This window comes from Amnibacterium endophyticum (genome assembly GCF_042680685.1).
In the GTDB taxonomy this organism is placed as follows: Bacteria; Actinomycetota; Actinomycetes; order Actinomycetales; family Microbacteriaceae; genus Amnibacterium; species Amnibacterium endophyticum.
This window is the reverse complement of the sequence record NZ_JBHUEA010000004.1, coordinates 55,517-110,626: the sequence shown is the minus strand read 5'-3', so window position 1 is coordinate 110,626 and position 55,110 is coordinate 55,517. Positions and strand designations below refer to the sequence as shown.

Sequence of the window (55,110 nt, the reverse complement as noted above, 5' to 3'; positions counted from 1 at the left end):
GCCACCTGCTGGCGGGTCTCGCCTTCTCCGTCGGCCTGATCGCCCTGCTCCTCGCGCACAGCGAGCTGTTCACGGAGAACTTCCTGCTGCCCATCGCGGCGCTCATCGCGAAGGAGGGGTCCCTCGCGCAGCTGGCGAAGCTGTGGCTCGGCACCCTCGTGGCGAACCTGGTCGGCGGGCTCGTGATCATGCTGCTCTTCGTCGTCGCGTTCCCGCAGTGGCACGGGGTGCTGACGGAGTCGGCGCGGCACTACCTCGACGTCGGCGTCGGCTGGGAGGGCGCGTGCCTCGCGATCCTCGGCGGCATGGTGATCACGCTGCTGACGCGCATGCAGCAGGGCACGGACTCCGACGCCGTCAAGGTCGTCGCCGCGGTCGTCGCGTCGTTCCTGCTCACCGGCCTGCAGCTCGCGCACTCGATCCTGGACTCGCTGATGATCTTCGGCGCGATCATGCTCGGTGAGGCGACGGTCGGCGAGTGGGTCCTCTGGTTCGTGCCGGTGCTGCTGCTGAACGTCGTCGGCGGCGTCGCGCTCGTCACGGTCGAGCGGCTCGTGCGCACCAAGGAGCTGTTCGAGGACCGCCGGCAGCAGCGCGACGGCCGTCGAGGCTGACCGGGGTCAGATCACCCAGTTGTGGACGCTCGCGTCCTGCGGGGACCGGGGGCGCGAAGTCGCCGGCACCCCGACGATCAGCGAGTGCCCGGGGGCGTCGTGGACCACGACGGCGTTCGCCCCGACCACGCTGTCCGAGCCGATGCGGATCGAGCCCAGCAGCTTCGCTCCCGCCCCGATGAGGACCCGGTCCCCGATCGTCGGGTGGCGCTTCACCTCGCGCCACACCGTGCCGCCGAGGGTGACGCCGTGGTAGATCGTGACGTCGTCGCCGACCTCCGCCGTCTCGCCGATCACGACGCCGGCGCCGTGGTCGATGAACAGCCGGCGCCCGATGGTCGCGCCGGGGTGGATCTCGATCCCGGTGAGGAACCGGGCGACCTGCGACAGGGCCCGCGCGGCGAGACGGTGCCCCCGCAGCCACACCCGGTGGTGCAGGCGGTAGGCCCACACGGCGTGCAGCCCGGGATAGGTCAGCGCGACCTCGGCCACCGACTTGGCGGCCGGGTCGCGCTGCCTCGCCGCCCGGACGTCCTCGACGACCCGAGCGACCGCGGTCACCCCTCGATGCCCTCGAAGAGCACCGTCGACTGGTAGCGCTCGCCATTGCTCGCGACGATCACGACGATCGTCTTGCCGGCGTTCTCCGGGCGCTTCGCGAGCTCGAGCGCCGCGACGATCGTGGTCCCGGAGGAGATGCCCGCGAGGATGCCCTCCTCGCGGGAGACGCGGCGGGCCATCTCGACGGACTGGTCGATGTCGACGTCGATCACCTCGTCGATCACGTCGCGGTCGAGGATCGCGGGCACGAAGTTCGGGCCGATGCCCTGGATCTTGTGCGGGCCGGGCTTGCCGCCGTTCAGGATCGGCGACTCCTTCGGCTCCACCGCGACGACCTTCAGGTCGGGCTTCTGCTCCTTCAGGTAGCGGCCCGTGCCGGTGATCGTGCCGCCCGTGCCGACGCCCGCGACGAAGAGGTCGACCTCGCCGTCCGTGTCGTCCCAGATCTCCGGGCCGGTCGTCGCGTAGTGGATCGCCGGGTTCGCCTCGTTCTCGAACTGCTTCGCGAGCACCGCACCGGGGCGCTCCGCCGCGATCTCCTCCGCCTTCGACACGGCACCGCGCATGCCCTCGCCGGGAGGGGTGAGGACGAGCTCGGCGCCGTAGGCGCGGAGCAGCTTGCGGCGCTCGATCGACATCGACTCCGGCATCGCGAGCACGACCTTGTAGCCGCGCGCGGCTCCGACCATGGCGAGACCGATGCCGGTGTTGCCGCTCGTGCCCTCGACGATGGTGCCGCCGGGCTGCAGGGCGCCGCTCTTCTCCGCGGCGTCGACGATCGCGATCGCGAGACGGTCCTTGACGGAGGAGGAGGGGTTGTAGAACTCGAGCTTCGCGAGCACGGTGGCACCGACGCCCTCCGTGACGCGGTTCAGCCTGACCAGCGGGGTGCGGCCGAACGCCTCGGTGATGGATGAGTAGGTGCGTGCCATGTCTGCCTTCTTGGAAGTCGGGGACCGCGAAGGAGCCTAGGACCGCCGCCCTGATCGATCGGGTATGTGACGCAACAGTGGGCTCGCCGGGACCAGACGACTCAGAAGGGGCAGTCGTCCGGATCGATGAGCTCCGGCGGGACCAGGGTCGGGGTCAGCGGCTCGACGGGCCGGGTGACGATCGTGGTGCCGGTCGGCGTGCGCCAGAGCGCGGTCCGGTCGGGCAGGAGGCCGTACGCGAGCGCCTCGTCGGTCTTGTCGCGGTGTTCACGGTGCGTGAGGAGCACCAGGTTCCCGATCTCGGTGGGGCCGCCGGCGCCGTCCTGGCGGTAGGGGACCACGTGGTCGACCTCGGCCTCGCCGGGAGCCCGCGGGCGCGTCGGCCCCCGGGTCCCGCCATCGAGCATCCGGAGCAGGACCCGCATGTCCTTCGACGGGCGGTACCGGGTGCGACCGAGCGCGAGCACGCCGCCCGTGACGGGGTCGGTCAGGACTCGCACCCACGCCTTCGCCTCGCCCGCGAGCCGCAGCGCGGTGCGAAGGCCGATCGTGCCGTACCCCTCGAGCGTCGCGGGCTCGCGCGAGTGCCCGAGCGCGGTCAGAGCGGGGATCGTCACGCACACCTGCGGCTCGACGCCGCGGCGCCCGGGCACGAGGGTCCCTCTCCCCGCCCGCCGCGGCTTGCGGAGCGCCTGGCGGAGCCCGTCGACGAGCACGTCCGCGCGCAGCTGCCCGACCCCGCGGGTCTCGCCCTGCCGTCCGCGGGCGTGCACCGCGGCCTTCGTCAGCTGATGGTCGAGCGCGAGGGCGTCGACCGCGGGCAGGTAGGCGTGCAGCCACGCCATCCCGTCGGCCGCCGGCTCCACGGCGACGTGCCGCCGGGCGGACGCCCGCTCGTGCCGGTCGTCCGCCGTGGACGCCTGGAGGCGCTCGCGCAGACGCCGCAGCGCGTCCGGCAGCCCCGTCGGCGACACCTCCACGATCTTCCGCAGCGCCGCGGCGTCGAACTCGGGGTGCAGAGCGGGGTCGAGTCCGTCCAGGTGCGTGTGGACCGTCTGCATCACCCGCCAGGTGGTCAGCCCGTCCCGGAAGTAGCGCCACACCGCCGGCAGCGCCTCCTCGAGGTCCATCGCGGTGTGCACGAGGCTCCTCGCGGTCTGCTGCGCGACCTTCAGCCGGTGGGCCAGGTCGGCGAGGACCCCGCGCTGGTAGGGCGTGTTCGACGCCCGCGGCTCGGCCTCCTCCGCCAGCGCCGCACGCCAGGCGGCGACCGCGGCGAGGACCCGCTGCGCCTCGGCGCGCTGCAGCAGCAGCTGGTGGCCAGACACCTCGTCGAGTGCCGCGAGCACCGGATCGGGCTCCGCGATCGAGTCGTCGGCGACCTCGAGGGCCTCCCACACGTCCTCCGGCACCTCGGTCTCGAGCAGGTGCACGAGTCGGACGGTCGTCGCGGCCGGATCCAGCCGTCGCCGATGCAGCTCGGTGAGGACCCAGACGCGCATGGGCTCGTTCTCGACCCGGGAGAGCGCCTCGTGCACGTCCGGATCGCCGGGACGGCGGTCGCGCACCATCGCGGCCTCGAGGAACCACGACGGCATCCCCGCGGCCCATGGGATGAAGAGGCGCCGGCGACGGGCGAGGAGCCGCTCGTCCTCATGCGGCTCCCAGATCGGCGCGGTCGAGACCGTCGCGCCGCCCGAGCCCTCCGCCATGCCCGAACGATACCGACGGGCTCGGACACTTCTTCGTATCAGGCCGAGCGTCTCGGCCGTCGCAGTCGTCCTCGCGTTCGACCGGCGGCGGTGCTGCTGGCGGCAGTGGTCTCGAGGCTCCTTCGTCGCACCTCGACCAGCGAGAAGGCTCCTCCGTCGCACCTCGACCAGCGAGGCGGGGTCCGCGGGGCTGAGAGGACGGTACGAAGGGACGCCGGGGCGCCGGTGCCGTGCGGGACGGACGTAGCCTTCCAGCATGTCCTCCCGCCTCCTGAAGTGGTTGCCGGCAGCCGTCGCCCCGGTCGTCGTCGCCGGCGCCGTCACCGTGCCCCTCGTCGCGGCCGCCGCTCCCCCGGCGCTGCCGGACAAGACGCCGCAGCAGGTGCTCGAGATGATCGCGAAGGCGAAGACGATCGACGGCTTCAGCGGCCGCATCGAGCAGACCTCGGACCTCGGCCTGCCGTCGCTGCCGACGACGGGCGCGGGCTCCGACTCCGACACCGCGTCCACGCTGAACCTGCTGACCGGCACGCACGAAGCGGACGTGTGGGCGGCCGGCAGCACGAGGACGCGGGTCGCCGTGCTGGACGACATGGCGGAGCGCGACGTGTACCGCGACGGCAGCACCGTCTGGCTGTGGGACTCGAAGAAGAACCGGGCCGTGAAGCTCGAGGGCAGCGGCGCCGCGGAGCAGCCCGAGGGCACGACCATGACCCCCGCGCAGATCGCGGAGGACCTGCTGCAGCGCGTCGGGCCGACCACCGCGACCACCGTCGACACGACGCAGCGGGTCGCCGGCCGCGACGCCTACACGCTGGTCCTGACGCCGAAGACGGACGCGACCACCGTCGGCTCCGTCCGCCTCGCGGTCGACGGGACGACCGGGCTGCCGCTGCAGGTCGCCGTCCTCGCCAGGGGCGCCTCCTCCCCCGCCTTCGAGAGCGGCTTCACGAGCATCGACTACGCGGTGCCCGCCGAGTCGAACTTCACCTTCACGCCGCCGAAGGACGCGACCGTGACGACGAAGCGGGTGGGCGGTTCGCACTCCGGATCCCACCGCTCGCCGACCGGCGAACGCCCCGAGGTCGTGGGCAGCGGCTGGAGCGCGGTCGTCGAGCTGCCCGCCGGGTCCGCGCCCGCCTCGATCGAGTCGAACCCGACGTACCAGCGGCTGACGACCGAGGTCGCCGGTGGCCGCGTGCTCAGCACCTCGCTCGTCAACGTGCTGCGCACCGACGACGGCCGGGTGCTCGCGGGGGCGGTGCCGGTCGAGCGCCTGCAGGCCGTCGCCGCTCGCTGAGCGTGCCGGCTCCGCTCGCGGTCGAGACCGCGGGCCTCGGCAAGCGGTTCGGCGGCCGCGACGCGGTGACCGACCTCGCGCTCGCGGTGCCCGCGGGCAGCGTCTTCGGCTTCCTCGGCCCGAACGGCTCGGGCAAGACGACCACGATCCGGATGCTGCTCGGGCTCGTCGCGCCGAGTGCCGGAGAGGCGCGCGTGCTCGGCGCCGCCATGCCCGACGCGGGCCGCGACGTGCTGCCCCGCGTCGGCGCGCTGGTCGAGGGCCCGGGGTTCTCCGGCTGGCTGTCCGGCCCCGCGAACCTGGCCCGCTTCGACACGGCGGACCCGCTCGCCGACGGCCGCACGCGGCGCGAGCGGATCGGGGCCGCGCTGGAGCGGGTGGGGCTCACGGCGGCGGGCGGCAAGAAGGTGAAGGCCTACTCCCTCGGGATGAAGCAGCGGCTCGGCATCGCGAACGCGCTGCTGCGGCCGCGCGACCTGCTGGTGCTCGACGAGCCGACGAACGGGCTCGACCCCCAGGGCACCCGCGAGGTGCGCACCCTCGTGCGCGACCTGGCCGCGGACGGCACGACCGTCTTCGTCTCGAGCCACCTGCTCGCCGAGATCGCGCAGATGTGCACGCACGCCGCGGTCATGTCCGCGGGACGGCTCGTCGCCCAGGGCACGCTGGACGAGCTGCGCGGGCACGGCGAGAGGCGCCTCCGGCTGCGCACCCCCGACGGGCCGGCAGCGGTGCGCGTGCTCGAGGGCGCCGGGCTGCGGGACGTGGAGCGGGAGGGCGGCGACGTCGTCGCGCCGCTCGGGTCCCGCCGTCCGGAGACGCTGGTGCCGCTGCTCGTCGCCGAGGACGTGCGGGTCCAGGGCCTCGCCGTCGAGGAACCGACCCTGGAGGACCGCTTCGTGCAGCTGACCGGCGAGGGATTCGATGTCGCGGGCTGAGCCTCGCCGCCGCGCGGGCCTCGCCCTGCTCGGCTCGGAGCTGACCGGGCTGTTCCGGCGGCGCCGCACGTGGGCGATGCTGCTCGCCCTCGCGGCCGTGCCGGTGCTCGTCGCCGTCGCGATCCGCATCTCCGCGGCGGACGGCGGCGGCCCGAGCCGCGGACCGTCCTTCGTGACCGGCATCGCGGGCAACGGCCTGTTCGTCGGGGTCGCCGCGCTGGTGCTCGCGATCCCGCTGTTCCTCCCGCTCACCATCGGGGTCGTCGCCGGCGACACCATCGCCGGGGAGGCGGCGACGGGCACGCTCCGCTACCTGCTGGTCGCTCCGGCCGGCCGGCCGCGGCTGCTGCTCGTGAAGTACCTCGGCGCCGCCGTGTTCTGCTTCGCCGCCCCGCTGACGATCGTCGTCGCCGGCACGCTGATCGGCGCCGCGCTGTTCCCGATCGGGCCGATCACCCTGCTCTCCGGCGACCAGGTGCCGATCGGCGAGGGGCTCGGCCGCCTCGCGCTCATCGGCCTGTACACCGGGCTGTCGATGCTCGGGCTCGCCGCGGTCGGCCTGTTCATCTCCACCCTCACCGACGTGCCCGTCGGCGCGATGGCGGCGACCGTGGTGGTCGCGATCACGAGCCAGGTGCTCGACCAGCTGCCGCAGCTGGACGCGATCCACCCCTTCCTGCTGACGGACCCCTGGCTCGGCTTCGTCGACCTGCTCCGGCAGCCGCCGGACTGGAGCGTGTTCGGCACGTCCGCGGCGGTGCAGGCGGGCTGGGTGGTCGTGTTCGGCGCGCTCGCCTTCGGCCGCTTCACGACGCGGGACGTGCTCGCCTGACGCTCCCGCGCAACGGGTTAGGGTCGGTCGGGGCCCGCGGGGAGGGCCGTGGGAGGCCCGACCGATGAAGATCGTCAGCTACAACCTGCGCGAGCACACGGCTCGCGGTGAGCTCGAGGCGCTCGCCGAGGCGAGCGACATGGACGTGCTCTGCCTGCAGGAGTGCGACCACACCGACATGCCGGACCGCCTCGGCCACCTCGAGCTGATCGAGCAGACGCGGACGAACCGCCTCGGCCTCGCGATGTACAGCCGGGCGGACCGCTTCGAGGTGAAGGCGCGGAAGCTCTTCGCCCTGCGCAAGTCGATGCACGACCGGGTGCTGAAGCCCGCGGCCGAGCGGCTGCTCGCGGCCCACCTGCTCGACCACGAGACGGGACGCGAGGTGCTGGTCGGCGACTTCCACGCGGCGCCGCTGTCCGCGACGAACGCGCTGCGGCGCAAGCAGATCGCCGCCGCGCACGAGGGCATGCGCGCGATGGCGGCCGACGTGCCGTCGGTGATGGTCGGCGACTTCAACTACCCCTGGTTCCAGCGCAACCTCGAGCGCCGGCTGTCCGCCACCGGCTACCAGCTGACCCGGACGAGCTCGCCCACCTACTCCGGCACCGTGATGCGCCTGCGGTTCCAGGGCTACTTCGACTTCATCACGTCGACGGGCTTCGCCATCGAGGACGTCGAGGTGCTGCCGCAGGGCCTCTCGGACCACCTGCCGATCAGCCTGACGGCCCGCATCGCGGCCTGAGCCTCTGGGAGGGACCTGGGGATCGGGTATCGATCCTCCCAGCGAGGCGGGCGTACGGTCCGCTGCATGTCATCGACGACGCAGGAGGCGCGGTCCGTCCGCAGCCTCATCCCGGCACGCATGGACCGCCTGCCGTGGACCCGCTTCCACTGGACCGTCGTGGTCGGCCTCGGCACCGCCTGGATCCTCGACGGCCTCGAGGTCCAGATCGTGGCCGCGAACGCCTTCGCGAAGCAGCTGGACATGTCGGCGTTCGAGGTCACCCTCACCGCGACCTTCTACCTCTTCGGCCAGGTCGTCGGCGCGCTCGTCTTCGGCCGCCTGTCGGACCGGCTCGGCCGCAAGCGCTTCTTCATCCTGACGCTGGCGATCTACCTGGTCGGGTCCGGCATCTCCGGATTCGCCTTCGCGCCCTGGTTCCTCTACCTGTTCCGCTTCGTCGCCGGCATGGGGATCGGCGGGGAGTACACCGCGATCAACTCCGCGATCGACGAGATCATCCCCTCCCGGTACCGCGGGCGGATCGACATCGCGATCAACGGCACCTACTGGGGCGGGGCGCTGATCGGCAACGCCGCCTACCTCTTCCTGCTGAACCAGCCCGCGCTCGACGAGTCGGGCTGGGGCTGGCGCATCGGCTTCTTCGTGGGCCCGCTGCTCGGCCTGATCATCATCTTCCTGCGCCGGCACGTGCCGGAGAGCCCGCGCTGGCAGATCACCCACGGGCACGAGCGCGACGCGGAGGCGAACGTCGACCGCATCGAGCGGGAGGTCGCCGACGAGGCCGGCACGGCGCTCGAGCCGGTGCCGGACTCGAAGGCGATCGAGATCCCCGTGCACGACCGGGTGCCGTTCGGGGTGATCGCGCACACGCTCTTCAAGCGCTACCCGAAGCGGACCCTGGTCGCCTTCTCGATGATGGTGACGCAGTCGTTCCTCTACAACGCGATCTTCTTCACCTACGCGACCGTGCTCACGACCTTCTACCGGATACCGACGGAGCAGATCCCGCTGTTCTTCTTCCCGTTCGCGCTCGGCAACCTCGCCGGCCCGCTGATCCTCGGTCCGCTGTTCGACACGATCGGGCGCAAGCAGATGATCTTCGCCACCTACGGGATCGCAGCGCTCGTGCTCGGCGTGTCCGGCGCGCTCTTCTCCGCCGGCGCGCTCGGGGCGGTCTCGCAGACCGTGCTCTGGTGCGTCTGCTTCTTCTTCGCCTCCGCGGGAGCGTCGTCGGCGTACCTCACGGTCAGCGAGACCTTCCCGCTGCAGCTGCGGGGGCAGGCGATCTCGTACTTCTTCGCGATCGCGCAGATCGCGGGCGCGATCGCGCCGGCGGTGTTCGGCCTGCTGATCGGGGACGGGAAGAGCCGCGGCCCGCTCGCGGGCGGCTACTACTTCGGCGCCGGGATGATGCTCGTCGGCGGCGTCATCGCGCTCGTCTTCGGCGTCCGCGCCGAACGGCAGTCGCTCGAGGACATCAGCGACGTGGACTTCATCGACAAGGCACGGCGGGAGGCTCCCGCGCGCACCTGACGGGTGCGAGCGGCCCCGGAGCCCCCGGTCAGGCCTGGAGGAGGCCGTGGAGGCGGTGCACCGCGGAGGCGGCGCCGATCGTCCCGTGCAGGCGACCGCCGGTCGTGCCGTCGAGGAAGACCGCGGCGAGCAGGCGTTCGACCTCGTCGTCCGTGCCGGGCCGCTCCCGCTGCCAGGTCTCCCAGACGCTCTCCGCCCAGGCGGAGACGGCTTTGGCGTGCCCGCGCTCCGAGCGCTGCCGCACGCCCGCCTCGGCGACGTCGACGACGGTGAGCCACCGCTGCGGCGGCCGCGGCGGTTCGAACACCGGCCAGGCCGCGGTGGGCCGCCCCATGCGGCGGTGGATGCTGCGCACGTCCTCGCCCGAGAACCCGTGCTCGATCGAGAGCCACAGGCCGGCGAGCGCGTAGCCCACGCGCAGCAGCGGGGTCGCACCGCCCGCGTGCTGGGCGGTGTAGGCGTCCGCCGTCATCTGGTGGTACCGGAGCATCACGGGGTGCTGCACCTGGAAGCCGAGGATCTCGCCGTGGACCAGCGTGCAGGCCGCCGAGGCGTCGACCTCGGGGACCACGGATTCGGCCGCGGGAAGGTCGATCCCGCAGCCGGAGCATGCCGTGGTGCCGCCGTGCACCCCGTCAGCCTCCCATGCCGCACCTTTGAAGGACCGGCTCAGCCGTCCTCGAGTGCGGCCTCCAGGCGGTCGACCTTGCCGCTCAGCTCACCGGTGCGGCCGGGCCTGATGTCGGCCTTGAGCACGAGCGAGACGCGGGACCCGTGCTCCCCGACGGCCTCGGTGGCGCGGCGGACGACGTCGAAGACCTCGTCCCACTCCCCCTCGATCGTCGTGAACATCGAGTCCGTGCGGTTCGGCAGACCGGACTCCCGCACGATCCGCACCGCGGCGGCCACCGCGTCGTGCACCGAGTCGTCGGCCCGTCCGGTCCCGCTCGGGCTCACCGAGAACGCCACCAGCATGCGCACCCCTCTCCCCGGGCCATTCCTACCGCAGGCGTCCGGGCCGCACCCGAGGGCTGGGCGATCACCCCGGAGCGCGCAAGAGCCGCCTGAGCAGCGGGCGGGCCGCCCCACACTGGTTCCCATGCGGCGCAGCAGGACCATCGGCGGAGCGGCGGCGGCCCTGGCGGCGGTCGCGCTGCTGGCGGGATGCTCGAGCGCAGGCGGCTCGAGCCGGGGCACACCGGTGCCACCGACGGCCGAGACCGGCTCGTCCGACCTGGTGCAGCGACCGCTCGGGGTCCCGGACGGCATGGAGCGGGCGCCGTACGACCGCGAGCGGACCGTGACGCTGCCCGAGGGCTGGACCGCCGCGCTCTGGGCGCGGGTCGACGGCGCGCGCCTCGCGGTGTGGAGCCCGGACGACCGCCTGCTCGTGTCGCGGCCCGACGCCGGCGACGTGCAGCTGCTGACGCCGCGGAGCGACGGCGCCGCCTCCCCGCGCGTCACGACGCTGGTCGACGGACTCACGCGGCCGCACGGGCTCGCCTTCCACGACGGGCGGCTGTACGTCGCCTCGAGCGACCGCGTCGACTCCTGGTCCTACGCGGGCGGACGCCTCGCGGACCGGCGCCCGGTGATCACCGGGCTGCCGGACGGCAGCACCCCGGAGCTGCGCGGCGCCTACGCCCACGCCCTTAAGTCGGTCGTGGTCGCCGACGACGGCACCGTGTACGTGTCGGTGGGCAGCACCGGCAACGTCTCGCCCGAGGACCGCGAGGCGGATCCGGAACGCGCGTCGATCCTGCGGGTCGAGGACGGGCGCGCGTCGACGTTCGCGCGCGGGGTGCGCAACGGGACCGGGCTCGCGATCGCGCCGGACGGCTCGGTCTGGACCGCGGTGAACCACCGGGACCGGGTCCCCTACCCCTACGCCGACGGCTGGCTCGAGCAGGGCGCGGTGGACCAGCGCTACGTCAACGACCACCCGATGGAGCAGGTGGCGCGGCTGACCGAGGGCCGCGACCTCGGTTGGCCGTACTGCGACCCGCAGCCCGACGTCGACCCGGGCGAGCAGGGCAGCGCGCTCGACTACTCCGACCGACCGTTCGTGCGCGACGTCGAGACGAACGCGGACGGCTCGGAGCTCGACTGCGGGTCGCTGCCGAGCACGGAGCAGGGCCTGCCGGCGCACTCCGCCCCGCTCGGCATGACGTTCGCCGAGGACGGCTCGCTGCCCGAGACGCTCGGCGCCGGCGCCCTCATCGGCGTGCACGGCTCGTGGAACCGGAACCCGCCGCGCGAACCGCGGGTCGTCTTCATGCCCTGGCGGGACGGAGGGCTCGGTGACGCGCGCACGCTGCTCGGCGGCTTCCAGCTCTCGGACGGCAGCCGCTGGGGGCGGCCGGTAGCCGCGGTGCCCGGGCCGGACGGCGCCGTCTACGTGACCGACGACGAGGCGGGCGCCGTCTACCGGATGGTCCCGCCCGCCTGACCTCCGAGTCTTCCGTCGAGGGCGCGGACCTGGGACGCTGCCGTTCGAGACGAGGAGGTCCTCATGTCCGCGATCCTGAACCCGTACCTCAACTTCCGCGGTGACGCCCGTTCCGCCCTCGAGTTCTACAAGGAGGTGTTCGGCGGCGACCTCACGGTGGGCACCTTCGCGGAGTTCGGGATGCCGGTCGATCCCGCCGAGGCGGACCAGGTCATGCACGGCCAGCTGACGACCGCGAGCGGGTTCACCCTGATGGCCTCCGACGTCCCCGCGGCGATGCCGTGGCGGCAGGGCGACAACGCCTTCAGCGTCTCGCTGTCGGGCGACTCGGCGGACGAGCTCACCGGGTACTGGGAGCGGCTCGCCGAGGGCGCGGAGATCCAGGAGCCGCTCGCGGAAGCGCCGTGGGGCGATCTCTTCGGCATGCTGCGGGACCGGTTCGGCGTGTCCTGGCTCGTGAACGTGGCCGGCGGGGGCGGATCCGCCGCCTGAAGGGCGCGCTCGGGACGGGCGGCGAGGATGGGCGCATGCAGCGCCTCCTCGTCCCCGCTCTCACCTCCGCCGGCCTGCTCGGCGGCTACGGCGTCGCCCGCGCAACGGGCGCGCGCTGGGCCGGGGGCGTCGTGCTCGGGGCGGTCGGTGCGGCCGTGGCGACGGTCGTCGGGCGCGAGGCCGGTGCCTGGCGTGCGGTCGCGGTGACGGGCACCTACCTCGTCGCCTTCGGCGCCTCGCACCCGCTGGCGAAGCGGCTCGGCGCCTGGCAGTCGGTCGGCGCGGTCGCCGCGGCGACCGCGATCCCGGCCGCGCTGCTCGCCGAGCGCTGACTCAGAACTGCGTGAGCGCCGCGGCGTAGGCGATCGAGAGGGCGATGGCGCCCGACAGCAGCGCGAACACCACGCGGGCCCGCCAGCGCCCGGGGAAGCCGCCCACGAGCTGCGTCGCGGACCCGACGACGAGCAGCGTGACGAACACCGCGACGAGCATGCCGCCGAGCAGCGGCACCGCCGAGGCCAGCTCGCCCGGGCTCTCGATCTGCACGTACATGAAGAAGACCGCGAGCACGTGCAGCGGGACGCTCATCGCGGTCAGCGCCGCGAACACGGCCAGCCCGAGCACGCGCCGGGTCGCGACGACTCCGGGCTTCTTCGGCGGCTGTGGCCGCCGCTCCGGGGCTGCTGCCCGACGGGTGGGCTCGACCGTCGGCGCGACGGGGCGCTCCAGCAGATCGGTGAACTGCGGCCGGGCCGCCGGCGCCTGCTGCGGCGGTCGGCGCAGCTGCTGCGCCTGCTCCGGATAGGTCGGGTACTGCGCCGCGAACTGGGTCGACGGACGGGATCGCGCCTCCGCGGCCGCGCGGTCGCGGTCGGTGCGGGTTCGGGTCGGCTCCACGGCACGGCTCCACTCGTCGAGTGCGGCCGGACGCCCCGGCCGGTGTCCACCGTGGCACAGCCCCTCGTTCGGGTCGCGGAGGCGCCGCGGCGGGTCCGCCACGTGTCGTCACCACCCGCGCGCCGCCCCGCCCTAGCCGAGCCGCCGCTCGCCGTCCAGCCTCGTTCCATCGATGCGACGAGCTCGTCACCGCCACGCCAGACTGGGTCGGTGACCTACTCCATCGTCGCCCGCGATCCCGAGACGGGCTCCCTCGGCGTCGCCGTGCAGTCCCACTGGTTCGACGTCGGCGGCCTGGTGATCGCCGCGGAGGCGGGGGTGGGCGCGATCGCGACGCAGGCCGCGCCGAACCTGGCGGTCAAGCCCCGCGGGCTCGCGATGCTGCGCGACGGGCGCACGGCCGACCAGGTCGTCGCGGAGCTCCGGGCCGGCGACGACCTGATCGACCACCGCCAGTTCGCGGTGGTCGGCGCGGACGGCTCGGCCGCGGCGCACACGGGCGCATCGTGCATGGCCGACGCCGGGCACCTGGTCGGCGACGGCTTCAGCGTGCAGGCCAACATCATGCGGTCGCCGGCGGTGTGGCACGCGATGAAGGACACGTTCGAGGCGGTGCGCGGCGGCGGGCTGGGCGCAGCCCTGCTCGCGACCCTCGACGCGGCGGAGGCGGCGGGCGGCGACCTGCGCGGCCGCCAGTCGGCGGCGATCCTCGTCGTGCCGGCGACCGGTGGGCCCGAGGAGCGGCTCGTGGACCTGCGGGTCGACGACGGCCCGGAGCCGCTGGTCGAGCTGCGCCGCCTGCTGCGGCTCAGCGACGCGTACCGCCTCGCGGACGAGGGCGACCAGCTGTCGGCCGCCGGTGACGCGGCGGGTGCGGCCGACCGCTGGTTCCGGGCCTTCGAGACGGCGCCGGAGAAGGTCGAGCTGCGGTTCTGGGCCGGTGTCGGCCTCGTCGGCGCCGGCAGCCCCGAGCGCGGCGCGGCCCTGGTGCGCGAGTGCGTGCAGCAGGACGACTCGTGGGCGGAGCTGCTCCGCCGCCTCATGCCCGATCCTGCCGCTGCGGAGTCGCTCCGCCTGCTCGACGCCGGCTGAGCCCCGCCGGCCCCTGCTCGCGGGCGGGTTCCGGACATCCGGGCGCCGCACAGCGCGCCCGGATGTCCGGAAGGCGACCGTGAGCGAGGGGATCTGAGTCGGTCCGGCTCAACTTCCTTCCGGATCCGGGAACAACTCCCCCTCCTACGCGTTGCATGAGTCACAGGCACTCACGTTCCACGTCTGGAGGACCCCTTGGCTCAGTTCGGCTACTCCGCCGCCGGCGACGACTCGTTCGACGAGTTCCTCGCGCGCATGCTCTCGTCGCAGCGCAGCGCGCAGGGGCGGCCCATCGACATCAGCCGGCTGCTCAGCCGGCGCACCCACGAGACCGTGGGCTCCGCCGTCCGCTCCGCCATGGAGCACGGCCACACCGAGGTCGACGCGCTGCACCTGCTCGCCGCCCTCGTGACCGCCGAGCAGGGCTCCCAGGCCCTGACGGCGGGCGGCATCGACGTCCCCGGCCTCGTCCGCGCGATCGAGGAGCGGCTGCCGCAGGGCGGGCCCGCCCGCTCGGACGGCCAGCCCGGGCTGACCCCGTCGGCGCAGCGCGCGCTGCTCGAGGCGGCGCAGGTCGCGCGCGCGTTCGGCTCGACCTACGTCGACCCCGAGCACGTGTTCTTCGCGATGGTCGCGAACCAGCAGGCCGTCCCCGGCCAGCTGCTCGCCGCCCACGGCGTGACGCCGGAGTCGCTGCAGCAGATCGCGCAGGCCGGCCAGCAGGCGCAGGAGGCCGCCGAGTCCGAGACCGGCACGCCGACCCTCGACCGGTACGCCGTGGACCTGACCGCCAAGGCGGCGGCCGGCGAGCTGGACCCCGTGATCGGGCGCTCCCTCGAGGTCGAGCAGGCCGTCGAGATCCTGCTGCGCCGCACCAAGAACAATCCCGTGCTGATCGGTGAGCCCGGTGTCGGCAAGACCGCGATCGTCGAGGGCCTCGCGCAGCGCGTCGTCGCCGACGACGTGCCCGAGCTGCTCCGCGGCAAGCGGATCGTGTCGCTCGACCTCGCCGGGATGGTGGCGGGCACCCGCTACCGCGGCGACTTCGAGGAGCGCATCACCAAGGTCGTCGACGAGATCGTCGCGCACAAGGACCGGCTGATCGTCTTCCTGGACGAGCTGCACACCGTGATCGGCGCCGGCAGCGGCGGCGAGGGCGGCATGGACGCGGGCAACATCCTGAAGCCGCGGCTGGCACGGGGCGAGCTGCACCTGATCGGCGCGACGACGCTCAGCGAGTACCGCCGCATCGAGAAGGACGCCGCGCTCGAGCGCCGCTTCCAGCCGGTGACCGTCGGCGAGCCCTCCGTGGAGGACGCGGTCCGCATCCTCGACGGGCTGAAGTCCCGCTACGAGGAGCACCACGGGGTCCGCTACACCGACGACGCGGTCCGCGCCGCGGTCGAGCTGTCGCACCGGTACGTGACCGACCGCTTCCTGCCGGACAAGGCGATCGACCTGGTCGATCAGGCCGGGGCCCGGCGGCGCCTGCACCTGGGCGTCCGCGTCGACGTCCCCGCCCTCGAGGCCCGCATCCGCGAGCTCGAGGCCGACAAGGCCCGCGCGGTCGCCGAGGAGCACTACGAGGAGGCGTCCCGGCTGCGCGACGAGGTCGAGGGCCTGCAGTCGCGCATCGCCGGTGCGGCGGACGCGCCGGCCGAGGACGTGGTCGTGGACGAGGCCGAGATCGCGGGCGTCATCTCCCGCCTGACGGGCATCCCGGCCGCGCGCCTGACCGAGGCGGACCGCAGCCGTCTCGCGAAGCTGGAGTCCGAGCTGCACGAGCGGGTCGTCGGGCAGGACGCCGCGGTCGCCGCGATCGCGAAGGCGGTCCGGCGCAGCCGCACCGGCATGGGCGACCCGCGTCGTCCCGTCGGCAGCTTCCTGTTCCTCGGCCCGACCGGCGTCGGCAAGACCGAGCTGGCGAAGGCCCTGGCCGCGAGCCTGTTCGGGGACGAGGGCGCGATGCACCGGTTCGACATGAGCGAGTTCGGCGAGCGGCACACCGTGTCCCGCCTGGTCGGCGCCCCTCCGGGATACGTCGGCTACGACGAGGCCGGCCAGCTGACCGAGCGCGTGCGCCGGAACCCGTACTCGGTGATCCTGCTCGACGAGATCGAGAAGGCGCACCCGGACGTGTTCAACCTGCTGCTGCAGGTGCTGGACGACGGCCGCCTGACCGACGGCCAGGGCCGCACCGTCGACTTCCGCAACACCGTCGTGATCATGACGTCGAACATCGGCAGCGAGTTCCTCGCCAGCCGCTCCGGCGCCCTCGGCTTCACCGCCGGGTCGTCGAGCGACTACAGCGAGACCGACCTGCGGCAGCGCGTCATGGGGCGGCTGCGCGAGGCGATGCGGCCGGAGTTCCTGAACCGCATCGACGAGGTCGTGCTGTTCCGCAAGCTGGAGCAGGAGCAGATCGGCGCCATCGTGCGCCTGCTGCTCACCGGCACCGCGGCGCGGCTGGCCCAGCGCGGCGTCGAGCTCGACGTCGACGACGCGGCGGTCGAGTGGATCGCCCGCACCGGGTACGAGCCGGAGTACGGCGCCCGCCCGCTGCGCCGGCTGATCCAGCGGCAGGTGGAGGACCGGATCGCGGACCTGATGGTCGCGGACGAGCCCGAGGCCGGCGACGTGGTCCGCGTCGCGGTCGAGGGTGACGGTCTCACCGCGGCGCTGCACCGCACCGCGCTGCCCGCGGCGGCCTGACCCGCCCGCCGGCTTCCGCCGGTCGAGGTGCGACGCAGGAGCCTCGAGACCTCCCTCGGGTGGTCTCGAGGCTCCGCTGCGCTCCGCGCCTCGACCGGCGGAGCCGCGCTCAGCGCGGGAAGCGGCGGCGCACCAGGGCCAGGATGACGATGTCGGCGATCGTGAAGACGCCGAGCACGGCGCCGACCACGACCGGCCAGACCACGTGCGAGGCGAGGCCGAAGACGACCAGGCCGACGCTGACGAGCAGCAGGACCGCGACGCCCTCAATGGCGCCGATGCGCTGCATCAGGCCGGGCAGCCCGTTCACGCGGGTCTGCCCCAGCTCGTCGGTCCTCGCGCGATCGTCGTCCGCCACTCCCCCAGTCTGCCGGTGCACCCTCGTGCCGTGGTGGAGCTGCAGGAGGACCTGAGCCTCGAGTTCACCGCGCCGCTCTGGCGCTGGGAGGCGCGACGCGAGCTGTGGACCTTCGTCTCGCTGCCCGCCGAGGTGACCGAGGACGTGCGCGAGCTGGCCGGGGACGTGCCCCGGGGCTTCGGCGCCGTGCGGGTGCTGGTCACCGTCAAAACGAGCACCTGGCGGACGTCCGTCTTCCCGGGCGGCGAGGACGGGCGGTACGTGCTGCCAGTGAAGAAGGCCGTCCGCGATGCGAACGGCCTCGACCTCGGCACCCCGGTCGCGGTCCGGCTGCAGCTGCAGCCCTGACCGCGACCGGAGGTGGCGCGTCAGTCCTTCTTCTCGGGCTTCTTGTCCTCGTCCGGCTTGTCGTCGCTCGGCGAGGAGATCTTCGCCGCGGGCTTCGGCTTCGACTGCGGGCGGGCGTCCGCGTGCTGGATCGCCTTGCCGCCGGAGACGTACTGCGAGGCCGGGGACGGCCAGCTCGATGCGCCGCCGTACTTGTTGTTCATCGTGCGCTGCACCGCCTGGAAGATGCAGTGCCGCATGCTCGCGTAGGCCGTCCCGGAGTTGCACCCGTGCGGGGAGTAGACGAAGCGCAGATTGGCACGGCCGGTGACGTTGCCGACCCAGACCGCGGTCGTCACCTTCGTGGTCGAGCCCATCGCCCAGGTGTCCTTGGCGTTGTCGGTCGTCCCGGTCTTACCGAACAGGTACCTGCCGTCGCCCAGCCGGTCCGCCGACATGGTGCCCCGACCGTTCCCGTTGTAGCCCGTCACGGGGTTCCGCAGGTCGTAGCCGGCTGCGATCATCAGGTCCTCGGGCTGCACCCGGCGGCAGTCCGCCTTCGGAATGTCGATCTTCTTGCCGTCCATGTCGGTGATGCTGTCGATGCCGATCGCGTCGCAGCGGACGCCCTTGTTCGCGATCGTGGCGTAACCCACCGCGTTGTCGAGCGGCGCGATCGACGAGGCGCCGCCGATGGACATCGCCGGCACGATCATGAGCGGGGCGATCTTGGCGGTGCCGTCCTCGTTGCGGACGATCTGCCCCTTCTTCTTCCCGCTCGAGTAGCGCTCGACGGCGGCGTTCGCCACGCCCATCGACTGCGCGATCTCGCGCAGCTTGCAGAGGTCCTGCTCCTCGGCCAGCGAGGCGAAGACGCCGTTGATCGAGCGCGCCGTGCCTTCCTGAATGGTGAAGTTGCCCTTCTCGTCCTCGTCATTGCCGAACTCCCACGGCTGACCGCCGACACCGCCGCAGCTCGAGTAGAAGTCCGACTGCGGGATCGTCCGCGCGTTGCCGTTCACGCTCTGGTTCATCGAGTGGCCGCTCTTCAGCCAGCCGATCATCGTGAAGGCCTTGAACGTCGAGCCGGGCTGGAAGCCAGCACCGGCGCCCAGCTTCTCGTTCACGTTGTAGTTCACCGCGGAGTACTTCGTGCGCGGCTTCGCACCATTCGGGCGGAAGGTCTTGTTCTGGACCATCGTGAGCACGCGACCCGTGCCGACCTGCACGGACGTCGTCGCGGCGCCGACGTCCGCCGCTCCGGGCTTCTGCGGCACGTAGCGGTCCACCGCCTTCTGCGCCTTCTTCTGCAGGTTCAGGTCGATCGTCGTGTTGATCGTCCAGCCCTTGGTGTAGAGGTTCGCGCGCCGCTCGGTGGGGTTCTTCCCGAACTCGGGGCTCGTGAGGATCGTGTTCTGCACATAGGTGCAGAAGAACGCAGCGGTGCCGGCCGTCTCGCAGCCCGTTGACGGCGGCGTGATCTTCGTCTTGATGTCCTCGGAGGAGTACTTCTCGTAGTCGGCGGCCGAGATCATCCCGTGGTCACGCTCGACGGCGAGGATGTGGTTGCGCCGCACCTCAGCGCCCTCGAGGTTCTCCTTGCGATCGAGGCGGAACTTGTCCGGGTTGTTCACGATCGACATCAACGTCGCGGCCTCGCCGATCGACAGGTCCTTCGCGTCCTTGTCGAAGTAGTAGTGCGCGGCGGCCTCGATGCCGTAGGTGCGGCCGCCGAAGCCGGCGATGTTGAGGTAGCCGAGGAGGATCTCGTCCTTCGAGTACTTCTTCTCGACGCCGATCGCGAGCCGCATCTCGCGGATCTTGCGGTTGATGGAGGTCGCCGTGCACGCCTTGTACGCGGCGTCCATCTTGTCGGGGTCGGTGATCGCCTCCGCCTGCTGCACGCAGACGTTCTTCACGTACTGCTGCGTGATGGTCGAGGCGCCCTGGATGTCGCTGCCCCGCAGGTTCTGCACGAGCGCGCGGGCGATGCCGTTCGGGTCGACGGCGCCGTGCTGGTAGAAGCGGACGTCCTCACCGGCGATGGTGGCGTTCTTCACCGTCGCAGGAACATCGTCCCACTTCACGCTCTCGCGGTTCTGGTTGAAGAAGGACGCGAGCAGGACGCGCTTCTTGCCGTCCATCGCGTACATGCGCGTCTTCTGATCGAGCGGTGTGATCTCCAGGTTGCTCGGCAGGTCCTGGAACGCGCCGATCTGCTGCTTCGCGGCGGTGCCGGCGAGGGCGATGCCCGGTGTCAGCACGCAGGCGATCAGCGTGCCCGCGACCGCGGCGACGGCGAAGAAGCCGAGCAGCGCGGACAGGCGGCTGCCGGCGGACAGAAGGGTTCGAGACGTCGGCACCCCGGCATCGTAGGGAATGGCGCGCGGCACGCCGCGCGCGACGCGGGACTCGTCCACGGCCCGTGTCCGGATCGTTGCCGACACGCGGGCGAAGGACCCCGGCTTCCCCGGGAGACCGATCGTTCGCAGGGCGCGGCCAGCCCGCCCGGGCAGGCTGAAGCGCATGACCGACCTGATCCGACCGCGGCGCGGCCGCATCATCGCCGGCGTCTGCGCCGGGCTGGCGCTGCGCTTCTCGACCTCCGCGACGCTGATCCGCGTCGTCTTCCTGCTGTCGATGCTGCTGCCCGGACCGCAGATCCTGATCTACCTCGCGCTCTGGGTGATCATGCCCAAGCAGCGCGCCTGATCATCAGGCGCCCGCGGCCCTGCGCTCGGTCCCGTCGGCGGCGACCGCCTCGCGGAGCCGCGACGCGGCGGTGAGGCCGCCCTCGATGCCGACGAGCGGACGCGGAGCCTCCGCCGCGACGCGGATCGGCACCGGGGTCGCGACGGTGCGCGACGACAGGCTCCAGCGCAGGATCCTGAGCGCGGTGCGGCGGGACGGCACGAACCAGAGGAAGAGGACCGCGCGCACCGCGTAGCCGACGAGCTGCGGCAGCGGGACGCCCCACACCGTGGCCACCGCGTGACCGGGCGCGAAGGCGGCGACCGTGCCGAGGCCCCGGTAGCCGAACCGTCTCGGACGCGCCCGCCGCGCGCTGCGCGCGATGTTGCGGCCGATGCGGGTTCCGGCCCGGATCGCCCAGAGCGCCTCCTTCGGCGCCCGCTGCGCGCCGTGACGCACCGCCGCCGCGTCGCCCGCGCTCCACACGCCGTCGGTCACCCGCAGGCAGTCGTCGACCCGGAGCAGGCCGTCCTGCTCCTGGTGGTCCTCGAGGCCCGGAATGGCCGGGACCGCGTTGCCGAGCGTGGACACGACGGTGGCCGATGCGATGCGGCTGCCGTCGCCGAGCACCACGCCGCCGGCGTCGACCGCCACGACGCGGGCGCCCGTCAGGACCTCCACCCCGGCCTCGTCGAGGTTGCGGCGGAGGCCCTCCTGCAGCGACAGCCGGTCGCGCCACACGGGCACCACGGTGTCGGCGGAGGACACGAGCACGACGCGTCGGGTGCTGCCGTAGCGCCGCCCGAGCGCGGCCGCGACCTCCGTGCCCGCGAAGCCGGCGCCGACCACCACGATCGTCGCCCGGCGGTCCGCGTCCCGGTCGTCCGCCGCGGGCTCCGCCTCCAGCAGCGCGAGGTGGTCCAGCAGAGCGGGCACGTTGCCCGGGAAGCGGAGCGCCCAGCCGTGCTCGGCGAGCCCGGGGACGGGATCGGTGCGGTCGTGCGCACCGGTGGCGATCACGAGCTCGTCGTACGCGACCGTCGTGGTCTCCCCCTGCCACTCGACGCGGACCTCGCGCCGCTCGGCGTCCACCGCGGTCGCCCAGCCCTGCACGCGGCGGGCGTGCGGCACGCACTCCTCCAGCGGGCTCGTCTGCAGCCCCGGGGCCAGCTCGCCGTCGAGGACCTCGCCGGTGAACCCGTGGAACACCTGCTGGGTGAACGGCGCGACGACGACGATGTCGGCGGCCGAGCCCATCCAGCGGCGGAGGGCCCGGTAGCACCAGATCGCGGTGTACCCGCCGCCCAGGATGACGACCCTCATGCCACCGTCTCCTCGGCTCGCGAGGGGGCGGGGAGCACGGCGGGGGCGTTCCATCCCGGTACCGCGACAGGACGGCCGAAGGCGGTCGGCGCGGCGAGGCGGAAGCCGAGGTGCGCGAACCGGGCTGACAGCCCCGTCATGCGGTCGATGTCCTCGAGCGAGGGTCGGCCGATCGTGCCGTGGCCGCGGTGACCGCCGAGGGCGAGCAGCGCCGTCTCCGCGAGGCAGGCGAAGGAGCGGTCGTCCGGCAGACCGATGGGGTGACCGCGGCGGACGAGTCCTGGCGTGGCGACGACCCCGCCGTCGACGATCACGACGTCGGGGCGCTCTGCCGCGAGCCGCTCGCTCGTGTTCCGCGGCTGCGTGTCGTCGACGACGACCGCCCCCGGCTTCAGGTGCTCCGAGCCGAGCACCGCGTCCGCCGCGGAGGTCATCAGCACGATGACGTCCGCGCGGCGGCAGTCGGCCAGATCCGTCGACCAGCTGGCGTCGAGCGATCCGGCGAGCGCGGCGAGGCTGCTCGGCGTGCGGCCGACGAGCAGCAGCTCGCTGGCGATGCCGGCGCGCGCCGTCGCCCGCGCGACCGCGGTGCCGACCGAACCGGTCGCCCCGACGAGCGCGACGACCGGCGGCTCGTCGAAGGCGCCGACGACGCGCTCCACCGCCTGCACCGTGATCGCGGCCGTGAAGGCGTTGCCGTTCGTGACGCCCACGTCCGTGCGGCGCCGCAGCTTCGCCCCGCCCGCCGTCACCGGCGCCGTCAGCGCACCGAGGCCGACGATCTCGGCGCCGCGGGACACCGCGAGGTCCACCGCCTCGTCGACCCGCCGCTGCACCAGGGCGCGATCGGGCCCGAGCAGCAGCCGGGGGCTGAGCGGCAGCGTGATGATCTCGCCGAGCACCTCCCCCTGCGCGTCCGACGCCTCGATCGTCGCGTGCACCCAGGGCTTCAGCGGCAGCCGGGCCATGCTGCGCTCGATGAGCCCCGACGGGACGAGGCCGAGCAGCGGGTGCACCCCCGCCAGGTCGGCGCGGACGTCGGTGCGCGGGTGCACCAGGAAGGCGAAGCGGGTGCGCTGAGGGGTGGTGTCCACGGGACGTCTCCGAACGGTCGGCACGGATGCAGCAGGCAGGACGTGGCGGACACGAGGAGCAGGCGCGCAGGATCGCGTGCGGGCACCCCCCAGAGCCCGTCTTCGAGAGCGCCGCCTCCCCCGTTCCGGTGACTCCCGTTCGAGGGGGCTGCGCTTGGCGTCACCATATCGGGGGGTCGGATGCGGCCCGCAAGTCCCCGTTCCGCATCGATCCGCCCCGAGCAGGCGGCCCGTTTCACGGCGTGCCTATGAAAACCCTGGTCGCGCCCGGAAAGGGCCCGAGTGCGCGCTCTCCGTGCGGATTCCGGCCCTCCGGCGTGTCGCTACTCGAGGTGCGGGTGGAACGCCGTCGCGCCGGGGGCCGACACCTGGTTGTGGACCAGATCGATGCCGAGCACGTCGAACCTGGCGGCGTCGATGACGATCGAGACCGCCCGCGCGAGCGAGGCGTCGTCGCCCTCCGCCCCCACGAACAGCTCGCCGTCCTCGTTCTCGTGCGGCAGGGCGACCCGGGTGCGGAGGTCGAGCGGGTCCCGCACCCGCAGCCGGATGGCCGCGGTCACCGTCACGGTGCCGTCGTCGTGGCGAGTGGGCTGCATCACGCGGTCGGACATCGCGTGCACCCTACGCGCGGGACGTCAGACGCAGGCCGCCACCACCGCCGCGATCCGCCGCTCCCGCGTCTCCGGGGTCTTCGCGCCCTCGACGCTCAGGACGTGCGCCTTGCGCCGGCTCGGCGCGAGCGCGTCGAACGCCGCGGCGGCGCCGGCCCCCTCGAGCGCGGCGGCCAGATCGGCGGGCACCGGGACCTCGCGCGGCGCGTCGTCGACGGTGAGCGCGACGTCGATCGCGTCCCCGCCGCCGATGCCGCTCGCGGCCCGATGCGCGGAGGAGAAGGGGATCAGCGCCTCGCCGCCCATCGAGCCGACGGTGCTCGAGTACCGGTACCCGTTCACGACGACCTCGACCGCGGGCCGCCTCCCCGCCCCCAGCCGCTCCAGCACCTCGGGCGGCACGGGGATGCCGGTGCTCCTGCCGGTCAGGCGCATGGCGGTGCGGTACTCCTCGCTCACGACGCGCAGCCTGCCACGCCGCGGACGGTCGGGCAGTAGAACACCAGTTCGATTACGCTCCCGTCCCGTGGTGGAGTGGCATCCGAGACGGCTGGCGACGGCGACGGAGTGGCTGCTGCGGGTGCCCGGCCAGCCGGAGCCGATCGCGGTCATCCGCCGGCTGCGCATCGAGGGCCGGCACGTCTTCCGCGCGGTCACCTGGGCGCCGACCTCCGCGGGGAGGGAGCTGATCGGGTACTACCGCAGCGGCGACGCGGCCGCCGAGGCGGTGTGGCGGCACCACATCGCGCAGCAGGCGAGCCGGCACGACGAGGCGAGCCGGACGCACGGCGGCAGCGCGCGCCACGTCGGGCGCTGACCGAGCGCCGTCGCTGGCGGTCATCGGGCGCGGGGCGCACCCGCGTCGTCCGGGACCCTGTCCCACAGGTGGGCGCAGTCGAGGCAGACGCAGGTGCGGTCGGGGCGCTCCCCGGGCGTCGCGGCGAGGGCGACGCGGTCACCGCCGCAGTTCGGGCATCGCATGGCGGGATGGTGCGCGGCCCCTCCGACACCGGGTGCACACCCCCTGCTCTCGGGGTGCCGCCCGGCGGTGCGGATGGTCCATCATTCCGTCCATGACCGGTGCCGACGTCGCCATGCTGGCGCTCACGGCCGCCGGGTTCGGGCTGATCGCCCTGCTGCCCTACGGCGCCTTCCGCCTGGTCGAGCTGGCCGAGGACGCCGTCTGGCATCTGCGCCACAGCGCCTGATCGGCGCCGTCGCCGCGACAGCGGCTCCGATCAGGCCGCGAGCGGCAGCGCCCGGTGGTCGCAGGCGTCGCACGCGCTGTCGCACGAGCACGGCGGCGGGCAGTGGTGGGAGTGGCGGCAGGAGCACATGAGGGGCTCTCCTTCTTCCGTGCGTCGGTGAACGGTGGGAGAGAGGTTCCGCCCGCGGACGGGGGCCACGTGCGAGCGCCGCACGCCCAGTCCGGGGGTCACGCGCCCCTTCGGTCGGTGTTCGTGCTGCTCCGGCGGCGTCGGAGCAGCACGAACACCGACCGAGGGATCGATCAGGACTCTGCGGCGGCGAGCTGCCCGCAGGCGCCGTCGATCTCCTTGCCGCGGGTGTCGCGGATCGTGGTCGGCACGCCGGCGGCCTCGAGGCGGCGGACGAACTCCCGCTGCACCGCCGGCTCGGACGCGGTCCAGATCGAGCCGGGCGTCGGGTTCAGCGGGATCGGGTTCACGTGCACCCAGCCGCGACCGCGGGCGTTCAGCTTCTCCGCGAGCAGGTCCGCGCGCCACCCGTGGTCGTTCATGTCCTTGATCAGCGCGTACTCGATCGACACCCGACGACCGGTCGCGTCGAAGTAGGCGCGGGCCGCGTCGAGCGCCTCGTCGACCTTCCAGCGCGAGTTCACCGGGATCAGCTCGTCGCGCAGCTCGTCGTCCGGAGCGTGGAGCGACAGCGCGAACGTCACCGGCACCGCCTCCGCGGCCAGCTTGCGGATCGCGGGCACGAGGCCGACGGTCGAGACCGTGATGTGCCGGGCGCTCATCCCGAGGCCGTCCGGCGCGGGCGCCACCATCGTGCGCACCGCCCGCATCAGCCGGGCGTAGTTCGCGAGCGGCTCCCCCATGCCCATGAAGACGATGTTCGACACGCGCTCCGGCGTCGTCTCGCCGTCCCGCTTGCCGCCGAGCCCGCCGTCCGCGATGAAGCGGTTCGCGCGCACCACCTGGTCGACGATCTCCGCCGCGGACATGTTGCGGGTCAGGCCCGCCTGGCCGGTCGCGCAGAAGGGGCAGTTCATGCCGCAGCCCGCCTGCGACGAGACGCAGAGCGTGATGCGCCCCGGGTAGCGCATCAGCACGCTCTCGACGAGGGCGCCGTCGTGCAGCTTCCAGAGGAACTTGACCGTGTCGCCGCGGTCGGTCGCGAGGCGGCGGACCTCGGTCATGAGCGACGGGAGGAGTCCGGCGACGAGCTCCTCGCGGCCCGCGGCGGGCAGATCCGTCATCGCGGCCGGGTCGGACGTCCAGCGCGTGAAGTAGTGGCGCGCGATCTGCTTCGCGCGGAAGGCGGGCAGCCCCAGCTCGACGAGGCGCGCACGCCGCTCGTCGCCGTCGAGGTCCGCGAGGTGCACCGGCGGCTTGCCGCGCTTCGGCGACGCGAACTGCAGCAGCGGCCGCCCCTCGCCGTCGCGCTGCTGCTGCCACCCCTCGGTGGCGGGACGCACCTGCGGGCGCGCGAGCGGGACGTCGACGGGCATCCCTCCAGGATAGGCGACGGGAGGCGCTAGCGTGCGGACGTGACCGAGGCGTCGGGCCGCACGGACCTCGCAGCGCGCTACCCGCGACGCGAGCTCCCCGGAGCGGCCACGCTGCGCGCTCACCCGCCCCTGCGGAACGGCCCCCTCGCCGTCGCCGGCTGGGCAGCGGCGCTCGTCCTCGCGGAGCTGCTCGTCCTCGCCGTCGCCGGCGCGCTGCTCGGCTTCGCGCTGCTCGACGTCCTCCTCGTGCCCGGCGGCCTGGTGGCCGGGTGCTGCGGGCTCGCGGTGCGACGCAGGCGCCGGGCGGCCGCGGAGCGCAGCGCGCGGTCGTGGACGCCCGAGGAGGCAGCGCACCGCGCCGCGACGCTGCCCGCCGCCCGCTTCGCCGGGGCGGCCCAGCAGTGGGACCTGCTGGTCCACGCCGCGCTGCTCGTGAACCTCGCCCTCTTCGGCGCCCTGCTCGTCGCCGACGCGTCCAGCGGGTCGCTCCTGATCGGGCCGGTCCTGATCGCCTCCGCGCTGATCCCGGTCTCGCTGCTGTCGACCTGGCTCACGGCGGGCAGGGCGACGGCCGAGGGCGAGGCGCTCGCGCTGGTCCACCGCATCGGGCGCCCGGACGCGGTGCGGCGGGCCCGGTGGCTCGTCCGGATCGCGCTCGCGCCCCACGTCCTGCTCGCGGTCGCGGCGATCGTCTCCGTGCTGTTCATCTGACGGGGAACAGGAGGCCGTCCGCGGCGTTCAGACTGGAGGTGCCCCGGAACACGAGGGCGAGGAAGGGGTCGGGTGTGACGGAGTGCATCCACGGGTTCGACGAGGGGATGTGCGACATCTGCTTCCCGCGGGTCGCGCCGCAGCCGGTGAGCGCGCTGGCCTCCCCGCCGAGCCGGCCCGCCTCCCGCGCGAGCGCGACCGCGACCCGGCCGAAGCGGGTGGCACCGCCCGCCGGCCGCCCCGCGACGGTGCCGCCGTTCGGCGCCCGCCGCCTGTACCACTGGACGCACCTGACCAACCTCGAGTCGATCCTGCTCGACGGCGATCTGCGCTCCCGCGCCTCCGGCGTCGAGCCCGACGTCGACGTCGCGGCGCCGCTGGTGCGCGACCTGCGCGCCCGTGCGGACGTCGGCGACGGCCGCACCGTGACCGACTTCGTCCCGTTCGCCGCCTCCCCCGACTCGGACCGGTGGGCGGAGGTGCGCACCGGTGCGGAAGGTGCGCAGTGGTCCGCGGCCGCCCGCGCCACCTCCGCGACCGACTACGCGCTGCTCGTCGTCACCGGGAAGGAGCTCGGGGCCGACGTCGTCGTGGCGGACGGCGACGCCTCCGCGCCGCTGACGGCCTTCACGATCGGCGAGCCGGCGAAGGCCGTCGCGCGTCTGACGCGCACCGACCCCGACCTCGTCGCGGCCGAGGTGCTCGTGCCCGGACCCGTGCCGCTGTCGGCGGTGAGCCTGATCGCGGTCGCGAACGAGCCGGCCCGGGCCCGCGTGCGCGGCATGTTCCGCGACGTCGAGGGCGCCGCGCCGCGCGTGGTGGTGCACCCGCCCTGGTTCGTCCCCGCTTCCTAGGCTGCATCGGGTGACGATCACCGCCGCAGCAGACGGATCCGCCCTCGGCAACCCCGGCCCCGCCGGATGGGCCTGGTACATCGACGACGACCGCTGGGCGGCGGGGGGCTGGTCCCGCGGCACGAACAACATGGGCGAGCTGAAGGCGGTGCTCGAGCTGCTCCGCGCCACCGAGGGCGCCGACGACGACCTGCTGATCCTCTGCGACAGCCGCTACGTCATCGACTCGATCACGAAGTGGATGCCCGGCTGGAAGCGGAAGGGCTGGCGGAAGGCCGACGGGCAGCCGGTGCTGAACGTCGACCTGATGCAGCAGCTGGACTCCGCGCTCGCCGGGCGCCGCTACCGGTTCGAGTGGGTCAAGGGGCACGCCGGGCACCCGCTGAACGAGGCGGCCGACGAGCGCGCGCGGGGCGCCGCGACCGCCTACCAGCGCGGCGCGGACCCGGACGGCGGCCCCGGCTTCGGCGGCGCCGCGCCCGTCGGCCGGACCGCCCCCGCTGCCGCCGCTCCCGCGTCCGCGCCGGCGCTCTTCGAGGCGGACCCGGACGACGACCGCGTGCTCAGCGTGCGGCTCGGCGCGAACGAGTGGCGGCGCCTCCGGTCTCTCGCGGACGAGGCGGGGACGAGCCCGGAGGACGCCGTCCGCGCGCTGCTCCGCCGCCGCTGACCCCGGCCCGGGCCACGTCCGGCTCGAACGCGGACTTGCCACTTCTTGCTGCGACACGCCGCGCGCGGCCGCAAGAAGTGGCAAGTCCGCGGTTCCTGCGGGTCAGGAGGCGGCGGCGCGCTCGCGCTTCAGGCGGGCGTTCTCGGCCATCACGCCGGCGTGGGTGCGGCGCTCCGCCACCAGCCAGTCCGGCTTGTCCTCGAGCAGCGCCCGGATCTCCGCCGTCGTCAGCGGCTGCTCCACGCCCGCCCGGCGGAGCCCCGCGACCGAGACGCCCAGCTTCGCCGCGACGACCGGCCGCGGGTGCGGCCCCTCGCGACGCAGCTCGGCGAGCCACTCGGGCGGGTCGGCTTGCAGCGCCTGCAGCGTCGAACGGCTCACCGGGGCGGACCGGAACTCCTCCGGGGTCGCCGCGAGCAGCACGCCCAGCTTCTTCGCCGCGGTCTCGGGCTTCATCGTCTGGTCGTCGGCCACGGCTGCGACGCTACCCTCGGGCCGCGTGCCCCTCGTCATCGGCGTCGTCGCGGGCGTCACCCCGGACCGCTGGATCCGCGCCTGGCGCGAGCGCCGCAGCGACGTCCCCCTCGACGTCGTCGCCGTCGACGACCCGGTCGCCGCGCTCGCCGACGGCGTCACGATGGTCTTCGCGCGCCTCCCGCTCGAGGCGGAGGACCTGCACGTGATCCCGCTGTGGGAGGAGACCCCGGTGGTCGTCGCCGCCCGTGACCACCCGGTGAAGGCCTTCGACGCGGTCGCGGAGGCGGACCTCGCGGGCGAGGAGGTGCGGCCGGGCTGGGACGAGCAGACGCTCGACCTCGTCGCGGCCGGGCACGGGATCGCGCTGATGCCGCAGTCCGTGTTCCGCGCGACCGGCCGTCGGGACCTGGTCGCCCGGCCGGTGCACGACGCGGCGCCGACGCGCATCGGGCTGGCCTGGCGCCGCGACGCCGGCGGCGAGGACGTCGACGACTTCATCGGCATCGTGCGGGGCCGCACCGAGAACAGCTCGCGCGGCCGTGCGGAGCCCGCCCAGCCCGGCCCCGCCGTCAGGCCCGCTGCTCCCCGTCCGCGTAGACCCACCGGCCGGCGTCGTCGCGGCTGAAGCGGGACCGCTCGTGCAGCAGGCCGTGGCCGTCGGGGCCGCGGTACGCGGCGCGGAACTCGACGACGCCCGTGTCGTCCGACTCGGCGCCCCGCGCGGTGTCGACGATCTGGAGGCGCCGCCACCGCAGCGACGCGTCGAGGTCGAGGCGGTCCGGCCGGGCGGCGGGTGCCCACGTGGCGAGCAGGTAGGGGGCCAGACCGAGGGCGAACGCCGAGTAGCGGCTGCGCATCAGCGCCTCCGCGGTCGCCGCCGCGGAGCCCGCGTGCAGCGGGCCGCAACACGTCCCGTAGGCGCCGCCGCCGCCGCACGGGCAGGGGTCCGACGGCCCGATCACGCCGCTCCGCCCGACCTGGGCGGGTGCGGCACGTCACCGCGCTCGAGCATCGCCGCGAGCGTCGCGAGGCGGTTCGCGCGGGCGGCCGGGGACGGCGCGGTCGCGAGCCGATGCAGCACCGCGTACCGGTTGGTGCGGTCGAGGGCGGCGAAGGCCTCGGCGAGGACCGGCGAGGCCGCGCACGCGGCGGCGAGGTCGTCCGGCACCGTCATCGTCGAGGCCCCGGCGTAGGCGCGGTCCCAGCGCCCGTCCGCCTTCGCCCGGTCGATCTCCGCCTGCCCGGCCGGCCGCATCCGCCCCTGCTCGATCAGCGCGGCGACGAGCCCGACGTTGCGCGCCGACCAGAGCGAGGCGCGGCGCCGCGGGGTGAAGCGCTCGACGAAGGTCGCCTCGTCGAAGGCCCGCTTCTGCCCGTCGATCCAGCCGCTGCAGAGCGCCTCGTCCAGCGCCTGCGCGTACGTGAGCGATGTCGGCACGAGCGTCCCCTTCTTCGCGAGGCGCAACCAGACCCCGTCCGACACGCCCTCGTGCTCGTCGAGCCAGGCCCGCCACGCGGCCGCGTCCGGCAGCACGAGCACGTCTGCGAGCGCGTCCACGCGGGTCACGGTACGCAACGCGAAACACGACTGCCCTAGCGTCTTCGGCATGAGTCACCCCCTCCACGCCGAGGCGACCGACGTCGTGGGCCGCTACGAGGCGGAGCAGGAGCTGCCCGAGCACCTCCGCGCGGACGTGCGCGTGCTCGGCGAGCTGCTCGGCCAGGTGCTCCGAGAGAGCGGCTCCCCCGGCCTGTTCGAGGACGTCGAGCGGCTGCGGGTCGCGACGATCCAGGCCTACACGGACGAGACGGACGACGCGTTCGCGCGGGCGGCGGAGATCGCCGACTCGTTCACGATCGCGCGCGCCGACGAGGTCGCCCGCGCGTTCACCGCCTACTTCCACCTGGTGAACCTCGCGGAGGAGCACCAGCGCGTCCGCGTGCTGCTGGAGCGCGAGGGCACCCGCAGCGACCCGGCGGACGGGGTCGGCGCCGCGTTCCGCGACCTCGCGGGCCAGGTCGGCCGCGAGGAGGCGCTGCAGCGGCTGCGGGCGATGCGCTTCCACCCCGTCTTCACCGCGCACCCCACCGAGGCGAGGCGCCGCGCGGTGTCGAGCAGCATCCGCCGTCTCGGCGACCTGCTCGATCAGCACGACGGCGTCCAGACCGCGGCGGCGGACGGCCGCGTGCAGCGCGCGATGCTCGAGGAGATCGACACCCTGTGGCGCACGGCGCCGCTGCGCGCCGAGAAGCCCTCGTCGCTCGACGAGGTCCGCTCGGTGATGGCGGTGTTCGACGAGACGCTCTTCACCACCGTGCCCGCCGTGTACCGGCGCATCGACGAGGCGCTGCAGGGCGACGCCGCCGGCGCGGGCGAGCCGCTGGTGCAGCCGTTCGTGCGGCTCGGCACCTGGGTCGGCGGCGACCGCGACGGCAACCCGTTCGTCACCGCCTCGGTGACGAAGCAGGCCGCCGCGATCGCGAGCGAGCACGTGCTGCTCGGCCTCGAGCGCGCCGCCGCCCGCGTGGGCCGGGGGCTGACGCTCGACGCGACCTCCACCCCGCCCTCCGACGCGCTGCTGGCGCTGTGGCGCCGACTGCGCGCCGCGGACGAGGACGCGGCCGACGAGATCGCGAAGCGCTCCCCCGACGAGCCGCACCGCCGCGTCCTGCTGCTGCTGACCCGGCGCATCGCGGCGACCCGCACGCGGGACGCGGACCTCGCGTACCGCGACCCGGCCGAGCTGCTCGCCGACCTCGCCGTCGTCCAGGAGTCGCTCGCCGCGGGGCACGCCTCGCGGCAGGCGTACGGGCACCTGCAGGGCCTGATCTGGCAGGTGCGGACCTTCGGCTTCCACCTCGCGGAGCTCGAGGTGCGGCAGCACTCCGCCGTGCACCGGCGCGCCATCGCCGAGCTCGACGCCGGCACGCCGTCGGAGCAGACCGAGGAGGTGCTCGCGACGATCCGCGCCGTCGCCTCGATCCAGCACCGGTACGGCACCGGAGCGGCGGGCCGCTACATCGTGTCGTTCACGCAGTCCGCGGAGGACCTGCTGAACGTGCACCGCCTCGCCGCGGCGGCCGGCGACGACGCCCCCGTGCTCGACGTCATCCCGCTGTTCGAGACGTTCGCGGACCTGCAGGCGGCCCCCCGCATCCTCGCCGAGGTCGTGCAGCACCCCGAGTTCGCGCAGCGGCTCGAGGCGACCGGGCGCCGCATGGAGGTCATGCTCGGCTACTCCGACTCGTCGAAGGACGTGGGCCCGGTCGCCGCGACGCTCGCCCTGTACGAGGCGCAGCGCGAGATCGCCGCCTGGGCGGCGGAGAACGACATCGAGCTCACGCTGTTCCACGGCCGCGGCGGTGCGCTCGGCCGCGGCGGCGGCCCCGCGAACTCGGCGATCCTGGCGCAGCCGCCGCACTCCGTCGACGGGCGCTTCAAGCTGACGGAGCAGGGCGAGGTGATCTTCGCCCGCTACGGCAGCCGCGACATCGCGATGCGGCACATCGACCAGGTCGGCGCGGCGGTGCTGATGGCGTCGGCCCCCACGATCGAGCAGCGCAACGAGCAGGCGGCGGAGCGCTTCGCCGACGTCGCCGCGACGATGGACGCCGCGAGCCGGGAGCGGTTCTTCTCCCTGGTCAAGGCGCCCGGCTTCGCCCCGTGGTTCGCCACCGTCACGCCGATGGAGGAGATCGGGCTGCTCGCGCTCGGCAGCCGTCCGGCCCGCCGCGGGCTCTCGGTCGAGTCGCTCGAGGACCTGCGCGCCATCCCCTGGGTCTTCGCCTGGACGCAGGCCCGCATCAACCTCGCGGGCTGGTTCGGGCTCGGCTCCGCCCTCGAGGCGGTCGGCGACGAGCCGCGGCTGCAGGCCGCCTACCGCGAGTGGCCGCTGTTCCGCACGATGATCGACAACGTCGGGATGGGGCTCGCGAAGGCCGACGGCCGGCTGGCGCGCCGCTACCTCGCGCTCGGCGACCGCGACGACCTGGCGCAGGCGGTGCTGGACGAGATGGCGCTGACCCGCGACTGGGTCGTGCGGATCGCAGGCGGCGGGCAGCTGCTCGCCGGCAAGCCGGTGCTGCAGCGGGCCGTGAAGCTGCGCAGCCCCTACGTCGACGCGCTGTCGCTGCTGCAGCTGCGGGCGCTCCGCGGGCTGCGCGACACGCCCGAGGACCGTCCGGCCGACCCGGACCTGCAGCGCCTGCTGCTGCTCGCCGTCGGCGGCGTCGCCGCGGGCCTGCAGAACACGGGCTGACCCGGCGCGGCCGCAGGCAGGAGGGTTGGCGTCCGGGGATGCCCGAGCGGGAGTTCGACGTCGTCCTCGCGGGCGCGACCGGGGCCGCCGGCCGGCGCGCCGCCGCGCACCTCGCACGGCGCGGGGCGGACACCCGGGTCGCGCTCGTCGGCCGCTCGCCGGACCGGCTCGCGGCCTTGACCGAGGAGCTCGGCGTCGACTGGCCGGTGCTGCAGGCGGACGCGCTCGACGCGCGAGCGCTCGAGGCGCTCGCCGAGCGCACGCGGGTGGTCGCCACCGCGGTCGGCCCGTTCGCCCTGCTCGGCATGCCGCTCGTGGAGGCCTGCGCCGACGCCGGAACGCACTACTGCGACCTCACCGGCGAGATCCTGTTCATGCGCGCGTCGATCGACCGCGTGCAGGAGCGCGCCGCGGCGAGCGGTGCCCGGATCGTGCACGCCTGCGGCTTCGACTCCGTCCCCTCCGACCTCGCCGTGCACCTGCTCGCCCGGCTCGCCGCGGAGCAGGACGCGGGGACGCCGGGCCGCACGAGGGCGCTCGTCCGCGGTCGCGGCGGCATCGGCGGCGGCACCCTCGACACCGCGAGGGCGCAGGTGGACGCGGTGCGGTCCGATCCGGACGCGGCGCGCGTGCTCGCCGACCCGGACGCCCTCACCCCGGCCGGAGCGGACGGGCGGGCCGAGGCGGACCGCACCCGGGCGTTCCGGGACGACCTGTTCGGCGGCTGGACCGCCCCCTGGCCGCTCGGCCCGGCGAACATGCGGGTCGTGCGGCGCAGCGCGGCGCTCGCCGGGCGGGACGACGGGTTCCGCTACGACGAGGGCGTGCCGCTCGGCCGGAGCGCGCTCTCCGCGGTGGCCGCGGCCGGCGTCGCCGCTGGCGGCCGGGCGCTGATCGCCGGGCTCGGCTCCCCGCTCGTGCGGCCGCTGCTCGACGGGCTGCTGCCGTCCGCCGGCGACGTCCCGGCGCAGCGGGTGCTGGACGCGGGCTGGTTCCGAGTCGACGCCCGCACGATCACCGGCACCGGTGCGCGCCTGTCGGCGCGGATCGCCGCCTCCCTCGACCCCGGCTACGGCGCGACCGGCGCCCTGCTGGCCGAGAGCGCGCTCTGCCTCGCCCTCGATCCGCTCGACTCGGCGCCGGGGGTTACGACGCCGTCGGCGGCGATGGGCGACCGCCTCGTCGACCGCCTGCGCCGAGCCGGGTTCACCGCCGAGGCGCGGCGGCACCGCGCACCCGCCCGCTTGGGCCGCTGATCGGGCGCGTCCAGCGCGTGCTCAGGGCGTGCGCGCTGCGGCGGGCGTACGGTGCACCCGTGCAGCGGCGTCGAGGCCGCCGCACGACGGGAGGACGAGGATGTCCGCTGGACTGCTGACGCGCGAGCGGATCACCGCTCCCCCGGGCTGGAACCGCTGGCTGGTGCCGCCCGCGGCGCTCGCGATCCACCTGTCGATCGGCGCCGTCTACGCCTGGAGCGTGTTCAAGTCGCCGCTCGCGGACACGTACGGGGTCTCCGGCGTGGTGACGGCGCTGCCCTTCACGCTCGGGATCGTCGTGCTCGGCATCGCGGCCGCGGTCTTCGGCACGGCGGTCGACGCGCGCGGCCCGCGCTGGGCGATGACCGTGTCGCTCGTCTGCTACGTCGGGGGCCTGCTGGTCTCCGCGCTCGGCGCCGCGACCAGCCAGGTCTGGCTGATCGTCCTCGGCTACGGCGTCCTCGGGGGCATCGGGCTCGGCATCGGCTACATCTCCCCGGTCTCCACCCTGATGAAGTGGTTCCCGGACAAGCCGGGCATGGCGACGGGGTTCGCGATCATGGGCTTCGGCGGCGGCGCGCTCATCGCGTCGCCCTGGACGAACCAGCTGTTCACCTGGTTCGGCACCGGTCCCGGCGGCCTGACGGCGACCTTCGCGATGCTGGCGCTCACCTACACCGTGCTGATGGCGCTCGGCGTCGTGCTGGTCCGCGTGCCCTCGCCCGAGTGGCGGCCGCCGACGCGCGTCGCACGCGCCGAGACCCGCGAGCGGGCGCCCGGGCCCGACCGCACCGCGAACCAGGCGATCCGCACGCCGCAGTTCTGGCTGCTCTGGGTCGTGCTCGCCTTCAACGTGACGGCGGGGATCGGCATCCTCGAGCGCGCGGCGCCGATCTTCTCCGACTTCTTCCCCGACGCGTCGAGCGCGGCCGCGCTCACGGCGGCGGCCGCCGGCTTCGTGGCGATCCTCTCCCTCGCGAACTCCGCGGGCCGCATCGCCTGGTCGAGCCTGTCCGACGTGCTCGGGCGCAAGAACATGTACCGGATCTACCTCGGGGTCGGGGCGCTGCTCTACCTCGTCATCGTGCTGATGCAGAACACGAGCAAGCCGGTCTTCCTGATCGCGACGATCCTCGTCCTCTCGTTCTACGGCGCCGGCTTCGCGACCGCGCCGGCGTACCTGCGCGACCTGTTCGGGACCGCGCAGGTCGGCGCCATCCACGGACGGCTGCTGACCGCCTGGTCGTTCGCGGGCGTGCTCGGACCGGTGCTCGTGAACGCGATCGCGGACGCGCAGATCGCGAACGGCAGCGACGGCCCGGCCCGCTACGTGCCGTCCTTCATCGTCATGATCGTCCTGCTCGCGATCGGCTTCGGCTGCAACGAGCTGATCCGGGTGCCGAGCGCCCCGCAGCAGGCGCGGCGCACGGCCGCGGAGAAGGAGGAGGTCCGATGAGCGCGGAGACGGAGGCGCCCGCGGCGGGGACGCAGAAGGTCATCGGCGTCGTCGCCTGGCTCTGGGTGGGGCTGCCCTTCCTGTACGGGCTGATCCAGCTGGTCGCGAAGATCCCGGCGCTCTTCGCGGGGTGAGCGGTCCGCCCGCTTCCGCGGGAGGATCGGGGACGGACCGTCGTTTCGACCCCGAAAGGACCCTCGATGACCTCGCCCGAGCTCGATCCGCTGCCGCTCGACAGCGACGCCGTCGGCGGCCGCGGGCTCAGCCCGCTGCACCTGCGGCCCGCCGCGATCGGGCTGGTCGCGGCGGGCGGAGCCCTGGGCACGGCCGCGCGGGAGGGACTGGCGCTCGGCGTCCCCGACGTGGGGCGACTGCCGCTCGCGGTGCTCGTCGCGAACGTCGCGGGCGCCTTCGTGCTCGGGCTGCTGCTCGACGCGCTCGCCCGGCTCGGCCCCGACGAGGGCGGCCGGCGACGCGTGCGGCTGCTCGTCGGCACCGGCTTCTGCGGCGGCTTCACGACCTACAGCGCCCTCGCCACGTCGACCGCCGTGCTGCTCGGCGACGGTGCGGCCGGCACGGGGCTGCTCTACGCCGCGGCGACCCTGCTGCTCGGCGCCGCCGCCTCCGCCGCGGGCATCGCCTGCGGCGCGCTCGCGGGTCGGCGCGCGTGACGGCCGCCCTCCTCGTGCTGCTCGCCGTCGCCGGCGGGGTCGGCGCGGCGCTGCGGCTGGTGCTCGACGGCCTCCTCACCGCGCGCCTCGGCGACCGGCTGCCCTGGGGCACGCTGCTGATCAACGTCAGCGGGTCGTTCGTGCTCGGGCTGCTCACCGGGCTGGCCGGCACCGGCGCCCACCCCGCGTGGCTGGCGGTGGTCGGCACCGGCCTGCTCGGCGGCTACACCACCTTCAGCACGGCGAGCTTCGGGACCGTGCGGCTGCTGCAGCAGCGCCGCGTCGCGGCGGCCCTGCTGTACGGCCTCGGGATGCTCGTGCTCGCCGTCGCCGCGGCCGGTGCCGGGCTCGCCCTCGGCCGGTCCTGACCGGCCCCGACTCAGCCGCGGCGGAGGATCGCCGAGCGCACCGACGCCCACACGGCGAGCGCCAGCACCACCGACGAGAAGAAGATGTGGAACGCCGTCCACCCGTCCATGCCCAGCGTGCTGATGAGGTGTCCGCTGCCCCACTGGCCGACGGCGGCGACGAAGAAGGCGACCGAGATCCAGGTCAGGACCGGTGCGGCCGACCGGAGCCTCACGAGCGCGACGATCGCGGCGACGAGCGCCGGCACCAGCACCCCGTAGGCGGTGAAGCCGTGGACCTCCTGCCAGGTCTCGGCCCCGTCGCCCTTCACGCGGATGAACTCGCTGGAGGTGAAGAACTGGACGAAGACGAACAGGGTGGCGATGCCGGTGGCGATCGCGAAGGTGCTCCGGACGCCCCTCGAGACGGCGGTGCGGTCGGCGGTGCGGGCGGTGCTGGCGGCGGTGGTCATCTGGGTCCCTTCCTGGTGACGCTGCCGCTCAGCCTTCCGGGACCCGGTGCCGCGCCGCCGGGGCGACGTCTTCGAATCCTCGAACAGCGAGCGGTTCGCAGCACCCTCACGAGGTGGGGCGCCCCCGCTCCTTCGGCAGCCGGACGGTGACCGCGGCACCGCCCGCGACCCGGTTCTCCGCGTGCACGTCGCCGCCCGAGCGGTGCGCGAGCCGCTCCACCAGGGCGAGCCCGAGCCCCGCCCCGCCCGCACCGGAGCCCCGGCTGCGCTCGGGCCGCGAGAACCGCTCGAACGCGAAGGGCAGGAAGTCCGGCGGGAATCCCGGCCCGTCGTCGGCCACGACGAGCACGAGGTCGTCCGGCTCGCAGCGCAGCCGCACGTCGACCGCGGACGCCGGGCCCGCGGCGAGCGCGTTCGAGGTGAGGTTCGCGAGCACCCGCCCGAAGGCGACGGGGTCGATGCCCACCCGGCCGGTCTCCTCCCCCTCGAGCGACAGGTCCACCTCGACGCCCGCGGGCGCGAGCAGGCGGGCGCGGTCGACGGCCTCCATGGCCTCCGTGACGAGCGCCGCGACCGGCGCGCTGCCCGCGTCCTCGTCGCGGTCCGCCCGCGCGAGCAGCAGCAGCTGGTCCGCGAGCCGCGAGACCCGCTCGACGGACGCGCGGATCGCCGGCAGGTCCGGGTCCGCCCCCGGGCGCGACGCCCGCTCGACCTGCGCGCCGAGCACCGCCAGCGGGGTGCGCAGCTCGTGCGCGGTGTCGGAGGTGACCCGCCGCTCGTGCTCCGCGCTCTCCCGCAGGTCGTCGACGAGGCCGTTCAGAGTCGCCCCGAGCTCCGCCAGCTCGCGTCCGGCGCCCATCGGCAGCCGGCCGGAGGAGCCCGGGGCGCGCAGCCGCTCCGCGGCCTCCCGCATCCGCTCGACGGGTCGGAGGGCGGCGCCGGCGACGGACCAGGCCGCGGCAGCGGTGGCGAGCACGGCGAGCGGCGTCCCGACCAGCAGCGTCGTCATCACCCCGGCGACCAGCGCGTCGCCGGCGGACCGGTCGCGCGCCGCGGTGATCCGCCAGGGCCCGCCCGCCTGCACGGTGCGCTCGACGACGCGGTAGCGACCGCCCGCCACGGCGACGTCGCCGGTGCCGCGGACGCCCTCGGCCGCGTCCGCGAGCGCCGGTGGCATCGAGCTGCGGCGCACGACGCCGTCCGGGTCCACGACGAGCAGGAGGACCCCGGTCGAGACCGGGTCCGGCTCCTCACCGGGGTGGTGCACGAGGTCCACTGCGAACGGCCGCAGGTCCTCCGCCGCGAGCTGCGTCGCGGTGGTCGTCGCGACCTCCGCCGTCCGCGCGGCGAGGAGCGCGGCGAGCGAGCCCAGCACGACGGCGGCGACCAGCGCCGTGACGACGGCGATCCGGAGCCGGATCGACGGCGCCGGGCGTCTCACCCCCGCACCGTCCGGATCGCGTACCCGATGCCGCGAGCGGTCTCGATCCGCGCCGTGGTACCGGCACCGTCGAGCTTCTTGCGGAGGTAGCTGATGTACTGGTCGACGGCGGTGCCGTCGAAGCGCTCGGGATCGCCCCACACCTCCGCGAGCAGCACACGCCGGTCGACCACCGATCCGGCGCGTCGGGCGAGCGCGCGGAGCAGCGCGAACTCCTTGACGCTGAGCGGGACGGTCCTGCCCTGGACCGTCGCGCGGAGCGCGGGCGGGTCGAGCACGAGGTCGCCGACCTCGAGCCGGCCCGACGAGGCCGACGAGCGCCGCAGCAGCGCGCGGACCCGCGCCGTGAGCTCCTCGAGGGCGAACGGCTTCACGAGGTAGTCGTCGGCGCCCGCGTCGAGCCCCTGCACCCGGTCCTCGACCCCGTCGCGCGCCGTGACGAGCACGATCGGCACGGGCAGGCCCTCGCGCCGCACGTGCCGGCAGACCTCGACCCCGCTCATGCCGGGCAGGGCGACGTCCACGGCGGCGAGGTCGAAGCCGCCGGCCCGCAGCGCGACGAGGCCGGCGAGCCCGTCGGCCGCCTCCGCGACCCGATGGCCCTCGTCCTCGAGCGCGGAGACGAGCAGCGCCCGCATCCTCGGGTCGTCCTCCACCACCAGCACGTCCGGCACAGCGGCAGCCTGGCAGAGCCGGGAGCGACGGAGGGCGGCCTCCCATCGAATCCTCGAACCTCGTGGCCCCCCTCATGGGATCCGCTCAGCGGACACATGGACGACCACCCGGCCGACGGCCCAGGATCGTCGGATGCCGGCTCCCACCGCAGCCCGCCTCGTGCACGTCGAGACCGTGATGGGCACCACGGTGTCGTTCGACCTGCGCGGCGCGGGCGACCACCGGGCGGCGCTCGACGAGTCGGTCGCCTGGTTCCACGAGGTCGACCGGCGGTTCAGCCCCTACCGGCCGGGCAGCGAGGTGTCCCGCTTCCACGCGACCGCTCCGGAGGAGCGGTCGGCCGAGCTGGCGGCGGTCGTCGCGGCCTGCACCGAGGTCGAGTCGGCGTCGGCGGGCGCCTTCCGCGCCGACCGGGCGACCGGGTACGACCCGTCCGGCTACGTGAAGGGCTGGTCGGTCGACCGCGCCGCGGCGATCCTGAAGGCGCACGGCTGCGACGACTGGTCGGTCAACGCGGGCGGCGACGTCCGCACCGCCCGCCCGCGGGACCGCGCGCCGTGGCGCGTCGGCGTGCGCCACCCGGTCGTCACGGCGCTGCTCGCCGCCGTCGTGCCCGCGTGGGACCTCGCCGTCGCCACGTCCGGCGCCTACGAGCGGGGCGACCACGTCGTCGACCCCCGGACCGGGCGGGCGGCCGCCGGTGCCGTCGCCGTCACGGTGTGCGGACCCGAGCTCGGCAGGGCGGACGCCCTCGCCACCGCCGCCTTCGTGCTCGGCGAGGAGGGGCCGGCCTGGGTCGCGGGGATCCCCGTCTACGAGTGCTGGGCGGTGCTGCCCGGCGGCCGCGTGCGCAGCACCGCCGGGTTCCCCCGCTTCGTACGGGGCGTGCCGGTCACAGCCCGGGCGGGCGAGCCGGGACCGGCGGCATGACGGCGCTCCGGGAGGCCCCGCGAGGGACGCCCCGTCGCACGGCCCGCCGCCTGCCGCCCCGGGGCCGGCCGCTCGTCGTCGACGCCCTCGCCGCGGCCGCGGGGCTCGGCCTCGGCATCACGATCGCCCTCGGGATCGAGCAGTGGACCGCTGCCGGGCTCACCACCGTCTCCGGCCTGCTCACGACCGGCGGACGGATGGCGGGGCTGCTCTCGGCCTACGCCATGATCGTGACCGTCGCCCTGTCGGCCCGGATCGGGCCGCTCGAGCGGGCGATCGGGCAGGACCGGCTGATCCGCTGGCACCGCGCGATCGGGCCGTGGGGCCTCTGGCTGCTGGTCGCCCACGTGCTGCTGATCGTGCTCGGGTACGCGGCGCTCGAGGGGCACGGCCCGCTCACCGAGACCTGGGAGCTGCTGCTCACCTACCCGGGGATGCTCGCCGCGGGCGCTGCGACCGCGCTGCTCGTGCTCGCGGGCGTCACCTCCTACCGCCGGGCGCGACGCCGGCTGCGGTACGAGACCTGGTGGGCGGTGCACCTGTACACCTACCTCGCGCTGCTGCTCGCCTTCCAGCACCAGGTCGCCGTCGGTGCCTCGTTCGTCGGCCATCCGCTCGCGACGGCGTGGTGGTGGGCCCTCTGGATCGGGCTCCTCGCCGCGGTGGTCGGCTGGCGCGTCGGGCTGCCCGTGGGCCGCTCGCTCCGGCACCGCATCCGGGTCGCGGAGGTCGTGCCGGTCGGCCGGGGCGTCGTGTCCGTGGTGCTCGAGGGCCGGCGCCTGGACCGCCTGCCCGTGGCGGGCGGGCAGTTCTTCCAGTGGCGCTTCCTCACCCGGGGCGCGTGGTGGCAGGCCCACCCCTTCTCGCTGTCCCACGTGCCGCACGCCGACCGCATGCGGATCACGGTCAAGGACCTCGGCGACCACAGCCGCGAGCTGACGCGCATGCGACCCGGCACCCCCGTGTTCGTCGAGGGCCCGTACGGCCGCTTCACCGCCGAGTCCGCGGGCGCCAAGGTCCTGCTGGCGGGCGCGGGCGTCGGCTCGACCCCGCTGCTCGGACTGCTGCAGGATCTCGACGAGCATGCCGACGCGGTCGTGCTGCTGCGCGGGCGGGACGAGGGCTCGCTCGTGCTGCGGGACGAGATCGCGGCGGAGACGGCGCGGCGCGGCGCGCGGCTGTTCGAGTCGCTCGGCCCGCGCTCCGCGGTGCGCTTCACCCCGCGCAGCCTCCGGCGCGCGCTGCCCGACCTCCCCGACCGGGACGTCTTCGTCTGCGGGCCGGACGACTTCACCCGCGCCTTCGTCGCGACCTGCGTCGAGGCCGGGGTCCCGACCTCCCGCATCCACTTCGAGTCCTTCGCCTTCTGAGCGACGGGGAGGAACCGCCATGCGCCGCGCACCGATCGTCATCACCGCCACCGTCATCGGCGCCGCCGGGGTGCTGCTGTTCAAGCCGCTGCCCTCGAGCGCCGTCCTCGGTGCTCCGGCCGCGTCCCCGGCGACCGAGGGCGCCGCCTCGGCACCCTCGTCCGGATCCGGGTCCGCGTCCTCCGCCGGGTCCGCCGGCTCGACGGCCGCCCCCTCAGCGAGCCCCGGCTCGTCCGCGAAGGACGGCACCTGGACGGGCGATGCCGTCACAGCGCGGTTCGGCACGACCCGGGTGAAGGCGGTGATCAGCGGCGGCAGGATCACCGACGTCCTGGTGGTGCAGGAGAACCGGAACGACGGGCGCTCCGTGCAGATCAGCGAGAGCGCGTTCCCGACCCTCCGCGAGGAGGTCCTGCAGCACCAGACCGCGGCGGTCGACACGGTCAGCGGGGCGACCTGGACGAGCGCCCAGTACGAGGCGTCGCTGCAGTCGGCGCTCGATCAGGCCGGCTACACGGCGCCCGACGGCAGCACCGCGAGCACGGACGTCTCGTCGCTGCAGGAGCGCGGGGGCTTCAGCCGCTGACGCCCCCGCTGCGGCTACTTCTGCTGCACCTGGACGAACGGCGTCGAGCCCTGCGGCACGACGATGACGTTGCCCTGCGCGCCGATCGACTTCAGGGCGTCGATGTAGCGGCTCTGGAGGACGGACGGCGTCAGGCCCTTCGCCAGCTCGGCGTTCGCCTCCGCCTGGGCCTGCGCCTGGACGACCTGCTGCTGGGCGGAGACCTTCGTCGCCTCCAGCTTCGCCTTCTCCGCCTGCACCTGCACGAGCGCCTGCTGCGCCGCCGAGTACGACTCGCTGACCGCCTTCGGCGGCCGGATCTCCTGCAGGTTCACCTGGTCGACCTGCACGCCCGTGCCCCGCCAGGCCGACTCGAGCGCGGTGCGGAGGGCGGCGGACACCTCCGTGCGCTTGGTGATGAGGTCGAGGGTCGAGAACTGGTTCGGCACGGCCCGGGTCACCGACCGGATCTGCTGCACGACGAACTGCTGCACGAAGTTCGACTCGTCCCGGTACTGGCGGTAGATCTCGGTGACCTTCTCCGGCGCGATCGAGTAGACGATGTTCACGTCGATGTCGCTCGAGACGCCGTCCGAGTCCTGCGCGGTCACCTGCGGGCCCGCGGCCGAGCCGCCCGAGTAGTCGGTGCCGCCGTCGCCGACGAAGGACACCGTCTGGTTGCGGATGTTGAAGGTCTTCACGGTCTGCCACGGCGCCTTGCCGTGGAAACCGGGCGTCGTCTCCTGCCCCGCGATCGTCCCGGAGACGTCGACGAGCACCGACGCCTCGCCGGAGTCCTGCGAGTAGAAGGTCTGCGACGTGATCGCCCCGACGCCGAGCAGGCCGGCGACGACCGCGGTGCCGAGGGCCGCGAGGCGCCGGGTCGGCCTGATGAGGGCGACGACCACGCCGCCGACGGCGACGAGCAGCAGGACGACGCCGGAGACGAAGAGGAACACGCGGTCTTTCTATCGGGGCGACGGTGACGACCGCCAGCCGTCAGCCCCGCTGCTGCGCGTCGAGCCCGCGGACGGTCTGCGTCTGCGGCAGGCCGCAGCGCGCGCACTCCCGCCGCAGCACGACGTCCACCCGGTCCGGCAGGTCGCGCCCCTCGTCCACCTCGCCGTACAGGTGGATGCGCCGCTCGTCGATCACCTGCCAGCGGGTCCATCGGTGCCGGTGGCGGTCGGAGACGGTGCGCTGCGGCTCGACGGCCTCACCGGGCGCGGCGCGGTCACGCAGCACCAGCACGACGAGGACCACGACGGCCGCCGCGACGAGCAGGAACACCCCGGCCTCGATGAGCGCGCCCACCCGGCGAGTCAACCACGCGGTGCCGGACGTCCTCCCCGCCATTCGCGTCGCGACGCGAGCGGTCAGCGTCGGCGCGCAGGGCGGCGCGGGCGGCCCGAGGCGGGGGTGCCGCCGTGCCGCTCGACCCACGCCGTGAACGAGCGGGCGGAGCCGCCGGCGGGGCGCCGCAGCCACGGCCAGGGGTGCAGGGCGGAGATCTCGAGCGCGGCCGAGCGGGTGCGGAACCCCGGCACCGGCGCGTGCGTCACGGCGAGGCGGCGCCCGGCGAGCACGGCCGGCACGGCTCCCCGGTGCACCTCGACCTCGCGGCGCGACGCGAGGTCGGCGAGGCACTCGGCGAGCAGCACGAGGCGCTTGCCCGAAAGCCGGAGGGCGGCGAGCAGCGGCTCGTCGAAGACGAACACCGCGGGCAGCTCTGGGAGCGCGGCGAGCGCCGGGTCCGCGTCGCCGAGGGACTCCGCCGTCAGCCAGACCGTCTCCGGCTCGCCGCGGAGGACCGGCGCAGCCGGCCCAGCCGTCGTCGCGGGGTCCGGGTCGGCCGCGAGCCCCGGCACCGGCGCCACCTGCGGACCGGACCCCGCCGCAGGGAACTCCTGGATCGGGCACGCCCGGTGCAGCGGACAGGTCGCGCAGAGCCCCGGGGCGCGCCGCTCCACCTGCCACCTGGCGAACCCGTAGGGCTTCCCGGTGCCCGCCCCCACCGCCCACTGCCAGCCGACGCCGTTCGCGGCGGGCGAGCCGTCGACGAGATGGCGGTACAGCGCCCGCTCCCCCGCCCGCCAGTCCCACCCGGCCCGCACCGTCCACTGCGACGCCACCCAGAGGCGCGACTGGTTCACGAGCCAGCCGTCCTCGACGAGCTCCCGCCGCACCGCGGACATGCACGCCATCGCCTCCGGGTACGGCTCCCCGTCCCAGCCGCGCCCGACGGCGGGCTCCCGGCGCAGCGGCGCCGCGATGCGCCGGCCGACCCGGGCGTAGACGTGGCGGGCGTACTCCTGCCACAGCAGCTCGTCGCGGAACTTCGCGACGTCGCGCGCCGGGCCGCCGCCCACGTGGTCCCAGACGCGTGGCAGCGGCAGCAGGCCGTGCCGGATGTACGGGGAGAGCGCGCTCGCGCCCCGGTCCTCCTCGGGCAGCACCGCGCTGCGGCGGCTCGCGTACCCGCGCACGTCGAAGCCGGCGAGGGCGGCGTCCGCGGCCGTCTGGCCGCCGGTGAAGCGGCGCGACGCCCGAACGCCGTCGGCGCCCTCGAGCGCGAGGTCCCCGAGGTGCTCCGCGGTCCAGCGCTCGGCGTCGTCGAGGTCGGGCACGGGCAGCCGGGTCACCGCCGCAGCGTAGGCATCGCCGAGCCTGCGGTCCCGTCGGATCCGGTGCCGCTCCGCCGGATCCGGAGGCGCTTCACGGCGGGGGCGGGCACCGGACCCGTCCGCACGGCACCGGATCCGACCGGGTCAGGCGCGGGGGAAGACCAGCAGCATCCCGAGGGCGAGCAGCACCGCGAGGCCGCCGAGCACGAAGAGCAGCCCGACGGACGCGCCGAGGTCGGGCCGGAAGGGGCGCCGGCCGCGCCTGGCCGCGCGCTGCTCGAGCAGGATCGCGCGCACGCCGAAGGCGATCAGCACGAGCCCGAACGCGAGCACGATCCACGGCGCCACCGCTCCATGCTGGTGCACCACCCGCGGGGCGGGAGGACGCGGATGCGGGCTGGGAGGATGGAGACATCGAATCCGCACTGCTCGACCGCATGCCGCCGCCGCTGCCCGCCGGCGGCCTCGACGAGGACGCCGCCTTCACCGCCTTCAGCGAGTGGGCCGAGGCCCGCGGGCTGCCGCTCTACCCGGCGCAGGAGGAGGCGATGATCGCGCTCGTCGGCGACGCGAACCTGATCCTGTCGACGCCGACCGGCACCGGGAAGTCGCTCGTCGCGATCGGCGCGCACGCCCTCGCCCTGTCGCAGGGCAGGCGCAGCTGGTACACCGCGCCGATCAAGGCCCTGGTCAGCGAGAAGTTCTTCGCGCTCGTGGAGGTGTTCGGGGCGGCGAACGTCGGCATGGTGACCGGCGACTCGTCGGTCAACCCGGAGGCCCCGATCATCTGCTGCACCGCGGAGATCCTGGCGAACCTCGCCCTCCGCCACGGGCCGGACGCGCCCGTCGACCAGGTCGTCATGGACGAGTTCCACTTCTACGGCGACCCCGACCGCGGCTGGGCGTGGCAGGTGCCGCTGATTACGCTGACGCGGACGCAGTTCGTGCTGATGTCCGCGACCCTCGGCGACGTCACCGCGCTCGCCGCCGACCTCACCCGCCGCACGGGCCGCGACACCGCCCGGGTCACGGGCGTGGAGCGGCCGGTGCCGCTGCACTTCTTCTACGAGCTCGAGCCGATCCACGACTCCATCGACGAGCTGCTGCGCACGGGCCAGGCGCCGATCTACGTCGTGCACTTCTCCCAGGCGGCGGCGATCGAGCGCGCGCAGGCCCTCGCGAGCGCCGGCGTCGCGAGCCGCGAGCAGCGCGACCGGATCGCCGAGGCGGTCGCCGGATTCCGCTTCACGACGGCGTTCGGCCGCACGCTCTCCCGGCTGATCCGGCTCGGGATCGGCGTGCACCACGCGGGGATGCTGCCGAAGTACCGGCGCCTCGTGGAGCAGCTGGCGCAGCAGGGCCTGCTCCGCGTCATCTGCGGCACCGACACCCTCGGCGTCGGCATCAACGTGCCGATCCGCACCGTGCTGCTCACCGCGCTGACGAAGTACGACGGCACGCGCATGCGGCAGCTGTCGGCGCGCGAGCTCCACCAGATCGCCGGGCGCGCCGGCCGGGCCGGGTACGACGTGGAGGGCCGCGTCGTGCTGCAGGCGCCCGAGCACGAGTCCGAGAACCGCAAGGCGCTGAAGAAGATCGGCGACGACCCGAAGAAGCGGCGCAAGTGGGTGGCGAAGAAGGCGCCCGCGGGCTTCGTCTCCTGGGGCGAGCCGAGCTTCCGCAAGCTCATCGACGCCGAGCCCGAGACGCTGACCTCCCACCTCGCGATCACGAGCGCGATGCTGCTGAACGTCATCGGGCGGGGCGGGGACGTGTTCGGGAACGTCCGCGCGCTCGTGTTCGACAACCACGAGCCCTGGCGGCGGCAGCTGCAGCTGGCCCGGCGGGCGCTGCAGCTCTACCGCACCCTGCGGGCGGCCGGCGTCGTGGAGCAGGTCGACGGCCGGATCCGGCTGGTGATCGACCTGCAGCCGGACTTCGCGCTGAACCAGCCGCTGTCGCCCTTCGCGCTCGCGGCCTTCGAGCTGCTCGACCCGGAGTCGCCGACGTTCGCGCTCGACGTCGTCTCGATCCTCGAGGCGACGCTGGACGACCCCCGGCCGGTGCTCGCGCAGCAGCAGTTCCAGGCGCGCGGCGACGCCGTCGCGGCGATGAAGGCCGACGGCGTCGAGTACGAGGAGCGGATGACGCTGCTCGAGGAGGTCACGCACCCGAAGCCGCTGGAGGAGCTGCTGGACGCCGCCTACGAGGCGTACGCGGCCGAGCAGCCGTGGGTGCTCGACTTCGCGATGTCCCCGAAGTCGGTCGTGCGCGACATGGTCGAGCGGGCGATGGACTTCGGCGAGCTCGTCGCGTTCTACCGGCTGCAGCGCTCGGAGGGCCTCGTGCTGCGGTACCTCTCCGACGCGTTCCGCGCCGCTCGGCAGACGATCCCGGACGAGATCAAGAGCGACGAGCTGCAGGACCTGATCGAGTGGCTCGGCGAGCTGGTCCGTCAGGTCGACTCGTCCCTGGTCGACGAGTGGGAGGAGCTGCTGCACCCCGCGCTCCACGAGCCGGACGCCGCGATGGTGCCCCCGGCTCCGCGCCGCCTCACCGCGAACACGCGCGCCTTCCGCGTGATGGTGCGCAACGAGCTCTTCCGGCGCGTGCAGCTGGCGGCCCGGCGCGACTGGGCGGCGCTCGGCGCCCTCGACGCCGCCGCCGGGTTCGACGCGGACGCGTGGGCCGACGCGCTCGAGCCGTACTTCGACGAGCACGCCGGGCTCGGCACGGGGCCGGACGCCCGCGGCCCGGCGCTGCTCGTGATCGAGGAGGCGGCGGCCGAGTGGCGGGTGCGCCAGATCCTCGACGACCCGGCCGGGGACCACGACTGGGACTTCACGGCGGTCGTGGACCTGACCGCGTCGGACGAGGCCGGCGCCGCCGTCCTCCGCCTCACCGGGGTCGGCCGCCTCGACGGCTGACGGCTGACGGCTGACGAGCATCCGCCGAGCCGCGGCCATGAAGCGCCGAAGAGATGCCGGTGCGCCGGCTGCGCGGCGCGTCCGACTGGCTAGCGTCGACGCGACGACCACCGAGGAGTTGATCGCGCAGTGCCCGACCGGCGCTCGACCGTTCCTGCCGATGCCCGCCGCCGCGTGCCCGAGCCCCGTCGAAGCGGGGTGACGGCGTGATCGAGGCCCTGCTCGTCCTCGTCGTCGGCCTGCTGCTGACCGCCGCGATCATCGCGGCGAACGGCTACTTCGTCGCGCAGGAGTTCGCCTACATGTCGGTGGACCGCGCCCGCCTGCGGGCCGCGGCCGACACCGGGGACCAGGCGGCGCACCGCGCGCTCGCCATCACCCGCCGCACCTCGTTCATGCTCTCGGGCGCGCAGCTCGGCATCACCGTCACCGGCCTGCTCGCCGGCTACGTCGCCGAACCGTTCATCGGCGAGTCGATCGGCACGCTGCTCGGCGGCGCCGGCCTGTCGCCCGTCGTGGGCGTCGCGATCGGCACCGTGCTGGCGCTCGTCATCGCGACGGGCGTGCAGATGGTCTTCGGCGAGCTGTTCCCGAAGAACCTCGCGATCGCCCGGCCCGAGCGGCTCGCGAAGGCGCTCGCGCGCTCCACCCGGATCTACCTGACCGCCTTCGGCTGGCTCATCGCCCTGTTCGACCACGCGGCGAACGCGGTGCTGCGGCTGCTGCGCGTCGAGCCGGTGCACGACCTCGACAGCAGCGCGACCGCCGAGGACCTCGAGCACATCATCGACGACTCGCGGCAGAGCGGCGACCTGCCCGAGGAGCTGTCGCTGCTGCTCGACCGGGTGCTCGACTTCCCCGCGCAGGACGTGGAGCACGCGATGACCCCCCGCGCCCGGGTCGACCTGCTGCCTGCGGCCACGTCGATCGCCGAGGCGCGAGCGCGCATGGCCGAGCAGCACACGCGCTACCCGGTGGTCGGCGACCACGACGAGCCCCTCGGCGTGGTCCACCTGCTCGACGTGCTGCGCGTCGCCGAGGACGACGCCCGACCGGTCACCGCGATCATGCGGCCGCCGGTGGTGCTGCCGACCCTGATGCGCCTGTCCGAGGCGTTCGACGCCCTCTCGCGCAGCCGCGACGAGCTCGCCTGCGTCATCGACGAGTACGGGGGCTTCGCCGGGGTGCTGACGGTCGAGGACCTCGCCGAGGAGCTGGTCGGCGAGATCGGCGACGAGCACGACCCGGACGACGAGTCGGACCCCGAGCTGGTGGCGGACGGCGTCTGGACGATGCCGGGCGAGCTGCACCTCGACGAGGTCGAGCGGGCGATCGGCCGCGACCTGCCGCCCCGCGACGACTTCGAGACCCTCGCCGGCCTCGTGATCGCCGAGCGCGGGTCGCTGCCGTCGGTCGGCGACGCGGTCGAGGTGGCGCTGCCCGCCACGGGCGCCGAGCTGATCGAGGAGGACCTGCCGCCGCGGGCGCTGCGCCTCGAGGTGCTCGAGGTGACCCGGCACGTGCCGAGCGCGCTGCGCGTCGAGCTGGTCGAGCGCCGGTTCGAGGACGAGGTGGCCGCCGACGAGGACGGGCCGATCGGGGCGCACCGGTGAACGTCTGGCTCCCCCTCGTCGTCACCGTGCTGCTGATCGCCGCGAGCGCCTTCTTCGTCGCGATCGAGTTCGCGCTGATCGGCGCCCGCCGGCACCGGCTCGAGGCGGACGCGGAGCGCAGCCGCGGCTCCCGCGCCGCGCTGCGCGGCATGAACGAGCTGACGCTGATGCTCGCCGGGGCGCAGCTCGGCATCACCGCCTGCACCTTCGCGCTCGGCGCGGTGACGAAGCCCGCCGTCGACGGCCTGATCAGCCCGCTGCTCGAGGGCGCGGGACTGCCGGTGTGGCTCGCCGGCGGCGCCGCCTTCGTCCTGTCGCTGCTCGTCGTCACCTTCCTCCACCTCGTCGTCGGCGAGATGGTCCCGAAGTCCTGGACGATCGCCCACCCGGAGACCGCCGCGAAGCTGATCGGGATCCCCTCGCGCGCCTTCGTCGCCGTCTTCCGGCCCTTCCTGACGATCGTGAACCGGGCCGCGAACGCGGTGGTGCGCCGCGTCGGGGTCGAGCCGGTCGACTCCGCGGCGGTCGGCGGCCGCGACGCCGGCACCATCCGCAACCTGGTCGAGTACTCGGCGCGCATGGGCGTGTTCGAGCCGAGGCTGCACGAGCAGATCGCCGACGTGATCGACCTCGAGCGGCTGACGGTCGGGGAGATCACGCGCCGCGGCGAGCCGACCGCCGTGCCGCCGACCGCGACCGCCGGCGAGGTGCGGGCCGTCGCCCGCGAGACCGGCCACCTGCGCATCCTCGTGCGCGACGACGCGGGCGGCCTGCCGGGCGTCGTCCACGTCCGCGACACCCTGGTCGCCGCCGACGGCGAGCCGGTCTCGCCCTTCGCCTCCCCGGTGCTGACGACCGACGCCGCTACGCCCGTCTACGGCCTGCTGCGGCAGATGCGGGAGCGTCGCGTCCAGCTCGCCGTCGTGGAGGAGTCGGGCGGCGCGATCGGCGTGGTGACCCTGGACGACCTCATCCGCCGGGTCCTGCCCGAAGCGGCGCCCGCGGGCTGAGCGGTCAGCCCGCGGCGCGCCGGACCAGGTCGCGCAGCCGCTGGTCCGCGGCGGCGGTCACCTCGAGCACCGCGAAGGACGTCGGCCACATCTCGCCGTCGTCGAGCGCCGCGTCCTCGCTGAAGCCGACGGTGCCGTAGCGGGTGCCGAACTTCGACGCCGGCTGGAAGAAGACGACGACCTTGTCCTCCCTCGCGTAGGAGGGGAAGCCGTACCAGGTCTTCGGCGCCAGCTGCGGCGCCTCCTCCGACACGATCACGTGCAGCCGCTCGGCGACCGCGCGGTCCGCGCCGCCCAGCGCGTCGATCGCGGCGAGGCACGCGTCGTACTCGCGGGCCCGCTTCGCGGCACCCTTCACGCCCGTCGCCGAGCGCAGCTCCTCCGCGCGCTGGCGCATCGCCGCGCGCTCCTGCTCCGAGAACCCGCCGTCGCTCATCCGTGACCTCCGCTCGCCGGTGCTGCCCCGCATCGTGGCGCGAGGGCCCGCGTCAGCGCAACGCGGAGGCGGTCAGCGGGCGCCGCGGCGGTGGCGGCGGCGCTCGCGCCAGGTCATCGCGGCGAGCAGCTCGGCCTCGCGCCGGCGCTCCTGATCGCGAGCCCGCTCGCGCTCGGCGCGGCGCTGCTCGGCCCGCTGCCGCCAGGCGGCGACCTCCGCCTCGACGTCCCTCGGGCGCGTGACGACCGGCGGGCCGCCGAGCAGCTGGCGGCGCGCCTCGCGCACCCGGGCGTTGAAGTCCTCGAGCGCCTCGCGCACGGCGGACTCCACGTGGAGGGCGTCCAGCCGCTCCTCGAGCGCCGCGTCCTCGGTCCGCAGGGTCAGCGCCGGCGGGCCGAGGCCGCTCAGGCGCTCCCGCTCGATCTTGCGGCGGATCCACCAGTCCGGGTCCTGCCGGCCGCCGATGCCGGGCAGCGGCTTCCCCGCGCCCGGCAGCCGGTCGAAGTCGCCTCGGCGCATCGCCTGCTGGATCGCGACCTCCACCGCCATGGCGCGCTCGTCGAGCGTCGCCTGACCGGCGTCGACCGGCGCGTCGTCGTCCTGCTCCCCGGTACGGGCGTCCGGGTCGGCCTGCTCGAGCGCGTACCGCGCCGCGGACAGGCGTGCATCGGGAGGTCGCTTCATGGTCCCGATCCACCGTAGCCCGGGGAACCGGGGGTGCTGCGCGCAGCGGGCGGGCCGGGCCCGGCGCGGGAACCCGGCTGCGCGCGGGTGCGCCCCTAGCGTGCGCGGACCACCGAGCACTGGAGCACGATGCGACGCCGCCCCGCCCTTCTCACCACGGCCCTGATCACCGCCGGTCTCGTCGTCGGCGGCGGGCTCGCCGCGGACGCCGCGCCCGCCGCCGTCCCGGCCGGCCGCGCCGACGCCCGGGTCCTCCTCGACCGACTGACGGTCCGCTCCGACTCGCACGCGGCGAGCTATCAGCGCCGCGCGTTCCACGTGTGGAACGACGCCGACCGCGACCGGCTCGACACGCGCGCCGAGGTGCTGAAGGCCGAGAGCCGCGTCACGGCGTCGGTGAACCGGTACGGCACCGTCAAGGGCGGGAGGTGGATCAGCCGATACGACAACCGCGTGGTCACGAAGGCGACGCGGCTCGACGTCGACCACCTGGTGCCGCTCGCCGAGGCGTGGCGCTCCGGCGCCTGGAAGTGGAGCGCGACGCGCCGGGAGGCGTTCGGCAACGACCTCGGCTACGGGCCCTCCCTGATCGCGGTGACGCGCTCGAGCAACCGCTCGAAGGGCGACCGCGACCCGGCGGGGTGGATGCCGCCGGCCTCCTCCTACGCCTGCGCCTACGTGAAGCAGTGGATCGCCGTGAAGTCCCGCTGGCACCTGTCGGTCGACCGCGTCGAGCGGAAGGCGCTCGCCGCCGGCCTCGACGGCTGCGACTCCCTCGCGGTCGCGAAGCCGGGCAAGCCGGCGATCAGCGCCCTCGTCGAGCGCAGGAAGACGCGGACGACGACGCCGAAGCCCGCGGGCGGCGGCGCGTCCAGCGCCTACTACCGGAACTGCGACGCCGTCCGGGCGGCGGGCAGGGCGCCCCTGTACCGCGGCCAGCCCGGGTACGAGACGCCGCGGCTCGACCGGGACGGCGACGGGGTCGCCTGCGAGTAGCCCCGTCCCGATTCGGCGTCCGCGCGCACCTTCGCCCCGCGGGTCCCGCAGGATTCGGGGGTGGTCGGGTCCTGGAGCGGTCGGCGCCGTGCGCTCGCCGTCGTGGTCGCGGCCCTGGTCGTCGCCGCGATCGGCGTCGCGGCGGCGGTCGTCGTGCCGCGGCTGACCGGCCCCGCCCGGCCGGCGCTCGCCGCGCCCGTCGCCCGGTTCGTGTCCGTGCCGGAGTCGCCGACCTCGACGCAGCGGATCCGGCTCGACACCTCCCTGTACCTGCCGGCGACGCGGCCCGCGCCAGCCGTGCTGCTCGCCCACGCCTTCGGGCAGGACAAGGGCGACCTCGCCGGCGAGGCCCGACGGCTGCAGCGCGAGGGCTACGCGGTCCTCACGTACTCCGCCCGGGGCTTCGGCGCCTCCGGCGGCAGGATCGGGCTCGACTCGCTCGACGGCGAGGTGCCCGACGCCCGGGCGCTGATCGACGTGCTCGACGCGCGCCGCGACGTGCTCCACCGCGACGGGGACCCGGTCGTCGCCGTCGTCGGCGCGTCCTACGGCGGCGCGCTCGCGCTGATGGCGGGCGCCACCGATCCCCGGGTCGACGCCGTGGTCGCGGGCATCACCTGGTACGACCTCGGGCAGGCGCTCGTGCCCTGGACGTCCGGCTGGGCGCGCGGCGTCGAGCCGGAACGGACCGTCAAGGCGGCGTGGCTGGCGCGCCTCTTCGGCACGGCGGCCGCCGACGACGCCGCCGGCCCCTGCGCCCGCTTCACGCCGCAGGTCTGCGCGCTGTACCGGACACTCGTCACCGGCGGGCCGTTCACGGCCGCGGACCAGGCGCTGCTCGAGCGCTCCTCCCCGGAGTCCGTGCTCGGCGGGATGACGGCGCCCACCCTGCTGCTGCAGGGCCTGAACGACTCGCTCTTCACCCTGCGGCAGGCGGACCTGAACGCCGGGGCGATCCGGCGCGCCGGTGCGCCCGTGCAGGTGCAGTGGTTCGCGGGCGGGCACGACGGGGGCGGGACGGCCGGCACCGAGCAGGCCGTCGACGACTTCCTCGACGCCCGTCTGCGTCATCCGCAGGAGCCGGTCTCGACCCGCTTCACCTACACCGTGCCCGCGGGGGCGACCTCGTTCGAGGAGCAGCACAGCACCGGTCGCTACCCGGGGCTCGACGCGCGCGACGCGGAGGTCCTGCCCCTCGACGGCGGCGAGCGGACCGTCGTGAACCCGCCCGGCGGCCAGCCGGCCTCCGTGACCTCGCTGCCCGGCATCGGCGCCGCGACCGACCTCGGACGCACCGCCTCCGGGCTGCTGAGCCGGACGAACCCGCCGAACCAGGCGGCCCGCTTCGTCTCCGAGCCGCTGACCTCCTCCGTGGTGCTGACGGGGGCGGCGCAGGCGAGCGTGGACATCACGACGACATCCGCGCAGCCGCAGGACGTCGTGCTCTTCGCGCAGCTGACGGCGGTCACCGGCTCGCAGCGGCGGCCGCTGCCGGGCGGCGTCGCCCCGGTGCACGTGCGGCTGCCGCCCGGCGGCGCCCGCATCCGGGTCTGGCTGCCCGGCACCGTGTGGCGCTTCGCCCCCGGCGACCGCGTCGAGCTGACGCTGCGCACGACCGACAGCCAGTTCCTCGGCTCGACCGAGCCCGCGACCTACCGGCTCTCGGCGGACGCCGTCGCGCTGCCGCGGCTCGGGTCGGCCCCGAGCGCCGGTACCGTCTTCCGGCCGACCAGGGGGCAGCTCGACCGGATCGCGCTGCTCGCGCTGCTCATCGCCGCCCTGCTGGCGGCGGCGCTGATCGGCGGTCGCGTCCGCACCGCCGCCGCGCGGCGGGCCGAGGCCCGCGGTCAGGTCGACGACGCCCCGCCGCTTCTGGTGCGCGGGCTCACCAAGCGGTTCCGCTCCGGCTTCACCGCGGTCGACGACGCCGCGTTCACCGTCGAGCGCGGGCAGGTGGTCGGGCTGCTCGGCGAGAACGGCGCCGGCAAGACGACGACCATGCGGATGGTCCTCGGCCTCACCCGCCCGGACGCGGGCAGCATCGAGGCGTTCGGCGTGCCCGTCGTGCCCGGCTCCCCCGTGCTGCGCCGCGTCGGCGCGTTCGTCGAGGGGCCGGGCTTCCTGCCGCACCTGTCCGGGCGGCGCAACCTCCGGCTGCACTGGGCCGCGACCGGTCGCCCCGCCCGCGAGGCGCGGCTCGGCGAGGCGCTCGCGGTCGCGGACCTCGGCGGCGCGATCCGCCGGCGGGTCGGCGGGTACAGCCAGGGCATGCGGCAGCGGCTCGCGATCGCGCAGGCGATGCTCGGCATGCCGGACCTGCTCGTGCTCGACGAGCCGACGAACGGTCTCGACCCCACGCAGATCGTGGCGCTGCGGGACGTGCTGCGGCGCTACGCGGAGGGCGGGCGCACGGTCGTCGTCTCCTCCCACCTGCTCGGCGAGGTCGAGCAGACCTGCAGCCACGTCGTCGTCATGTCGCACGGTCGCGTCATCGCGGCCGGGCCGGTGGAGGAGATCGCGGGCGGGGCCGAGCAGGTGGTGGTGGAGGTCGGCGACGTGGACGCCGCGGTCGCGGCCCTGACCGGCGCCGGCGCCCGGGCGGTGGACGGGGGCGGCGGCACGGTCCGCGTCGAGGGCGGCGCGCTCGGCACCGCCGAGGTCGTGGCCTTGCTCGTCGGCGCCGGCGTCGCCCTGACCGGGCTGCGCCGCGAGCGCCGCCTGGAGGACGCCTTC

58 protein-coding genes (2 of these 58 only partly in view) are annotated in these 55,110 nt (G+C 74.6%); 33 read left to right on the top strand and 25 right to left on the bottom strand.

The window, feature by feature from the left end:
* Window positions 1–614, top strand: the 3' portion of a protein-coding gene (locus ACFSBI_RS04280) for a formate/nitrite transporter family protein (protein WP_377932375.1). The gene continues 211 nt to the left of window position 1, outside the view; the window shows 614 of its 825 coding nt (coding positions 212–825); its start codon lies beyond the left edge, outside the window; its stop codon occupies window positions 612–614.
* Between the two features lie 6 nt (window positions 615–620).
* On the opposite strand, the gene epsC is transcribed toward ACFSBI_RS04280, so the two are convergent.
* The 3 genes from epsC to ACFSBI_RS04265 all read right to left on the bottom strand — a co-directional run bounded on the left by epsC (window position 621) and on the right by ACFSBI_RS04265 (window position 3,819).
* Window positions 621–1,175: a serine O-acetyltransferase EpsC gene (gene epsC / locus ACFSBI_RS04275; protein ID WP_377932373.1), complete on the bottom strand. Its 555-nt coding sequence runs from the start codon at window positions 1,173–1,175 to the stop codon at window positions 621–623.
* Entirely contained in the window at window positions 1,172–2,107 is a 936-nt protein-coding gene (cysK, locus tag ACFSBI_RS04270; protein ID WP_377932371.1) for a cysteine synthase A, read from the bottom strand. Before cysK ends, epsC begins: the two co-directional genes overlap by 4 nt.
* A gap of 101 nt (window positions 2,108–2,208) precedes the next feature.
* Window positions 2,209–3,819, bottom strand: a complete 1,611-nt coding sequence (locus ACFSBI_RS04265; protein WP_377932369.1) for an HNH endonuclease signature motif containing protein — start codon at window positions 3,817–3,819, stop codon at window positions 2,209–2,211.
* A gap of 256 nt (window positions 3,820–4,075) precedes the next feature.
* Between ACFSBI_RS04265 and ACFSBI_RS04260 the strand changes: the two genes are divergently transcribed.
* From ACFSBI_RS04260 to ACFSBI_RS04240, 5 genes are all read left to right on the top strand, one after another.
* On the top strand, window positions 4,076–5,119 hold the full coding sequence (locus ACFSBI_RS04260) for a LolA family protein (RefSeq protein WP_377932367.1): 1,044 nt from the start codon (window positions 4,076–4,078) through the stop codon (window positions 5,117–5,119).
* A 2-nt stretch (window positions 5,120–5,121) separates the two neighbouring features.
* On the top strand, window positions 5,122–6,057 hold the full coding sequence (locus tag ACFSBI_RS04255) for an ABC transporter ATP-binding protein (protein ID WP_377932366.1): 936 nt from the start codon (window positions 5,122–5,124) through the stop codon (window positions 6,055–6,057).
* Entirely contained in the window at window positions 6,044–6,889 is an 846-nt protein-coding gene (locus tag ACFSBI_RS04250; RefSeq protein WP_377932364.1) for an ABC transporter permease, read from the top strand. The genes ACFSBI_RS04255 and ACFSBI_RS04250 overlap by 14 nt, the downstream gene beginning before the upstream one ends.
* Before the next feature lie 64 nt (window positions 6,890–6,953).
* Window positions 6,954–7,634 (top strand): endonuclease/exonuclease/phosphatase family protein, encoded by a 681-nt coding sequence (locus ACFSBI_RS04245; RefSeq protein WP_377932362.1) that lies wholly within the window; start codon window positions 6,954–6,956, stop codon window positions 7,632–7,634.
* A 66-nt stretch (window positions 7,635–7,700) separates the two neighbouring features.
* Window positions 7,701–9,170 (top strand): MFS transporter, encoded by a 1,470-nt coding sequence (locus ACFSBI_RS04240; protein ID WP_377932360.1) that lies wholly within the window; start codon window positions 7,701–7,703, stop codon window positions 9,168–9,170.
* Between the two features lie 28 nt (window positions 9,171–9,198).
* On the opposite strand, the gene ACFSBI_RS04235 is transcribed toward ACFSBI_RS04240, so the two are convergent.
* On the bottom strand, window positions 9,199–9,801 hold the full coding sequence (locus tag ACFSBI_RS04235) for a DUF5946 family protein (protein WP_377932359.1): 603 nt from the start codon (window positions 9,799–9,801) through the stop codon (window positions 9,199–9,201).
* A 38-nt stretch (window positions 9,802–9,839) separates the two neighbouring features.
* Window positions 9,840–10,145: a thiamine-binding protein gene (locus ACFSBI_RS04230; RefSeq protein ID WP_377932358.1), complete on the bottom strand. Its 306-nt coding sequence runs from the start codon at window positions 10,143–10,145 to the stop codon at window positions 9,840–9,842.
* Between the two features lie 124 nt (window positions 10,146–10,269).
* On the opposite strand from ACFSBI_RS04230, the gene ACFSBI_RS04225 reads away from it, so the two are divergent.
* From ACFSBI_RS04225 to ACFSBI_RS04215, 3 genes are all read left to right on the top strand, one after another.
* Entirely contained in the window at window positions 10,270–11,619 is a 1,350-nt protein-coding gene (locus tag ACFSBI_RS04225) for a PQQ-dependent sugar dehydrogenase (RefSeq protein ID WP_377932356.1), read from the top strand.
* 63 nt (window positions 11,620–11,682) lie between these two features.
* Window positions 11,683–12,111 (top strand): VOC family protein, encoded by a 429-nt coding sequence (locus tag ACFSBI_RS04220; RefSeq protein ID WP_377932354.1) that lies wholly within the window; start codon window positions 11,683–11,685, stop codon window positions 12,109–12,111.
* A 35-nt stretch (window positions 12,112–12,146) separates the two neighbouring features.
* Complete coding sequence (locus tag ACFSBI_RS04215; protein ID WP_377932352.1) at window positions 12,147–12,443, top strand: hypothetical protein; 297 nt, start codon at window positions 12,147–12,149, stop codon at window positions 12,441–12,443.
* Window position 12,444: 1 nt separating this feature from the next.
* On the opposite strand, the gene ACFSBI_RS04210 is transcribed toward ACFSBI_RS04215, so the two are convergent.
* The gene (locus tag ACFSBI_RS04210; protein ID WP_377932350.1) at window positions 12,445–13,008 is read right to left on the bottom strand and encodes a hypothetical protein; all 564 of its coding nucleotides are present in this window, start codon (window positions 13,006–13,008) and stop codon (window positions 12,445–12,447) included.
* Between the two features lie 210 nt (window positions 13,009–13,218).
* Between ACFSBI_RS04210 and ACFSBI_RS04205 the strand changes: the two genes are divergently transcribed.
* Entirely contained in the window at window positions 13,219–14,100 is an 882-nt protein-coding gene (locus ACFSBI_RS04205; RefSeq protein ID WP_377932348.1) for a DUF1028 domain-containing protein, read from the top strand.
* Between the two features lie 255 nt (window positions 14,101–14,355).
* Window positions 14,356–16,812: an ATP-dependent Clp protease ATP-binding subunit gene (locus ACFSBI_RS04200; RefSeq protein WP_377932483.1), complete on the top strand. Its 2,457-nt coding sequence runs from the start codon at window positions 14,356–14,358 to the stop codon at window positions 16,810–16,812.
* Window positions 16,813–16,921: 109 nt separating this feature from the next.
* Here ACFSBI_RS04200 and ACFSBI_RS04195 read toward each other — a convergent pair whose 3' ends face one another.
* The gene (locus tag ACFSBI_RS04195; RefSeq protein WP_377932346.1) at window positions 16,922–17,170 is read right to left on the bottom strand and encodes a hypothetical protein; all 249 of its coding nucleotides are present in this window, start codon (window positions 17,168–17,170) and stop codon (window positions 16,922–16,924) included.
* A gap of 30 nt (window positions 17,171–17,200) precedes the next feature.
* Here ACFSBI_RS04195 and ACFSBI_RS04190 point away from each other — a divergent pair, with 30 nt between their 5' ends.
* Window positions 17,201–17,518, top strand: coding sequence for a DUF1905 domain-containing protein (locus ACFSBI_RS04190; RefSeq protein WP_377932345.1), 318 nt, complete (start codon window positions 17,201–17,203; stop codon window positions 17,516–17,518).
* Between the two features lie 20 nt (window positions 17,519–17,538).
* On the opposite strand, the gene ACFSBI_RS04185 is transcribed toward ACFSBI_RS04190, so the two are convergent.
* Window positions 17,539–19,860, bottom strand: a complete 2,322-nt coding sequence (locus ACFSBI_RS04185) for a transglycosylase domain-containing protein (RefSeq protein WP_377932343.1) — start codon at window positions 19,858–19,860, stop codon at window positions 17,539–17,541.
* Between the two features lie 163 nt (window positions 19,861–20,023).
* Here ACFSBI_RS04185 and ACFSBI_RS04180 point away from each other — a divergent pair, with 163 nt between their 5' ends.
* On the top strand, window positions 20,024–20,209 hold the full coding sequence (locus tag ACFSBI_RS04180; protein ID WP_377932341.1) for a PspC domain-containing protein: 186 nt from the start codon (window positions 20,024–20,026) through the stop codon (window positions 20,207–20,209).
* Between the two features lie 3 nt (window positions 20,210–20,212).
* Here the strand turns inward: ACFSBI_RS04180 and ACFSBI_RS04175 are convergent, their stop codons facing one another.
* From ACFSBI_RS04175 to ACFSBI_RS04160, 4 genes are all read right to left on the bottom strand, one after another.
* Window positions 20,213–21,511: an NAD(P)/FAD-dependent oxidoreductase gene (locus tag ACFSBI_RS04175; protein WP_377932339.1), complete on the bottom strand. Its 1,299-nt coding sequence runs from the start codon at window positions 21,509–21,511 to the stop codon at window positions 20,213–20,215.
* Complete coding sequence (locus ACFSBI_RS04170; RefSeq protein WP_377932337.1) at window positions 21,508–22,605, bottom strand: NAD(P)-binding domain-containing protein; 1,098 nt, start codon at window positions 22,603–22,605, stop codon at window positions 21,508–21,510. The genes ACFSBI_RS04175 and ACFSBI_RS04170 overlap by 4 nt, the downstream gene beginning before the upstream one ends.
* 323 nt (window positions 22,606–22,928) lie before the next feature.
* Complete coding sequence (locus ACFSBI_RS04165; protein ID WP_377932336.1) at window positions 22,929–23,219, bottom strand: hypothetical protein; 291 nt, start codon at window positions 23,217–23,219, stop codon at window positions 22,929–22,931.
* A 24-nt stretch (window positions 23,220–23,243) separates the two neighbouring features.
* Window positions 23,244–23,678, bottom strand: coding sequence for a YdeI/OmpD-associated family protein (locus ACFSBI_RS04160; RefSeq protein WP_377932335.1), 435 nt, complete (start codon window positions 23,676–23,678; stop codon window positions 23,244–23,246).
* A 67-nt stretch (window positions 23,679–23,745) separates the two neighbouring features.
* Between ACFSBI_RS04160 and ACFSBI_RS04155 the strand changes: the two genes are divergently transcribed.
* Together ACFSBI_RS04155 and ACFSBI_RS04150 are read left to right on the top strand one after the other, a co-directional pair.
* Window positions 23,746–24,036 carry a hypothetical protein gene (locus tag ACFSBI_RS04155; protein WP_377932333.1) on the top strand — a complete coding sequence of 97 codons (291 nt, stop codon included), beginning with the start codon at window positions 23,746–23,748 and terminating at the stop codon, window positions 24,034–24,036.
* A 256-nt stretch (window positions 24,037–24,292) separates the two neighbouring features.
* Window positions 24,293–24,427, top strand: coding sequence for a hypothetical protein (locus ACFSBI_RS04150; protein ID WP_377932331.1), 135 nt, complete (start codon window positions 24,293–24,295; stop codon window positions 24,425–24,427).
* Between the two features lie 302 nt (window positions 24,428–24,729).
* On the opposite strand, the gene rlmN is transcribed toward ACFSBI_RS04150, so the two are convergent.
* Complete coding sequence (gene rlmN, locus ACFSBI_RS04145) at window positions 24,730–25,932, bottom strand: dual-specificity RNA methyltransferase RlmN (protein WP_377932329.1); 1,203 nt, start codon at window positions 25,930–25,932, stop codon at window positions 24,730–24,732.
* Between the two features lie 39 nt (window positions 25,933–25,971).
* On the opposite strand from rlmN, the gene ACFSBI_RS04140 reads away from it, so the two are divergent.
* From ACFSBI_RS04140 to ACFSBI_RS04130, 3 genes are all read left to right on the top strand, one after another.
* Entirely contained in the window at window positions 25,972–26,643 is a 672-nt protein-coding gene (locus tag ACFSBI_RS04140; RefSeq protein ID WP_377932327.1) for a hypothetical protein, read from the top strand.
* A 74-nt stretch (window positions 26,644–26,717) separates the two neighbouring features.
* Window positions 26,718–27,497: a DarT ssDNA thymidine ADP-ribosyltransferase family protein gene (locus ACFSBI_RS04135; RefSeq protein ID WP_377932325.1), complete on the top strand. Its 780-nt coding sequence runs from the start codon at window positions 26,718–26,720 to the stop codon at window positions 27,495–27,497.
* Between the two features lie 10 nt (window positions 27,498–27,507).
* Complete coding sequence (locus tag ACFSBI_RS04130) at window positions 27,508–28,167, top strand: ribonuclease H family protein (RefSeq protein WP_377932323.1); 660 nt, start codon at window positions 27,508–27,510, stop codon at window positions 28,165–28,167.
* 102 nt (window positions 28,168–28,269) lie between these two features.
* Here ACFSBI_RS04130 and ACFSBI_RS04125 read toward each other — a convergent pair whose 3' ends face one another.
* Entirely contained in the window at window positions 28,270–28,623 is a 354-nt protein-coding gene (locus ACFSBI_RS04125) for a DUF5997 family protein (protein WP_377932481.1), read from the bottom strand.
* 43 nt (window positions 28,624–28,666) lie between these two features.
* Between ACFSBI_RS04125 and ACFSBI_RS04120 the strand changes: the two genes are divergently transcribed.
* A complete protein-coding gene (locus ACFSBI_RS04120; protein WP_377932321.1) occupies window positions 28,667–29,269 on the top strand; it encodes a LysR substrate-binding domain-containing protein in 603 nt (200 codons plus the stop codon).
* Here the strand turns inward: ACFSBI_RS04120 and ACFSBI_RS04115 are convergent.
* A complete protein-coding gene (locus ACFSBI_RS04115; RefSeq protein WP_377932319.1) occupies window positions 29,214–29,606 on the bottom strand; it encodes a YchJ family protein in 393 nt (130 codons plus the stop codon). The genes ACFSBI_RS04120 and ACFSBI_RS04115 overlap by 56 nt on opposite strands.
* A complete protein-coding gene (locus ACFSBI_RS04110) occupies window positions 29,603–30,202 on the bottom strand; it encodes a YdeI/OmpD-associated family protein (RefSeq protein ID WP_377932317.1) in 600 nt (199 codons plus the stop codon). Before ACFSBI_RS04110 ends, ACFSBI_RS04115 begins: the two co-directional genes overlap by 4 nt.
* 49 nt (window positions 30,203–30,251) lie before the next feature.
* Here ACFSBI_RS04110 and ACFSBI_RS04105 point away from each other — a divergent pair, with 49 nt between their 5' ends.
* The 6 genes from ACFSBI_RS04105 to ACFSBI_RS04080 all read left to right on the top strand — a co-directional run bounded on the left by ACFSBI_RS04105 (window position 30,252) and on the right by ACFSBI_RS04080 (window position 36,654).
* Window positions 30,252–32,903, top strand: a complete 2,652-nt coding sequence (locus ACFSBI_RS04105; RefSeq protein WP_377932315.1) for a phosphoenolpyruvate carboxylase — start codon at window positions 30,252–30,254, stop codon at window positions 32,901–32,903.
* Between the two features lie 38 nt (window positions 32,904–32,941).
* Window positions 32,942–34,159: a saccharopine dehydrogenase family protein gene (locus ACFSBI_RS04100; protein ID WP_377932313.1), complete on the top strand. Its 1,218-nt coding sequence runs from the start codon at window positions 32,942–32,944 to the stop codon at window positions 34,157–34,159.
* Between the two features lie 100 nt (window positions 34,160–34,259).
* Window positions 34,260–35,615, top strand: coding sequence for an OFA family MFS transporter (locus ACFSBI_RS04095; protein ID WP_377932311.1), 1,356 nt, complete (start codon window positions 34,260–34,262; stop codon window positions 35,613–35,615).
* Window positions 35,612–35,749, top strand: coding sequence for an MFS transporter small subunit (locus ACFSBI_RS04090; protein WP_377932309.1), 138 nt, complete (start codon window positions 35,612–35,614; stop codon window positions 35,747–35,749). The genes ACFSBI_RS04095 and ACFSBI_RS04090 overlap by 4 nt, the downstream gene beginning before the upstream one ends.
* Before the next feature lie 66 nt (window positions 35,750–35,815).
* Window positions 35,816–36,286 carry a fluoride efflux transporter FluC gene (locus ACFSBI_RS04085; protein WP_377932307.1) on the top strand — a complete coding sequence of 157 codons (471 nt, stop codon included), beginning with the start codon at window positions 35,816–35,818 and terminating at the stop codon, window positions 36,284–36,286.
* Complete coding sequence (locus ACFSBI_RS04080) at window positions 36,283–36,654, top strand: fluoride efflux transporter FluC (protein WP_377932305.1); 372 nt, start codon at window positions 36,283–36,285, stop codon at window positions 36,652–36,654. Before ACFSBI_RS04085 ends, ACFSBI_RS04080 begins: the two co-directional genes overlap by 4 nt.
* A gap of 11 nt (window positions 36,655–36,665) precedes the next feature.
* Here the strand turns inward: ACFSBI_RS04080 and ACFSBI_RS04075 are convergent, their stop codons facing one another.
* The 3 genes from ACFSBI_RS04075 to ACFSBI_RS04065 form a co-directional block, all read right to left on the bottom strand.
* Window positions 36,666–37,106 carry a hypothetical protein gene (locus ACFSBI_RS04075; protein ID WP_377932303.1) on the bottom strand — a complete coding sequence of 147 codons (441 nt, stop codon included), beginning with the start codon at window positions 37,104–37,106 and terminating at the stop codon, window positions 36,666–36,668.
* A 106-nt stretch (window positions 37,107–37,212) separates the two neighbouring features.
* A complete protein-coding gene (locus tag ACFSBI_RS04070; RefSeq protein WP_377932301.1) occupies window positions 37,213–38,547 on the bottom strand; it encodes a sensor histidine kinase in 1,335 nt (444 codons plus the stop codon).
* Window positions 38,544–39,221 (bottom strand): response regulator transcription factor, encoded by a 678-nt coding sequence (locus tag ACFSBI_RS04065; protein ID WP_377932299.1) that lies wholly within the window; start codon window positions 39,219–39,221, stop codon window positions 38,544–38,546. The genes ACFSBI_RS04070 and ACFSBI_RS04065 overlap by 4 nt, the downstream gene beginning before the upstream one ends.
* Before the next feature lie 133 nt (window positions 39,222–39,354).
* Between ACFSBI_RS04065 and ACFSBI_RS04060 the strand changes: the two genes are divergently transcribed.
* From ACFSBI_RS04060 to ACFSBI_RS04050, 3 genes are read left to right on the top strand one after another with little or no spacing between them, the layout of a single operon-like run.
* The gene (locus tag ACFSBI_RS04060) at window positions 39,355–40,152 is read left to right on the top strand and encodes an FAD:protein FMN transferase (RefSeq protein ID WP_377932298.1); all 798 of its coding nucleotides are present in this window, start codon (window positions 39,355–39,357) and stop codon (window positions 40,150–40,152) included.
* Entirely contained in the window at window positions 40,149–41,522 is a 1,374-nt protein-coding gene (locus ACFSBI_RS04055; protein ID WP_377932296.1) for a ferredoxin reductase family protein, read from the top strand. Before ACFSBI_RS04060 ends, ACFSBI_RS04055 begins: the two co-directional genes overlap by 4 nt.
* 19 nt (window positions 41,523–41,541) lie before the next feature.
* A complete protein-coding gene (locus tag ACFSBI_RS04050) occupies window positions 41,542–42,108 on the top strand; it encodes an FMN-binding protein (RefSeq protein WP_377932294.1) in 567 nt (188 codons plus the stop codon).
* A 14-nt stretch (window positions 42,109–42,122) separates the two neighbouring features.
* On the opposite strand, the gene ACFSBI_RS04045 is transcribed toward ACFSBI_RS04050, so the two are convergent.
* From ACFSBI_RS04045 to ACFSBI_RS04030, 4 genes are all read right to left on the bottom strand, one after another.
* Window positions 42,123–43,046, bottom strand: a complete 924-nt coding sequence (locus ACFSBI_RS04045) for an SPFH domain-containing protein (RefSeq protein WP_377932293.1) — start codon at window positions 43,044–43,046, stop codon at window positions 42,123–42,125.
* Between the two features lie 40 nt (window positions 43,047–43,086).
* Window positions 43,087–43,401: a hypothetical protein gene (locus ACFSBI_RS04040; protein ID WP_377932291.1), complete on the bottom strand. Its 315-nt coding sequence runs from the start codon at window positions 43,399–43,401 to the stop codon at window positions 43,087–43,089.
* A 62-nt stretch (window positions 43,402–43,463) separates the two neighbouring features.
* Window positions 43,464–44,729, bottom strand: coding sequence for an FAD-binding domain-containing protein (locus tag ACFSBI_RS04035; protein WP_377932288.1), 1,266 nt, complete (start codon window positions 44,727–44,729; stop codon window positions 43,464–43,466).
* Between the two features lie 126 nt (window positions 44,730–44,855).
* Window positions 44,856–45,059: a hypothetical protein gene (locus tag ACFSBI_RS04030; RefSeq protein ID WP_377932286.1), complete on the bottom strand. Its 204-nt coding sequence runs from the start codon at window positions 45,057–45,059 to the stop codon at window positions 44,856–44,858.
* An 89-nt stretch (window positions 45,060–45,148) separates the two neighbouring features.
* Here ACFSBI_RS04030 and ACFSBI_RS04025 point away from each other — a divergent pair, with 89 nt between their 5' ends.
* The 3 genes from ACFSBI_RS04025 to ACFSBI_RS04015 all read left to right on the top strand — a co-directional run bounded on the left by ACFSBI_RS04025 (window position 45,149) and on the right by ACFSBI_RS04015 (window position 50,261).
* Entirely contained in the window at window positions 45,149–47,638 is a 2,490-nt protein-coding gene (locus ACFSBI_RS04025) for a DEAD/DEAH box helicase (protein WP_377932284.1), read from the top strand.
* A 206-nt stretch (window positions 47,639–47,844) separates the two neighbouring features.
* Window positions 47,845–49,251 carry a hemolysin family protein gene (locus ACFSBI_RS04020; protein WP_377932283.1) on the top strand — a complete coding sequence of 469 codons (1,407 nt, stop codon included), beginning with the start codon at window positions 47,845–47,847 and terminating at the stop codon, window positions 49,249–49,251.
* The gene (locus ACFSBI_RS04015) at window positions 49,248–50,261 is read left to right on the top strand and encodes a hemolysin family protein (protein WP_377932281.1); all 1,014 of its coding nucleotides are present in this window, start codon (window positions 49,248–49,250) and stop codon (window positions 50,259–50,261) included. The genes ACFSBI_RS04020 and ACFSBI_RS04015 overlap by 4 nt, the downstream gene beginning before the upstream one ends.
* A gap of 4 nt (window positions 50,262–50,265) precedes the next feature.
* On the opposite strand, the gene ACFSBI_RS04010 is transcribed toward ACFSBI_RS04015, so the two are convergent.
* Window positions 50,266–50,697 carry a hypothetical protein gene (locus ACFSBI_RS04010; protein WP_377932279.1) on the bottom strand — a complete coding sequence of 144 codons (432 nt, stop codon included), beginning with the start codon at window positions 50,695–50,697 and terminating at the stop codon, window positions 50,266–50,268.
* A gap of 72 nt (window positions 50,698–50,769) precedes the next feature.
* Window positions 50,770–51,381: a DnaJ family domain-containing protein gene (locus ACFSBI_RS04005; RefSeq protein WP_377932277.1), complete on the bottom strand. Its 612-nt coding sequence runs from the start codon at window positions 51,379–51,381 to the stop codon at window positions 50,770–50,772.
* 129 nt (window positions 51,382–51,510) lie between these two features.
* Between ACFSBI_RS04005 and ACFSBI_RS04000 the strand changes: the two genes are divergently transcribed.
* Both ACFSBI_RS04000 and ACFSBI_RS03995 read left to right on the top strand, forming a co-directional pair.
* Window positions 51,511–52,377 carry an excalibur calcium-binding domain-containing protein gene (locus ACFSBI_RS04000; RefSeq protein WP_377932275.1) on the top strand — a complete coding sequence of 289 codons (867 nt, stop codon included), beginning with the start codon at window positions 51,511–51,513 and terminating at the stop codon, window positions 52,375–52,377.
* A gap of 60 nt (window positions 52,378–52,437) precedes the next feature.
* On the top strand, window positions 52,438–55,110 hold the 5' portion of the coding sequence (locus tag ACFSBI_RS03995; RefSeq protein ID WP_377932273.1) for an alpha/beta fold hydrolase. 33 nt of this gene lie beyond the right edge of the window; 2,673 of the gene's 2,706 nt are visible here — the first part of the coding sequence; it begins with the start codon at window positions 52,438–52,440; the stop codon falls past the right edge of the window.

Coding starts and splice junctions, on each gene's coding strand:
- ACFSBI_RS04200 (WP_377932483.1), top strand. CDS start 14,356: ATGCTCTCGTCGCAGCGCAGCGCGCAGGGGCGGCCCATCGACATCAGC.
- ACFSBI_RS04260 (WP_377932367.1), top strand. CDS start 4,076: ATGTCCTCCCGCCTCCTGAAGTGGTTGCCGGCAGCCGTCGCCCCGGTC.
- ACFSBI_RS04225 (WP_377932356.1), top strand. CDS start 10,270: ATGCGGCGCAGCAGGACCATCGGCGGAGCGGCGGCGGCCCTGGCGGCG.
- rlmN (WP_377932329.1), bottom strand. CDS start 25,932: ATGCCCGTCGACGTCCCGCTCGCGCGCCCGCAGGTGCGTCCCGCCACC.
- ACFSBI_RS04175 (WP_377932339.1), bottom strand. CDS start 21,511: ATGAGGGTCGTCATCCTGGGCGGCGGGTACACCGCGATCTGGTGCTAC.
- ACFSBI_RS04220 (WP_377932354.1), top strand. CDS start 11,683: ATGTCCGCGATCCTGAACCCGTACCTCAACTTCCGCGGTGACGCCCGT.
- ACFSBI_RS04265 (WP_377932369.1), bottom strand. CDS start 3,819: ATGGCGGAGGGCTCGGGCGGCGCGACGGTCTCGACCGCGCCGATCTGG.
- ACFSBI_RS04230 (WP_377932358.1), bottom strand. CDS start 10,145: ATGCTGGTGGCGTTCTCGGTGAGCCCGAGCGGGACCGGACGGGCCGAC.
- ACFSBI_RS04085 (WP_377932307.1), top strand. CDS start 35,816: ATGACCTCGCCCGAGCTCGATCCGCTGCCGCTCGACAGCGACGCCGTC.
- ACFSBI_RS04090 (WP_377932309.1), top strand. CDS start 35,612: ATGAGCGCGGAGACGGAGGCGCCCGCGGCGGGGACGCAGAAGGTCATC.
- ACFSBI_RS04150 (WP_377932331.1), top strand. CDS start 24,293: ATGACCGGTGCCGACGTCGCCATGCTGGCGCTCACGGCCGCCGGGTTC.
- ACFSBI_RS04050 (WP_377932294.1), top strand. CDS start 41,542: ATGCGCCGCGCACCGATCGTCATCACCGCCACCGTCATCGGCGCCGCC.
- cysK (WP_377932371.1), bottom strand. CDS start 2,107: ATGGCACGCACCTACTCATCCATCACCGAGGCGTTCGGCCGCACCCCG.
- ACFSBI_RS04010 (WP_377932279.1), bottom strand. CDS start 50,697: ATGAGCGACGGCGGGTTCTCGGAGCAGGAGCGCGCGGCGATGCGCCAG.
- ACFSBI_RS04060 (WP_377932298.1), top strand. CDS start 39,355: ATGCCGGCTCCCACCGCAGCCCGCCTCGTGCACGTCGAGACCGTGATG.
- ACFSBI_RS04245 (WP_377932362.1), top strand. CDS start 6,954: ATGAAGATCGTCAGCTACAACCTGCGCGAGCACACGGCTCGCGGTGAG.
- ACFSBI_RS04105 (WP_377932315.1), top strand. CDS start 30,252: ATGAGTCACCCCCTCCACGCCGAGGCGACCGACGTCGTGGGCCGCTAC.
- ACFSBI_RS04125 (WP_377932481.1), bottom strand. CDS start 28,623: ATGAAGCCCGAGACCGCGGCGAAGAAGCTGGGCGTGCTGCTCGCGGCG.
- ACFSBI_RS04095 (WP_377932311.1), top strand. CDS start 34,260: ATGTCCGCTGGACTGCTGACGCGCGAGCGGATCACCGCTCCCCCGGGC.
- ACFSBI_RS04180 (WP_377932341.1), top strand. CDS start 20,024: ATGACCGACCTGATCCGACCGCGGCGCGGCCGCATCATCGCCGGCGTC.
- ACFSBI_RS04075 (WP_377932303.1), bottom strand. CDS start 37,106: ATGACCACCGCCGCCAGCACCGCCCGCACCGCCGACCGCACCGCCGTC.
- ACFSBI_RS04055 (WP_377932296.1), top strand. CDS start 40,149: ATGACGGCGCTCCGGGAGGCCCCGCGAGGGACGCCCCGTCGCACGGCC.
- ACFSBI_RS04100 (WP_377932313.1), top strand. CDS start 32,942: ATGCCCGAGCGGGAGTTCGACGTCGTCCTCGCGGGCGCGACCGGGGCC.
- ACFSBI_RS04215 (WP_377932352.1), top strand. CDS start 12,147: ATGCAGCGCCTCCTCGTCCCCGCTCTCACCTCCGCCGGCCTGCTCGGC.
- ACFSBI_RS04250 (WP_377932364.1), top strand. CDS start 6,044: ATGTCGCGGGCTGAGCCTCGCCGCCGCGCGGGCCTCGCCCTGCTCGGC.
- ACFSBI_RS04000 (WP_377932275.1), top strand. CDS start 51,511: ATGCGACGCCGCCCCGCCCTTCTCACCACGGCCCTGATCACCGCCGGT.
- ACFSBI_RS04240 (WP_377932360.1), top strand. CDS start 7,701: ATGTCATCGACGACGCAGGAGGCGCGGTCCGTCCGCAGCCTCATCCCG.
- ACFSBI_RS04025 (WP_377932284.1), top strand. CDS start 45,149: ATGCCGCCGCCGCTGCCCGCCGGCGGCCTCGACGAGGACGCCGCCTTC.
- ACFSBI_RS04165 (WP_377932336.1), bottom strand. CDS start 23,219: ATGTCCGACCGCGTGATGCAGCCCACTCGCCACGACGACGGCACCGTG.
- ACFSBI_RS04005 (WP_377932277.1), bottom strand. CDS start 51,381: ATGAAGCGACCTCCCGATGCACGCCTGTCCGCGGCGCGGTACGCGCTC.